A 55,659-nucleotide genomic window follows, 5' to 3' on the forward strand; every position below is an offset into this window, starting at 1 on the left:
ACCGGCTGCCCCACCGCGACCGTCACGGCCACCCCGAGAACGGTCGCGCCCCAGCCTTCCCAGGACCCCGGCTCCCCGGACGGGATCGGGCCGCCGACCGTCCCGGAGACCCCGGACCGGCCCGACGGCGGTGGGCTGATCCCCGGCGGCGCCACCAGCAGCATCTTCGACAGCCCCACGGGCGTCTTCGGCGGCTGACCCGGCGGTCGGTCGTAGGGGTCCGAGAAGTCGAATAATCGGGCAAATCCTGGCAAGGTGGGCCGCATGGTTGATCGGGGAGCGAGCGCCCTGTCACTCCCGGACGACTGGCCCGCCCACCCGGACCCGATCCTGGCGCTCAACCGCATGGGCAGCTTCGACTGGGACCTGGACAACGGCCTGTTCCACATGGACGCCCAGGCCCACGAGGTCTTCGACCTGCGCCCCGACGAATACGACGGACGCCCCGAGTCCCTGGCGATCCGGGTACCGCCGCCGGAGGGGTACCGGCTCGACGGTCTCGTCTCCCAGGCCATGAAGGACGGCAGCGAGAACTACGGCGCCTACTTCCGGATGCGGCTGCGCGACGGCAGCCTGCGCTGGACCCACACCCAGGGCTACATCCGGCGCGACGAGACGGGCCGCCCGCGCCGGATCATCGGCATCGTGCGGGACGCCACCCAGGAACTCGCCGAGAACGCGGCCCGCCGTGAGCAGGCCGCCCTCGACGCGGCCCGGCGCGACCAGACCAACGTCGTCCAGCTCACCACCGCCGCCCTCGCGCACGCCCGTACCGTCCAGGACGTCATCGACGTCCTCATGGACACCCACGGCCTCGTCCACCTCGGCGCGACCAGACTGGTCATGGGGCTGGTGGAGGCCGGCCGGATCCGCCTGGTCGCCGAGGGCAGCGTCGTACCCGGCAAGGAGGTCCTCCGGATCGACGAGCCGTACCCGATGACGGAAGTCGTACGGACGCTCAGCCCGGCGTTCATCGAGTCGCCCGAGGAGTTCGCCGAACGGTACCCGCTGCTGTGGCAGCACATCGCCGAACTGCACATCACCGCAGGCGCCTATCTGCCGCTGATCGCCCAGGCCCGGCCGATCGGCACGATGGGCCTGCTCTACAGCGACCGTCGCGGCTTCTCGGCGGAGGAGCGCAACGTACTGGTCGCGCTGGGCAGCAGCATCGCGCAGAGCCTGCAGCGCGCCATGTTCTACGAGCAGGAGAAGGACCTCGCGCAGGGGCTCCAGCAGGCGATGCTGCCGCGGGCCATCCCCAGCGTGCCGGGCGCCGACGTCGCCGTCCGCTACCGGTCGGCCAAGCTCGGCCGGGACATCGGCGGCGACTGGTACGACCTGATCCCGCTGCCCGGCGGGCGGGTCGGCGCCGTCATCGGCGACGTCCAGGGCCACGACACGCACGCCGCCGCCGTCATGGGCCAGCTGCGGATCGTCCTCAAGGCGTACGCCGCCGAGGGGCACACCCCGGCCACGGTGATGGCCCGTGCCTCCGTCTTCCTGCACGAACTCGACACCGACCGCTTCGCCACCTGCCTCTACGCCGAGGCCGACCTGTCCACCGGAGTGGTCCAGGTGGTCCGGGCCGGTCATATCGACCCGCTGGTGCGGCAGTTGGACCGGACCTGTCGTCGTATGCCTGTCGTGGGCGGGCTGCCGCTCGGCCTGTCCGCCGAGTTCGGGCGGCTCGAATACCCGGTCTCCACCCTCGAACTCGACCCCGGCCAGACCCTGGTGCTGTGCACCGACGGCCTCGTCGAACAGCCCGGCGCGGATCTCGACGACGGACTGCAGACCCTCATCGCCCTCATCGCCTCCGGTCCCGACGACGTACGCGACCTCGCCGACCTGCTCATCGACGTGGCCGAGGAACGCGGCGGCGAGGACGACGTGGCGCTGCTCCTGCTGCGCCGCCGCGGCCTCGACGCCCCGCGCTCGGGCGGCCGGCTCCAGCAGCACGTGGCGCCCGGCGACTCCGAGGCCCTCACCGAGGCCCGGCACATGATCAGGGCCGCCGTCCGGGCCTGGGGCGGGCGGGATCGCGCCGACGAGGTCGAACTCGTCGCCGACGAACTGATCACCAACGCCCTGATGCACACCGAGGGCTCCGCGATCGTCACCCTCAGGGTCCTCACCGGCCCCGACCGTCGACTGCGAGTCGAGGTCGAGGACTCCTCCAGCGCCCTCCCGCGCCGCCGCGAGGCGGGCGAGGACGGCGTCTCCGGGCGCGGGCTGCTCCTCGTCGACCTGCTCACGGACGTGTGGGGCGTGGAGGCGCGGGGCAGCGGCAAGTGCGTGTGGTGCGAGTTCCTGGTCCCGGACCGGAGCTGACCCCACGGCCCTCCGATGGCACCCTGGACGTATGCCGGAACTCCCCGAGGTCGAAGCGCTGAAGGACTTCCTGACCGAACACCTCGTCGGCCACGAGATCGTACGGGTGCTGCCCGTCGCCATCAGCGTCCTGAAGACGTACGACCCTCCGCCCACCGCGCTGGAGGGCCACGAGGTGGTGGCCGTGCACAGGTACGGCAAGTTCCTGGACGTCGAGACGGACGGCGGCCCGCACTTCGTGACCCACCTCGCCCGGGCGGGCTGGCTGCACTGGAAGGACCGCCTCCCGGACGGCCCGCCCCGCCCCGGCAAGGGCCCGCTCGCGCTCCGGGTGGCCCTGGAGACGGGCGAGGGCTTCGACCTCACGGAGGCGGGCACCCAGAAGCGCCTCGCCGTGTACGTCGTGACCGACCCGCAGTCCGTCCCTGGCGTCGCCCGCCTCGGCCCCGACCCCCTGGCCGACGACTTCGACGAGCCGCGCTTCGCCGGACTCCTCAAGGACGAACGCCGCCGGCTCAAGGGCGCCCTGCGCGACCAGACCCTGATCGCCGGAGTGGGCAACGCGTACAGCGACGAGATCCTGCACGCGGCGAAGATGAGCCCCTTCAAACTGGCCGCGTCCCTGACCCCGGCCGAGACCCACACGCTCTACACGGCCCTGCGCACCACACTTCTCGACGCCATCGACCGCTCCCGGGGCGTGGCCGCCGGCCGCCTGAAGGCGGAGAAGAAGAGCGGCCTGCGCGTCCACGGCCGCACCGGTCAGCCCTGCCCGGTCTGCGGCGACACCGTCCGAGAGGTCTCCTTCAGCGACTCCTCCCTCCAGTACTGCCCCACCTGCCAGACGGGCGGCAAGCCACTGGCGGACCGGCGGCTGTCGCGACTGCTCAAGTAGCGGGCCCCTACTGCCAGAGGCCGACTCCGTCGCATCCGCCGGGGTCCGACGTCAACAGGTCCTCGTGCAGCCCGGCGAGCACGTGTCCGGTCGGTGAACCGTCCGCGTCGGTCCCCATGACCACCCAGCCGCCGACCGCGTCCGGATCGTGCACGGGGCCGCCCTCGTCGAGGGTGTCGAGCGTCGCGAACACCGCCTTGTACGCGACGGCCCGGACCAGGCGGATCAGGTCGTCCCGATCCGCCCCGGCGGCGAGCAGCCTTCTGGCGGCCGGGATTTGATCCACCGCGCCGGGAGCGTCCCAGCCGTCGACAGCGTCGCGCCACAGGCCGCGCAGCAGTACGGATCGGGCGTTCTGTGCAGGCTGTGCGTCGTCCACCGCCACAGGACGCCCTGCCGCTCGGCTCACCAGGGCACGGGTGTCCCGTCCCAGGACAGGAACCGGCCCGTGGGCCCGTCGTCCGGCAGCAGCGCCAGGTCGACGGCGCCGCGTGCCGCCTCCGCCGGGTCCCCGTCGCTCGCCGCGGCCCGTTCGTTGAGGTCCGTCGCCCGCAGCCCGGGCGCCAGGGCGTTCACCTTGAAGCCCTCGCCCGCCAAGGACTGCGCGTAGAAGAGGGTGAGGGCGTTGAGGGCCGTCTTCGAGGAGCGGTAGGCCGCGCCCGCCCCGGCGTGGGCGGCGAACTCCCGGTCCGGGTCGGCGCTCCAGGTCAGGGAGCCGGTGCCGCTGGAGACGTTCACGACGCGGGGGCGGGAGGAGCGACGGAGCGCCGGGAGGAATGCGTTGGTGACCGCGAGGACTCCGAAGACGTTCGTCTCGTAGGTGCGGCGGACGTCGTCGAGGTCGGCCTCGGGTGCCGGACTCGCGCCTGCCATGATGCCCGCGTTGTTGACCAGGACGTCCAGGGCGGTGACCTCTCGTGCCGCCGCCGCGATGCTGCCGGCGTCCGTGACGTCCAGGACCAACAGGCGGGCGCCGTCGCCGAGTTCGTCGACCGCCCGCTGTCCACGGCCCGCGTCGCGCGAGCCGACGTACACGGTGAAGCCCTCGGCTACGAGCAGGCGGGCGATCTCCTTGCCGATGCCCTTGTTGGCGCCGGTGACCAGTGCTGTGGAATCGTTCATGGGGACGACGATTCCGCGCCCCGCGCCGTCGAACCAGGGACTACCGATCCCTGGCAGCCGGAGGGAGGCACCGTGACCGACAGACGGGAACTGGCCCGGTTTCTGCGCGGGCGGCGGGAGAAGCTGGTGCCGGCCGATGTGGGGCTGCCGGGGGAGCCGTCCCGCCGGACCTCCGGGCTGCGCCGGGAAGAGGTCGCGGAGCTGGCCCACATGTCCGTCGACTACTACGCCCGCCTCGAACAGGCCCGCGGCCCCCGCCCGTCGCCCCGCGTCCTGGACGCCCTCACCGGAGTGTTCCGGCTCACCCCGGCCGAGCGGAGCCATCTGTTCCGGCTGGCGGGGACACAGGTGACGCCTCTCGCCGCGCCGGTGCGGACCGTCCGCCCGCATGTGGCGGCCCTGCTGGAGCGCATCCCGGACACGGCGGCCATCGTCACCGACGCCACCTATGACGTCATCGCCTGGAACCCGCTCGCGGCTGCCGTACTCGGCGGGGATCTCGGCACGCGGCCGAACCTGGCGCGCCGCCGCTTCCTGGGCCCGCCCCCGGAGAGTTCGAGCGCCGAGGAGTTCGCGCACATCGTGGTCTCCCGGCTGCGCCGCGCCGCCGACCGCTATCCCTACGACCCGGGCCTCGCCCGTCTGCTGGCCGAACTGCGTGCCGGAAGCGAGGAGTTCACGCAGGTCTGGGACACCGACCCGGTGCACGCCCCCGGTCACCGCACCAAGACGCTGACCCATCCGGAGGCGGGCCGACTGCGGGTGAACTGCGATGTGCTCACCGTTCCGCACGACGACCAGCAGGTCGTCTTCCTCACCGCGGACCCGGGCACCCCGTCCGCGCGAGCCCTGCGGAAACTGGCCGCCGCGGGGCGGGACTTCAGTGCGAGGTGAGCCGCACCAGCTGCCGGCCGTCGGCGGTGCGCACGTCGTAGTGGTCGATCTCGTCGGGGTGCATCGCCGCGCCACCCTGCATCGTGATCATCGTCGCGTCCTGCGCGGGTACGTTCCAACTGGTCACGACCTGCTCGGAACCGTCCCGGCCGACGACCACGAGACGACAGGAGCGGGGGCCCGCGCCGTCCTTGATCCTGAGGGACACATCACTGCCGTAGTTCTCGTTCGCGGCCGTGACCTGTGCCCACACGCCCGACTTGGCGTCGGTCGCGGTGAGCTGCACCGGCCCGTCGCCGCCCCCGGCGAGCGTCGCCACCGCGGGGCCGCCCACGGCCAGTACCACCGAGGCGGCCACGGCGTACAGAAAACGCCGCCGTCCGGCCCGTTGACGGGCGGACACCTCGCCGAGCAACCGGTCGAGCAGCCGGGGCCCGGGTTGCGCCATGGGGTGCACGTAGCGCGGCGTCGCACGCCGGTACAGCATCAACTGCCGTGAGGCGGGACCGAATTCGGTCACATGAGCCGCGCAGCTGGTGCACTCCATGAGGTGATCCTCGAAGCGGAAGGCCTCCGCCTCGTCCAGCACGCCGAGCGCGTACGCGCCGACGTCGCGATGCCTTTCCAGGGACCTCATGACGAATCCTCGTGCCGTTAGGTGCGGGTGGGGTTACTCCTTGCTCCCATCGGTACGCACCAGCCCGTCGAATCACTCAAGGCGCACACAGAATCGCCATCACGAATTCGTAGCGGTCGAACCCGTGGATTGGTCCTGTTTCAAAAAAGATGGATGGCGAGATGGCCGAGCGGCAGACCCAGCTGCCAGGCGGGCGTCCAGACCTTCGGCCCGTCGTCCTCACCGGTCACCGGACCGCCTCCCGGCACCGCGTCCAGATCCGGCGCGAGCAGCTCGGTCTCCTCCAGCCAGCGCCAGGCGTTCTCCGCCAGCGCCAGGTCCGGTGCGTCGACGCCGGCCTCGACCGCCTCCGCCGTCAACTTGGACATACGTTCCTCGACCCAGTCCTGCCACGGCTGGTCGTACGCCGTGAGCGAAAGCCAGGTCTCAAGTTGGGTGACCACTCTGATACCGGACAATTCGCCGTCCGTGTCGGAGAGGAAGATGGTCAGCGCCAGCGCGTCCCGTCCCGCACGGAACTCGAAGGACGTCGGGGGCATCAGGTCGCCGGTCCGCAGCAGTTCGTCGGCGATGTACTCGGCGTACAGCCAGGCCATGGGGACGGTGAGTTCACCGCCGCCGGTGCCGTCCGTGCTCTCTTGACCTCTGTGCAGCATCCCTTCCTGCCTTCCTCCGGTGCGTGCGCGTCGCCCGGCCCGAGGCTCCGTCAGGAACCCCGAGCCCCCCAGTCCGGAACACGGATGAGGACAGCCGATTACTCAACCGGGGTCCTGAGCAAGGCGCTTTGCGGAGGTTTGACTAAGGAGTTGGTTTCACCGCAGGTCGGCCGCATAGCCGGGAAGCACCCGGCGCAGGGCGCGGAGCGCGTAATAGGCACGGGACTTCACCGTACCGGGCGGAATCCCGAGGGCCGCCGCGGCCTCCGCCACACTCGCCCCCTGGAAGTACACGAGCACCAGGACTTCACGGTGCTCCGGAGTGAGAGTCTTCACAGCCTCCCGCACATCGAGCGTCGCCGCCGACCGTTCCGCGTGATCGGCACAGACGCGCGCGTTCTCCAGCACCGCGTCCCCGACCTCGGGCGGTCGCGCCTGCCGGGCCCGCCGCGCGTCGATGGCGAGCCGCCGGCCCACCGTCAGCAGCCAGGGCCGTACGGACTCGAAGTCGTCGGCGCGCAGCGCCTCGGGGTGCTGCCAGGCTCGTACCAGGGTCTCCTGGACGAGGTCCTCGGCGCGCTGGCGGTCGCCGTCGCAGAGCCGGAGCAGCAGCGCGAAGAGCGGCCTGCCGTGCTCGCGCTGCAGTGCGGCGAGCTCGTGCTCGGCGGTCGTTCCGTTGGTGAGCGTGGGTCCGGCCGTCATGGCCGTATGGCATCGCAGGGGGCCGTCCGGGGACAGAGGGCGCACGAGGGGCGTGCGGCGGACGGTCGATCGCGTCGGCGAACGGTGCGACGAACGGTCCGCGCCCCCCGGGGATCCCCCACACGCGCACACCGGACGGGTCATCGGGGGCCGGAAGCCGTTTGCGGGGGCGCTGAGGTTCATACCTATCGGTGGGTAAATATGACCACAGTGGGGTGAATTGATGATCGCACGCAGACGACAGGTGGCCGTTGCCCTGGCGGGCATTCTCACCGCGGCCGCCGCCTGCCAGGCCCAGCACCACGACCCGAAGGCCGCCGGCCGCCCGGCGCCCCCCGCCGCCCGCGGCTTCACCCTCGTCGCCGCCGGCGGCATCCTGCCGCACAGCGCCGTCCTCGACCGCGCCCGCTTCGACGCGGGCGGCACCGGCTACGACTTCGGTCCGATGCTCTCCGGCGTCCAACCCCTCGTGTCCCGGGCCGACCTGGCGCTGTGTCACATCGAGACGCCCTATGGCGACCGCACCGGTTCCCCGTTCTTCGATTCCCCGCCCGAGGAGGCCCGGGCCCTTGCCGCGACCGGCTACGACAGCTGCTCCACCGCCTCCGGCCACAGCCTGGACGACGGCCCCTTCGGTATCCAGCACACCCTCGACACCCTCGACAGCGCCGGCGTACGGCACGCCGGAACGGCACGCGGCGATGCCGAGGCACGCACGGTCACGCTGCTGCGCGCCGGTCCGGCGAAGGTCGCCCACCTCGCCTACACCGCCGACACGAACGGCGTCCCGCTCCCGGCCGGCGAGCCCTGGTCCGTCAACCTCCTCGACCCGGCCCGCATCCTCGCCGACGCCCGCGACGCCCGGCGCGCGGGCGCCGACGTGGTCGTCGTCTCGCTGCGCTGGGGCACACCGGGCCAGGGCGGGCCCGACCCGCAGCAGGTGGCGCTGGCCGGGGAACTCACCGCGGCCCGCACCGGCGGCCGCCCCGACGTCGACCTGATCCTCGGCACCCACGCCCGCACCCCGCAGGCGTACGAGAAGGTCAACGGCACCTGGGTGGTCTACGGGCTCGGCGACCAGGTCACCGGCGAGATGTTCGACAACGCGGGCACCCAGGATCCCGGCGGCAACACGAGCACCCTCGCCCGCTTCACCTTCGTGCCGCCCGTCCGCCCCGGCGCGCGATGGGAGGTGGCCAAGGCCGAGTTCGTCCCGCAGTTGTTCGACGTCGACGCGGGCCGGGTGGTCGACGTCAACCGGGCGATCGCCCAGGGCGCCGAACTGACCGCCGACCGCGACCGCATCCGCGAGGTGGTGCTCGGCCGGGGCGCGGCGAAGGACGGGCTGGTGATGGGGAAGTAGCCCGTGACGGGGAAGTGGCGGACGGTCAGTCCACGTCCACGTCGACGTGGTCGAAGGTCCGGAGGATCTCGGTGAGCACCCGCACGCACGCGCTCACCTCGGCGTCGGTCAGGTCGCCGCCGACCTGGCGGTTGAGGTGGTGCTCGCGGCCGAGGACGGACGTGATGACGGCGCGGCCCTCCTGTGTGAGCCGGATCAGGGAGGACCGCTGGTGTGCGGGGTTGGGTGTGACCTCCACCCAGCCGTGGCCCGCCGCCTCGTTGACCATGCGCTGCACGAACTGGCGGCTCAGGGCCAGGGTCCGGCCCATCTGGGGCACCGTCATGGGCCCGTGCTGCCGCAGCAGGTCCAGTACGGCGCGCACGCCGACGGAGACCCCCTCGACCGCTTCGCCCTGTTCGACCTTGCGCAGAGCGCGCCGGTAGAGCGGGCCCACCAGGTCGAACACCTGGGTGAGGCGGTGGCCGAGTTCGTCGGGGGACAGGGGGGCGGAGTCGTTCACGAGCCCATCATGACACCTGGGTTGCCAACCCTCTCCAAAGATGACACCTTGGTTGTCATGACAGCTGCTTCGGAACTTGCTTCGAACCTGAGCTTCTTCGCATCTGCCGACGGGGACCTGGCCTACCTCGACGTGGGCACCGGCGACCCCGTGGTCCTCCTCCACTCCGGCTTCGCCGACCACCGCGTCTTCGACGACCAGATACCGGCCCTCGCCTCCGACTTCCGCGTCATCGCACCGGACATCCGCGGCCACGGCTTCTCCGCCAACGCGAGCAGGCCGTTCCGCTGGGCCGACGACCTCGCGGCACTCCTGCACCACCTCGACCTGGGGCCCGCCGTCCTGGTCGGCCTGTGCATGGGCGCGGCCGTCGCCACCGACACCGCGCTGGAACACCCCGAACTGGTCCGGGCGATCGTCGTCTCCGGCGCCGGCACCAGCGCGTTCGAGTACAAGGACGCACGACTGCTGGAGCGTCAGTCCCGGATCGGACAGCTCCTCGACGCCGGAGACATCCCGGGCTGGCTGGACATGTTCGCCGAGGGAGTGGCGGGCCCGCACCGCACGGTCGACGACGTCGACCCGTCCGTCGTCCAACGCCTGCGCGACCTGACCACCCACACACTCCTCAAGCACACGCCCGGTGAGAAGGACTGGTACGTCCCGCTGGGCGACCCCTGGCCGCGCGTCCCGGAACTCGACGCCCCGGTCCTCGCCATCCACGGCGCCCTCGACTGGCCCGACAGCCTCGCCATGGCGGACCGCTTCGTCCGCACGGTCCCGAACGGCCGGACCGCGACGATCGAGGGCGCCGCCCACTACCCGAACATGGAGAAGCCCGAGGAGTTCAACACGATCCTCGGGCAGTTCCTGCGCTCCCTCTGACGGCTCCTTACGGCACCACCGTCACCGGCCACCGCCCCGCCTTCACCAACCGCACCGCGACCGACCCGACGATGCGGTGGCCGGCCTGCTCGGAGGCGCCGACGATGACCGCGTCGGCCTTCAGCTCGTCGGCGGCCTTCACCAGGCCGCCGTAGGGGTCGCCACGGAACGTGTGGAACTCCCAGCGGATGTCGAATATCCCCTTCACCCGCTCGGTCTCGTGCCGGATCTGGGCGACCAGGTCCTCGGCGATCTCGTCGGTCGTCTCGGCGACCGGTGCGCCCATGGCCGCGCCCGCCGCCAGTACCGGCTGCACGTACACCATGGCCAGCAGCGCGTGCTGCCGCCGGGCCAGGCCCGCGGCATAAGCCGCCGCGCGCAGCGAGGACTCGGAGCCGTCCACCCCCGCCACGATGACCTTCGGCCCGTCCGTGCCCCGCTCGAACTGAGTTGAGTGCTGTTCCGTCACGGCTGTGAGGCTATCGGAACCCGCAGGTCCCGAACTTGACCGGGAGTTCGACGGGCGCGCGGCCCGCCCTGTTCCTACAGTCGGAACCATGACTGCCACCGTGGAGGGCACCAGGGTCAAGGACACCAAGGCTCCGATACGGCCGCCCGGCAACGGCTTCCTCAGCAGGGTGCCCGAGGGCTTCGCGACCTTCTTCGGCGCGCTCGCCCTCCTCTGCGTCCTGCTGGCCTTCATCGCCCCGCTGCGCCGCGTGCTGCGCCCGTGGGTCCGCTTCCTCGACCTCCTCATCGTCCCCGTCAGCGCCAACCTCGCCTACGCGGTCTTCCTGTTCCTGCTGGCCGCCGCGACCGCCGCCCGCAAGAAGATCGCCTGGTGGCTGGTCGTCGTCTATCTGGGCCTGCTGGTCCTGACGGACATCCTCGGTGTGGCCCTCGGCCTGTACGCCGAGTCCCTCCCGTCCCTCGTCGTCTGCGCCCTGCTGCTGGTCCTGCTGATCGTCGCCCGCAGGCAGTTCTACGCCGCCTCCCGCCGCGCGGCCGTCCGACGGGCCCTCGCCGTCCTGTTCGCGGGACTCGCCGTCGCTATCCTGGCCGGCTGGGGGCTGGTCTCCCTGTTCCCCGGCACCCTCCCCGAGAGCCAGCACCTGGGCTGGGCCGCCGACCGGGTCTGCGGCGGACTGGTCTCCGGCCGCTCCTTCGACGGCCGCCCGCCCCGCGCCCTGTTCTTCCTCCTCGGCCTCTTCGGCGCGCTCGCCCTCCTCAACGCGGCCACCGTCCTCTTCCGCTCCCAACGCCTCGAAGCTGCCCTGCACGGCGACGAGGAGGACCGCATCCGCGCCCTCCTGAAGGCCTACGGCGGCCAGGACTCGCTCGGCTACTTCGCCACCCGGCGCGACAAGGCCGTCGTCTTCTCGCCCAGCGGCAAGGCCGCCGTCACCTACCGCGTCGAGGCCGGTGTCTGCCTCGCCAGCGGCGACCCGGTCGGCGACCGCGAGGCCTGGCCGCACGCGATCGCCGCCTGGCTCGACCTGGCCCGCCGCCACGCCTGGGCCCCCGCGGTGATGGGCGCCTCCGAGGACGGCGCCCGGGCCTTCGCCCGCGCCGGGCTCGGCGCCCTCCAACTCGGCGACGAGGCGATCCTGCACGTCGCCGGCTTCGACCTCGCCGGACGCGACATGCGCGTCACCCGCCAGGCCGTGAGCCGGGTCCGGCGCGCCGGTGCCACCTGCCGCATCCGCCGCCACGCCACCCTCACCGACGCCGAGATGGAGGAGATCGTCGACCGCGCCGACGCCTGGCGCGACACCGAGACCGAACGCGGCTTCTCCATGGCCCTGGACCGCCTCGGCGACCCGGCCGACGGCGACTGCCTCCTCGTGGAAGCACTGGGCGAGGAAGGCAAGTTGCTCGCCGTGCTCTCCCTCGTCCCCTGGGGCACCGACGGCGTCTCCCTCGACCTGATGCGCCGCGACCGCACCGCCCCCAACGGCGTCATGGAGTTCATGGTCGCCGAACTCTGCGCCACCGCACCGAAGTTGAGCGTCCACCGGATCTCCCTCAACTTCGCCGTGTTCCGCTCGGCCTTCGAGGAGGGCGCCCGCATCGGAGCCGGCCCGGTGCTCCGTCTTTGGCGCCGGCTCCTGCTGTTCTTCTCCAAGTGGTGGCAACTGGAGGCCCTTTACCGCTCCAACGCCAAGTACCACCCCGAGTGGTACCCCCGCTTCATCTGCTACGGCGAGACCGCCTCCCTGGCCAGGATCAGCCTCGCCTCCGGCATCGCCGAGGGCTTCGTCTCCGTACCGTCGCTGCGCCAACTCTGGGGAAAGGGGCACCCGAGGAGCGGACAGCGGCCCGCGACCACCGCAGGGTTGCCCTCCCTGTCGGCGCTCGGCCTCGACGGAGGGGACGAGGCCGGGACCGACGGCCCGGACAGCGGCCTGCCCGAACAGGTCCGCGTCCGGCACCGCACCCTCGACCGCCTGATCGCCACCGGCACCGACCCCTACCCCGTCGGCGTCCCGCAGCGCACCCACACCCTCGCCGAGATCCGCACGGGGGACCAAGTCACCGTCGCCGGACGGGTGATGAGGGTGCGAGACCTGGGCGGCATCGTCTTCCTCACCCTGCGCGACTGGTCCGGCGACCACCAACTCGCCCTCACCCGCGCCGAGTCGGGCCCCGGCCTCGACCGTTTCGTCACGGACACCGACATCGGCGACCACATCACGGCCACCGGCCGCGCGGGCACCAGCGACAAGGGCGAGCCCACCGTCTTCGTCACCTCCTGGCAGCTCACCGGAAAATGCCTGCGCCCCCTGCCCGACAAACGCCGGGGCCTCACCGACCCCGAGGCCAAGGTCCGCATGCGCTACCTCGACCTGGTCGCCAGCCCCGCCGCCCGCGACGTGGTCCGCGCCCGCTCCACCGCCGTACAGGCCCTGCGCCAGGGCCTGTTGGAGCGCGGCTACCTGGAGGTCGAGACCCCGATGCTCCAGCAGATCCACGGTGGCGCCAACGCCCGCCCCTTCACCACCCACATCAACGCCTACGACCTCGACCTCTATCTGCGCATCGCCCCCGAGCTGTACCTCAAGCGGCTCTGCGTGGGCGGCCTGGAGAAGGTCTTCGAGATGGGCCGCACCTTCCGCAACGAGGGCGTCTCCTACAAGCACAACCCCGAGTTCACCATGCTGGAGGCCTACCAGGCGTACGCCGACTACGACGTGATGCTCGACCTCGCCCGCGAGCTCATCCAGGGCGCGGCGACCGCCGCCTTCGGCTCGCCCGTCGCCCGCAAGGACGGCGAGGAGTACGACATCTCGGGCACCTGGCCGGTCAAGACCGTCCACGGCGCGATCTCCGAGGCGCTCGGCGAGGAGATCGACGCCGGCACCGAACTGGCCCGCCTGCACCTGCTGTGCGACCGCGCGGGAGTGCCGTACGGCGTCGACGACGGCCGCGGTGACGTCGTACTGGAGATGTACGAGCGACTGGTGGAGGAGCCGACCCTGCTGCCCACCTTCTACAAGGACTTCCCGACCGACGTTTCCCCGCTCACCCGCCAGCACCGCACCGACCCCCGGCTCGCCGAACGCTGGGACCTGGTCGCCTTCGGCACCGAACTCGGCACCGCCTACTCCGAGCTGACCGACCCCGTGGAACAGCGCCGCCGCCTCACCGCCCAGTCGCTGCTGGCCGCCGGGGGAGACCCGGAGGCGATGGAGCTCGACGAGGACTTCCTCGACGCCCTCGAATACGCGATGCCACCCACCGGAGGACTCGGCATCGGAGTCGACCGACTGGTCATGTTCCTCACGGGTCTGACGATCCGTGAGACGCTGCCGTTCCCGCTGGTCCGCCGCCGCTGAGCGCGCGAGCGCTGGGCCGGGCGGGTGTTTTCCTGCCGCCGCTCCGGTGTTGCCGTGGGGCGGTGGTGTCCGTCCGGGCGACTGATGAGTCATGAAGAAGGATCAGTCGCTCACGCGCCGACGGGCCCTGCTCGCCGGCGCCGCTGCCGTCGGGGCGGCCGGCACCGCCGGTCTGCTGTACTCCGGACTCTCGGACGACGCCCCCGTCAAGGCGGCCGCCCCCGCCGCCGGACCCCCACCGCGCCTCGCACGCAGGCCCTCCTCCTACCGCCTCCAGCCCGTGGCCGGCTACGGCGCGCCCCACACCACCCTCGCCCACGTCCCGGTACGGCACGAACCCTTCCTGCGCATGTCCGGACGCGGCAACACCATGGTGCTCACCTTCGACGACGGACCCGACCCCCGCTACACCCCGCACATCCTGGACACCCTCGCCGAGTACGACGTCCGCGCCACGTTCTTCGTGTGCGGCGAGATGGCCGACTGGAACCGCGACATCCTGGCCCGGATGTCCGACGAGGGCCACGTCGTCGGCAACCACACCTGGTCGCACCCTCTGCTGACCAAGCTGACCCGCGGTCAGATCCGCTCCGAGATGGAACGCACCAGCGACGTCATCGAGGACGCCTACGGGGAACGGCCCCTGTGGTTCCGCGCGCCCTACGGAGCCTGGAACCGGGCCGCCTTCCAGCTCGGCTCCGAGCTGGGCATGGAACCCCTCGCGTGGACCGTCGACACCCTCGACTGGGACACACCCGGCGTCCGCCACATCGTCAACGCGGTCGAGGACGGCGCCGCCCCCGGCGTCGTGGTGCTCTCGCACGACGCCGGGGGCGACCGTACCCAGAGTGTGAGGGCGCTGCGTGAATATCTGCCGCACCTGCTCGACTCCGGCTATCACATGACGCTGCCGCGCCGCCGGACCACTTGACGGGTCGACGGTTCTTCGCCCGCCCGGCCGGGGAAACGCTCAGCGCACCTCGACCAGGCGGGCGAAGACGACGACGTTCCCGTCGTAGCCGTTCTGCTTGGAGAAACCGCCCCCGCACGTGATGACGCGCAGTTCCGGAGTTCCCTTCGAGGCGTAGACGCGATCGCCGGGGAAGTTGCTCTTCTCGAAGACCTCGATGCCGTAGATCTCGAATACGGCCGTCTTTCCGTCCTTGCGCTCGACCTCGACGCGATTTCCCTTCTTGAGGGCCCCGAGTCCGTAGAACACGGCGGGGCCCATTTTGTTGTCGACATGGCCGACGACGACCGCCGTGCCCTTCTCGCCGGGCGAGACGGCCCCGGTGAACCAGCCCGCCAGGTTCGGGTCCTCCGGCGGCGGCGCGCCGACCCAGCCGTCCGCGTCCAGGCCCACCGGCATGACCGGGGCGTCGACGCGGATCGCGGGAATCCTCACCCGGTCGGCGACGGAGTACGGGAGCGCGGCCGGGGCCTTGCCGAAGGTACCGACGCCGGTACGGCTGTCGGCTGCCGCCGCCGACGCCGGCTGCGGCGGCCCCACATCGAACTCTCCCGAACCATTCCGAATGAGCGCGAGACCGGTCAGCAGAACAAGCGCTATCACTCCCCACGGGGCGCGCTTCCTCTGCCGCTCCTCCTCTTCGGCAAGCTCGGACAGCTCGGACGCAGACATTCGCCATCCCCTCTCGACGCGGCCGTCGCCACGTCAATCGCGCATACGAGAACGCTAAGTCCCGAATACGGAACCGGCGACGGGGCAGGCGCGAACGGGTGGCCCGGTCATCCTTATGTGCGCCATATGAGGAGAGGGCGACAGGAATTTTCTGACGGTCCGTGACCTGCGGCAATATCCGATTGTCCGGTTCTCCCTCGGCGTGTCCCCTCACCAGGACGGACCATTCCCGAAATGCGGGCGCGTGCAAGGCATCTGAGGGTGCGTCTGGGAGGCGTTTTCTCGCCGATCGACCGGGGACGGGTCCCGGGGCGCCTTCCGCGGAGGATGACATGCGTACAACTCGTGCCCTGGCTGCCGCCGGTGCCGCGGTGGCCGTCCTGGGGCTCGCCGCCCCGGCGGCCCTCGCGGACGGCATGGGGGAGAGCCCCAGCAACATCGTCGCCCTGCCCAGCGTGATCGCCCGCGGCGGCCAGCTGACGGTGACGGTCGACGGCTGCTTCACCGGCGCCACCGCCAACTCGCCCGGCTTCGAACGCCCCGCGAACCTGTCCTCGCTCGTCGGCGGGGCCGGCCAGACCGCCAGCGGAACGGCGCGGATCAGCAGAAACGCCGGACCGGGCCCGTACAGCATCACCGTGCGCTGCCGGAACGGTTCCGTGCTGACCCGGGACTCCGCCTACACCGTCATCGGCGGTGTCCGCGGCGGTCTCGGCGGCAGCAGCAGCGCCGGGGCGACCCCGACCGACATGGCGATCGGCGGCGGCCTGGTCGCCGCGGCCGTCGTGGGCGGCGGGGTGTTCTGGATGCGCCGCCGCAGCGAGCGCGCCCTCTGACCTCCTCCCCCTTCGGAGGCCGTGGCGCACGGAACAGGCCTTCGCCCCGGACCCTTTCGGGTTCCGGGGCGAAGGCCTGTGCGGGTGGTGGTGCGGTCAGGCGCCGTCCTCCCCGGTACGGCGACGGGAGAAGTGGTACGCCGCCCCGACCGAGCCCGCGATGAGGGCCGCGCCGATGCCGAGCTCCTTGAGGTCGAAGCCGGCGATGCTGCCGCCCTCACCGGCCCGTACCCCTCGGGGCATCTGCTGCGCCGGCTGGAGCGGCTGGATGTTGTTGTTCGTGCGGCCGGAGGCGATGGTCAGACCCGTGGAGCCGCTCTCGCCGTTGCACGTGAACGTCACCTGGTACACCGCGCCCGGCCTGGCGTCCCAGTCGACCATCGCGGTCGCGGAGGACTGGCCCGGCGAGATCCTGACGGTGTCGAAGACCCCGGAGGAGACCGTGACGGAGCCCCGGCAGCCGCCGCTGTCGCGGTCGACCTGAAGGGTCACCTGACCGCCCGCCGCGATCGTCGAGGGCAGGACGCTGAAGCCGAACGGCGTGATGTTGTGGTTGCCGTCGCCCTTCGCGACGGCGGCCGGTGCCGAGAGGGCGAGGGCGCTGATGCCCAGCAGTGCGGCCGAGGCGACGCGTATCGCGCGCATGGTGGTTCCTCCGGGTCCCCGAGGAGCAGCCGCGGACCTTTTCCGCTGGCGCCGTAAATGCACCTCGATGTCCGAAACGCTAGGAACATGTGTGCGCTCCCGCGATCCCAGTCGCGCGAATGGGGCAACCGTGTGGGCCGCACAGGGGACGCGGTTCCTGCGACCGGGGGACGGCCGCGGCGTGGCGGACGTACCCCGGCGGCTGATCCGTCGGCCGGTCCCGGTGAGGGGCCGTCAGTCCTTGATGTGCGGGAAGAGGTTCAGGAACGGCTGCGCCGAGGCCGTGATGCCACGGCTGTAGGGCGCGTCGAAGTCCCAGATCAGGAACAGCAGGAAGGCGATCAGTGCAGAGAACAGCCCGGCGAGGACCAGCTCCCGTGTCGTACGCCGGATCTGCAGCGCGAAGACCATGCCGATGGTGATCACCGCCCCGGCCAGCAGCCCGAACCACACCACCGCCGGCATCGTCGCCCCGGTGGAGTCCGCGCGGGCGCTGCGGGCCAGGTCGGCCGCGGCGACCTGCTCGACGAGAGGCTGGTAGGCCTGCGCCTCGAAGTCCGTCTTCGGCTGGTAGTCCGTGACATCCGCGCGGATGCGCTCCAGGAGGTCGGTGCCGCGCTGGGTGAGCTTCTGGTGGTCCGCCATCGTCTTCCACTCGGTGTTGACGACCTGTGAGACGTAGGCGTCGACATCCGCCCGGATGCGATCGCGTTCGTCCGGCGGATAGTGACGGACCCGCTCCGAGATCTCGTGCAGCGCCTGCGCCTCCGCCTGCACATGGTCCTGGGCGGCGCTGCGGGCCTCCCAGACACCGGCGATCGCCAGACCCAGGACGATGGCGTACACCACGCCGATCCACATCGTCATGTACTCGATGACGTCCGGGGTCTCGCTGGGGTCCTCGTCCTCGGACGCCGCGCGTTCGCGCAGGAAGGTGACGATGACGACGACGACACAGGCCGCCGCCATCGCGAGGGCGAGAACAAGCCATTCCGACAAGGGGTTCCTCCGGGGATCAGCGCGGACGCAGCGCGGCGATGGCGACCACCGCGGGCAGGGTGATGAGCAGGACGTAGACGACCGGCGGCGTCCGGCCGGTGGAGGGTCGGGGGTGCGGTTGGGCGTGGTACTTCGGATAACTCACCGGAGTCGCCGCGGGATGCGGGGCGGGCCTCGGCTTGGGCGTCGGTTTCGGCGGCGGAGTGGGTGTGGGCGTGGGGGCGGGCCGGGGCAGCGGAGCCGCGGGTGCCGGGCGGGGCGCAGGAGCGGGCGGCGGAGGCGTGGGTTTCGGCGTGGGCCGGGGCTTCGGGGTCGGCGTCGGCCTGGGCGTCGGAGTCGGAGTGGGGGTCGGCTTCGGAGGGGGCGGCGGCGTCGGCTTCGGCGGCGGGGTGGGTGTCGGCGAGGGGCAGGGCGGCGGCGGGGTCGGCTCCGGGCAGGCCGGGGGAGTCGGCCACGAGTCGCCGGCCACCGCCACCGCCTGCGTGCCGTCCGGCCCGGTGGAGGCGTACGCGCACGCGTCGGCCGCCGCCGGGCCCGCCGGTGCGCCCGTCAGCAGCCAGGTGAGCGTCACCAGGGTCAACACCCTTGCGGCGAGGGCGGTTCGGGTCGGTTCGGGTCCATGCACGACGGAGATCATGAGGCCTCGCGGGGCCGCGCACGCGGGAGCGCGAGGGGATTGCCCCGAAGGAGTGGACGGCGCTGTGCGACGGTTTGACGATCCGACTGTCGGAGGTGGCCGGATGCGTACGCACATACGACGCGACTGCCGTGTCACAGGTGTCGGAAAGAAATTTGTGCGGCCGTTGAACACTTCCGTGGTCCCCACCCGTACCTAGGACCGTGCGGCGGCACAGACGGGCGCTGCAACATCCAGGTGATTATGGGGAGTTGACGATGAAGACCTCCTGGCGGAGCGCCTCACTCGCGGCGACGGCCGTGTCCGTCATGGCGTTGACGGCGGCGTGCGGTTCGGAAAATGTGGCCACACCTTCCTCTGCGGCACAGAACGTCGGTGCCACGGCGGCGGCCGGAGGTTATGGCAGCGTGGGGGCCGCCACGTCGAGCCCCAGCACCGGCGCGGGCAACGGCTACGGCGCAGACGGCCAGCAGGCCGCGGCGGCCGAGCCCGCGGGCCAGCTGACCGTTGCCAACAACCCCGACCTCGGCAAGGTGTTGAGCGACGGAGCGGGTCTCACCCTCTACCGCTTCGATGCCGACACGGCCAACCCGCCGAAGTCCAACTGCAACGGCGACTGCGCCACCGCATGGCCGCCGGTGCCCGCCGACGACGCCACCGCCGGTGCCGGTATAGACAAGTCCCTGCTCGGCGAGGTGACCCGCGCCGACGGCACCAAGCAGCTGACCATCGGCGGCTGGCCCGCCTACCGCTACGCCAAGGACGTCAACGCCGGTGACGTGAACGGTCAGGGCGTGGGCGGCAAGTGGTACGCGCTCGCCCCCGACGGCAAGAAGGCGACCCTCGCCTCGCTGCCCGGTCTCTCCGTCCGCAAGGACGCCAAGCTCGGTGACATCGTCGTCGACAAGAACGGCCACACGGTCTACCGCTTCCTCAAGGACAAGGCATGGCCGAAGTCCGTCTCGAACTGCCTCGGCGCCTGCGCGGAGAAGTGGCCGGCGGTCGGCATCGTCTCGGCGAACGACACCAAGGGCGTGCAGAAGAAGGGCCTGATGGGCTTCACCCGGCCCGACGGCGTCAAGCAGATGACCGTCAACTGCTGGCCGATCTACACCTTCTCCGGTGACACGGCCGCCGGACAGACCAACGGCCAGGGCGTGGGCGGCACTTGGTACGCCGTCTCACCCGAAGGAAAGCCGGTCGGCGCGCCCGCGGAGTAGCGAGAACCTCCCCAGGGTTGATCGCCCCCCGCCCACTCGGCAACGGATACGCGGAAGGGAGGGACGCGGGCAAGCGACAAGAGTGCCGAACACAGCAGCGCGTACGACCACAGGTCCGCCCCCTCCGCACCGCACGGAGGGGGCGGGCCGCTTTGGCATTTCCCGTACAGCAATTCCGGCATTCTGCGCGCCTCTCCGCGTGTCCCCGCACGTCAATTCGGCACGTGCCGTGGGCAGTGACCGGGAACGGACGGTCAATTTCCGTTTCCGCTCGCTCCTTTGGCGGGCGATCAGTAGCCTCAGCTCGAACACCGGATCGCCTAAGCCTTGGAGAGATACATGGAGCGTCCCGCCTGGGCACCACGAAGCATCGACATCTCGGTGCCGAGCGTTTCGCGTATCTACGACTACTACCTGGGCGGTTCGCACAACTTCGAGGTCGACCGGGAGGCGGCCCGCAAGGCCATGGAGTTCCTCCCGGGACTTCCCAAGATCATGCAGGCGAACCGGGCGTTCATGCGTCGCGCCGTACGCTTCGCGGCGGTCGAGGGCATCACCCAGTTCCTCGACATCGGCTCCGGAATTCCCACTTTCGGAAACGTCCACGAGGTGGCCCAGCAGGCCAGCCCCGGCGCCCATGTCATGTACGTCGACCACGACCCGGTGGCGGTCGCGCACAGCCAGGCGGTCCTCGCGGGCAACGCGACCGCGGACGTGGTCGCGGCCGACCTCCGCAAGCCCCAGGAGATCCTGGCGAGCGCCGAGGTTCAGCGCCTGATCGACGTGAATCGGCCAGTGGCCCTCCTGCTCGTTGCCATACTGCACTTCGTGGAAGACGCGGACGACCCGTACGGAGCGGTGGCACAGCTGCGTGACGCACTCGCGCCCGGCAGCCTGCTGATCCTCACGCATGCCTCGTACGAGGGAATCCCGTTGCCACCGGAGCGGGCGGAGGGCGCGGTCGACGTGTACAAGGACATTCGCAATCCGCTGATCATGCGCTCGCGCGACGAGATCGCGCGGTTCTTCGAGGGGTACGACATGGTGGAACCCGGACTGGTGCCGATGCCGGACTGGCGGCCCGACACCGCACCGGAGGACGATGATCCGTTTTCCTTCTCCGGTTTCGCCGGCGTAGGACGCACGGCGTGACCGCGGAGCCGGACGGGCCGGAGGACAGACTGCGCAGGTTCGCGACCATCTGGAGCCGGGCGGTGTTCCCGGCGACGTCGACCTCGCTCACCCGGCCGGAGTTCGAGGAGCTGCTCCTGCCGCTGGCACGGCGGTTGAGCGAGGCGCTGCGCGCCAGGACCTTCGAGGCCGAGGAGGGCAAGCAGGTCGGCGCCGCCCTCGTCGCCGCGCACTGCACCGACCCCGACGCCCTCAGCCGCACCCTGGAGTGCGTCGACGCCTATCTGGTGCTCTACTGCGGCGGCGACGGCTCCCAGGAGGACCTGAGGATCCGCTCGGCCCGCCTCCAGCACGCCATGGCCGCCGGCTTCGCCCAGGAGCTGCGCGAGCGCACCCTCGCCGAACAGGAGGCCATCTCGGTGGCCGCCCTCCAGGCCCAGGGCGTCGTCGCGCAGGCCCTGCACGCGACGGAGGCCCGCTTCCGCGCGGTCTTCGAGGGCGCGGCCATAGGGATCGGCATGGCCGACCTCGAAGGAAACATCCTCCAGGTCAACGGCGCGCTGCTGCGCATGTTCGGGATCTCCGACCAGACCATGGGCGGACGCAACGTCCGCGAGTGGACCCACCCCGACGACGCGCCCCAGACCTGGACCCTCTACGACGAACTCGTCCGCGGCGAGCGCGAGCACTACCACGTCGAGAAGGCGTTCTACCGGCCTGACGGAACGGTCCTGTGGACCAACCTCACCGTCTCCCTGCTGCGCGACGCCGACGGCAACCCGCAGTACCAGCTCGCTCTCATGGAGGACACCACCGAGCGCCGGCTGCTGAACCTGCGGCTGCGCTACGAGGCCACCCACGACGCCCTCACCGGCCTCCCCAACCGCACCCTGTTCTTCGAACGCCTGGAGAAGGCGCTCGGCGCGGGCGACAACCAGCGGTTCGGGCTGTGCTACCTCGACCTCGACGGCTTCAAGACCATCAACGACAGCCTCGGCCACGCGGCCGGCGACCGGCTGCTCGTCGAGGTCGCCGACCGGCTCCAGTCCTGCGCGACCGCGCCCGGCGAGATGGTCGCCCGGCTCGGCGGCGACGAGTTCGTGGCGCTGACCACCGGCCCCGACACCGAGCGCGAGGTCGACGAACTCGCCGGCCGCATCATGAACGCGCTCATCACCCCCGTCAGCATCGACGGCCGTGACCTCACCGTGCGCGGCTCCATCGGCATCGTCGAGGGACCGGCCGGCGAGCGCGGCCCGGCGGAGGTGCTGCGCAGCGCCGACATCACGATGTACCGGGCCAAGTCGGCGGGCGGCAACCGCTTCGAACTCGCCGACCCCGAGGCCGACGCCCGCGCCATCACGCGCCACGGTCTGACCACGGCACTCCCGGCCGCCCTGGACCGGGGCGAGTTCTTCATCGAGTACCAGCCGCTCGTCCATCTCGGCGACGGCAGCGTCCGCGGCGCCGAGGCCCTCGTCCGCTGGCTGCACCCGCAGCACGGCGTCCTGGGCCCCGACCGGTTCATCCCCCTCGCCGAACACACCGGCCTGATCGTGCCGTTGGGCCGCTGGGTCCTCGACCAGTCCGTCCGGCAGGCCAAGCAGTGGCAGGAACGACACGGCGGCAACGACGCCACCGGCCCGCTGCGCATCAACGTCAACCTCTCGCCCTGCCAGCTCAGCCACCCCGGCCTGGTGCAGGACACCGTCGACATCCTGGAGCGCGCGGGCGTCAGCCCCGACGCCCTCTGCCTGGAGGTCACCGAGTCCGCGCTCATCGGCGCCGACGACGACCTGCTCAAGCCGCTGAGGCGCCTCGCCGAGATGGGCGTCGACATCGCCCTCGACGACTTCGGCACCGGCTACTCCAACCTCGCCAACCTCCGCCGCCTGCCGGTGAGCATCCTCAAACTGGACCGCTCCTTCACCCAGGGCATGCAGCAGTTCCCGGCCGACCCCGTCGACCTCAAGATCGTCGAGGGCATCGTCTCCCTCGCCCACAGCCTGAACCTCGCGGTGACGGTCGAGGGCGTCGAAACCGGCGCGCAGGCCGAGCAGTTGCGGATACTCGGCTGCGACACGGCCCAGGGCTGGTACTACGCCCGCCCCGGCCCGCCGGAGCGGCTGCACGAACTGGCGCTGGTGGACGCGACGGGCTGAGCGACCGCTGCCTCAGGGCAGCGGGATCGACCGCAGGCCGCGATGGGTGGCCGCCTGCACGACGACATGGTCGGGGTCGCCGGCCGGCACGGTGAGCCTGGGGTATTCCCCGCCCCTCGCCTGTGAGTACCGCGGGGACAGGTGCGGCGCGGCGTCGCCGGTCCCCTTCGGACCGGCGCGCAGGGCGATCGAGATCACCCGGTCCCTGACGGCGGCGTCGTCGCGCGGGGCGAAGGTGACGAACCGGTCACCCGCCAACTCCGCCTCCTCCGTGGTGTTGTCGTAACTCCACAGCCTCTTGGGGTGGACGAGGTCGTACGCGTTCCAGGAGCCCCCGCCCGGGTCCTCCGCGCTGTCCTCGTAGAGCACGAGCACACCGTCGGACGAGATCACCCCGCGCTCGGGCTTGTCTCCCGTGTCCTCGGCCGTCTTCAGCGGCCGGAGCGTGCCGGGGTCCAGGCGCTGGAGTGGCGGAAAGGTGTCCTCGGCGGAGTACGGGCTGCCGGTGCACACGAGGTAGTGGCCGCCGGCGATGAGGTAGTCGCACTCGACGCCCTGGGGACTGGCCGCCACGGTGCCGCCGGTACGCGCGTCGCGCGCGGTGACCTCGGTGCCGTCGCTGGTGTAGACGCGGCCCCCGAAGACGGCCATGTCCCCGTACGGATCCGCCGCGATGCTGCGGTGCCACAGCGGTTTGCCGTCGGAGGCCCGGAAGGCGGCGAGGGTGATGATCTTCGCGCCCTCCGTCGGGGCCTCGAGCACGTAGACGGTCCCGTCCGCCACCCTGATGACCACCGGGAAGGTGGAGCCGTAGGTCAGCTGACGGGTCCAAGCGGCTTTACCCGTACGGAGATTGGCCGCGCTCAGCGTCGCGCCGGAGCTGGTCACGGCCCGCTCGGCGGCCGAGTCGACGACAAGGTCGGCGTCTTTGCCGCCCTCGGCCGGAGGGACGGTCCACTTGACCTTGCCGGTGGCCTGCGACCGCCCGACGAAGCCACCTGAGCCGGTACGGCACACGAGCTGATGACTGGTCGCCTCGCAGCGCCCCTCCTGAGCCGAGTAGGACGCGGTCCACGCCCGCCACCCCGAGTCGGCAGGCGAGCCCGAGCACCCCGTGAGTATCAGCCCGACCAGCGGCACACCGGCCAGCCATGTTCTTCGCATCTCTGGTTCCCCCCTCGTACGCGAAAGTTTCATCGTACGGACGATCAGCGCTCCAGCAGCATCCGCTGCAGTTCTCTGGCGGCCCGCGGCGGAGCCACATCGCTGCGATGCGCGAGCGCGATCGTCCGGTGCAGTCCGGGCCGAGCCAGCGAGGTCACCCGCAGGCCCCGCCCGGACTTCGTCGCGACCATCCGCGGGACTACGGCCACGCCGAGTCCCGCCCGTACGAAGCCGAGCACGGCGTCCATCTCGCCACCCTCCACCGCGAAGTCGGGCTCGAAGCCCTCGGCGCGGCACGCGGCGACGGTCAGTTCGCGCAGGTCGTAGCCGTGCCGGAACATCACCAGACGCTCGCCCTCCAGATCGGAGATCCGCACCGTCCGCCCCCGGCCCGGCACCGGCGCCTCCGGTGACGACACGACCACCAGGTCCTCGCGGAGCAGCTCCACGGTCGTCAGTGCCGGAGACGGAGTGGGCAGCGGCAGCACCACCAGGGCCAAGTCCAGGGCGCCGCGCGCGAGTTCGCGTACGAGATCGTGCGAACCGCCCTCCTCGATCAGCAGCCGGATGCCCGGATACCGGTCGTGGAAGGCGCGCAGCACGTCCGGCAGCAGGCCCGTGCACAGGCTCGGGGTAGCGCCCAGCCGAACCCGGCCGCTGCGCAGCTGCACCAGTTCGAGGACCTCGTGCCGGGCGGTGTCCGCGTCGGCCAGGATCCGCCGGGCCAGCGGCAGCAGCGCCTCGCCCGCGTCGGTGAGCGTGATGTTGCCCCGCGCCCGCAGGAACAGATCGGCCCCCAGCTCCCGCTCCAGCGCCTTGATCTGCTGGGACAGCGAGGGCTGCGCGACATGGACCACATCGGCGGCCCGGGTGAAGTGCCGGGTCTCGGCGACGGCCACGAAGTACTGGAGCTGCTGGAACTGCATGCAGTCATGATAGTCGTAGCCTATGGAATCCAGGTGGATCATGTCTTGGACCGATCGACCTCCCGCCACCTAACGTCCGTAGGCATGGCTCTGGCAACACGGACGGACCGACGGCCGTCGATGGCGCGCACGGTGTGGGACAGCTCCGTCGGCAAGAAGACAGTGATGGCGGTCAGCGGCCTGATCATGCTGCTGTACCTGGTCGTCCACATGATCGGGAACCTGAAGATCTTCTTCGGCGCGGGAGAGTTCAACCACTACGCCCACTGGCTGCGCACCGTCGGCGAACCCTTCATGCACTACGAGTGGACGCTCTGGCTGATCCGGATCGTCCTCGTCGTCGCCGTCATCGCGCACGCCGTCTCCGCGTACCAGCTCAGCCGCCGCGACATCAAGGCGCGCCCCAGCAAGTACGTGCACAAGAAACCCCGCGCGACCTACGCCACCCGCACCATGCGCTGGGGCGGGATCATCCTCGCCCTCTTCATCGTCTGGCACGTCCTCGACCTGACGACCGGCACCGTGCACTCGGGCGGCTTCCAGGAGGGCCACCCGTACCAGAACGTCGTGGACACCTTCTCCACCTGGTACGGCGACACCATCTACATCGTCGCGATGCTCGCCCTCGGCCTGCACGTCCGGCACGGCTTCTGGAGCGCGGCCCAGACCCTCGGCGCGGGCAGCCGCAGCCGCGACCGCGCCCTGAAGACGATCGCCAATGTCCTCGCGCTGCTGCTCACGGCCGGCTTCATCGCGGTGCCCGTGGGCGTCATGACCGGAGTGGTGAGCTGAAATGACCCTTGAATACGCGGACTTCACGACCGGGGAACCCGTCACCGACACCAAGGCACCCAACGGCCCGATCAACGAGCGCTGGGACACCCGCCGTTTCGAGGCCAAACTCGTCAACCCGGCCAACCGGCGCAAACACACGGTGATCGTCGTCGGCACCGGCCTAGCGGGCGGCTCCGCCGGCGCCACGCTCGCCGAACAGGGCTACCACGTCGTCCAGTTCTGCTATCAGGACTCCCCGCGCCGCGCCCACTCCATCGCCGCCCAGGGCGGCATCAACGCGGCGAAGAACTACCGCAACGACGGCGACTCCGTCCACCGCCTCTTCTACGACACCGTCAAGGGCGGCGACTTCAGGGCCCGTGAGTCCAACGTCCACCGCCTGGCGCAGATTTCGGTGGAGATCATCGACCAGTGCGTGGCGCAGGGCGTGCCGTTCGCGCGGGAGTACGGAGGTCTCCTCGACACCCGCTCCTTCGGCGGAGTGCAGGTGTCGAGGACCTTCTACGCGCGCGGCCAGACGGGCCAGCAACTGCTCCTCGGCGCCTACCAGGCGCTGTCCCGGCAGATCGCCGCCGGGAACATCGAGATGCACCCGCGCACCGAGATGCTCGACCTGATCGTCATCGACGGGAAGGCGCGCGGGATCGTGGCGCGCGATCTCATCAGCGGCCGTATCGACACGTACTTCGCGGACGCCGTCGTCCTGGCCAGCGGCGGCTACGGCAACGTCTTCTACCTGTCGACGAACGCCATGAACTCCAACGCCACCGCCGTCTGGCGGGCCCACCGGCGCGGCGCGCTCTTCGCCAACCCGTGCTTCACACAGATCCACCCCACCTGCATCCCGCGCACCGGCGAGCACCAGTCCAAGCTGACCCTGATGAGCGAGTCGCTGCGCAACGACGGCCGGATCTGGGTGCCGAAGGCGAAGGGGGACGGGCGCCCGCCGAACCAGATCCCCGAGGACGAGCGCGACTACTACCTGGAGCGCATCTACCCGTCCTTCGGCAACCTCGTGCCGCGCGACATCGCCTCCCGCGCCGCGAAGAACGTCTGCGACGAGGGGCGGGGGGTCGGCCCCGGCGGCCAGGGCGTCTACCTCGACTTCGCCGACGCCATCGCCCGGATGGGCCGCAAGGCCGTCGAGGAGAAGTACGGCAACCTCTTCGACATGTACGCCCGGATCACCGCCGAGGACCCGTACACGGTCCCGATGCGGATCTACCCCGCCGTGCACTACACGATGGGCGGCCTCTGGGTCGACTACGACCTCCAGACCACGATCCCCGGCCTGTTCGCGATCGGGGAGGCCAACTTCTCCGACCACGGCGCCAACCGCCTGGGCGCCTCCGCACTGATGCAGGGCCTCGCCGACGGCTACTTCGTGCTCCCGGCGACCATCAACGACTACCTCGCCCGGCACCCCGGGCACGAGGAGATCGGCGTCGAACACCCCGCCGTACAGGAGGTGTTGGCCGAGACGGAGGACCGACTCAACCTGCTGCTTGCAGTGGACGGCGACCGCACCCCCGACTCCTTCCACCGCGAGGTCGGCGAACTCATGTGGGAGTTCTGCGGCATGGCCCGCACCGACAGCGGACTGCGCAAGGCGCTGGAGCGCATCCCGCAGATCCGCGAGGAGTTCTGGCGGCGGATCAAGGTCCCGGGCAGCGGCGAGGAGTTCAACCAGTCGCTGGAGAAGGCGAACCGGGTCGTCGACTACCTCGAACTCGCCGAGCTGATGTGCCTCGACGCACTCAACCGCGCCGAGTCCTGCGGCGGCCACTTCCGCGAGGAGTCGCAGACCCCGGACGGCGAAGCGGCGCGCAGGGACGAGGAGTTCAGCTACGCCGCCGCCTGGGAGTTCACCGGCACGGGCTCATCTCCCGTGCTGCACAAGGAAGACCTGGTCTTCGAGTACGTCCACCCCACTCAGCGGAGCTACGCATGAAGCTCACCCTGCGCGTCTGGCGGCAACGCAACGCAGACGCCGAAGGCGCCATGTCCACCTACCAAGTGGACGGAATCTCCAGCGACATGTCGTTCCTGGAGATGCTCGACACCCTCAACGAGGAACTCATCCTCAAGGGCGAGGACCCGGTCGCCTTCGACCACGACTGCCGTGAGGGCATCTGCGGCGCCTGTTCCCTCGTCATCAACGGCGACGCGCACGGCCCCGAGCGCACCACCACCTGCCAACTGCACATGCGGTCCTTCGAGGACGGCGACACGATCGACATCGAACCGTGGCGCGCATCGGCCTTCCCGGTCGTCAAGGACCTCGTCGTGGACCGCTCGGCCTTCGACCGGATCATCCAGGCCGGCGGTTACATCACCGCGCCGACGGGTGCGGCCCCCGAGGCCCACGCCACCCCCGTCCCCAAACCGGACGCCGACTTCGCCTTCGAGCACGCCGAGTGCATCGGCTGCGGGGCGTGCGTGGCCGCGTGTCCCAACGGCGCCGCGATGCTGTTCACTTCGGCCAAGATCAACCACCTCAACGTGCTCCCGCAGGGCGCCCCCGAGCGCGAGACCCGCGTCCTCGACATGGTGGCCCAGATGGACGACGAGGGCTTCGGCGGCTGCACCCTGGCCGGCGAATGCGCCACCGCCTGCCCGAAGGGCATCCCGCTGGTCTCCATCACCGGCATGAACAAGGAGTGGCTGCGGGCGACGCGGAAGGTCTCCAAGCGCTGAACCGCCCTACGAACTCCCTGTACGGGACAAGAACGTTCGCCGACAAGGTGCGGACGGGCGGGACCGGGAGTGGTGCTCAAGCCCGGTCCCGTCAGGCACCGTGGGCGACACGTGCCCGGACAGGCGCCCCCAGCCCAGGATGCGGCCGTGTGCTGGACGCCCCGGGACAGGTGCCGACCGCCGGGGCCTTCAACCTCGCGACCCCTGGCGGCGAGTGGGTGTGGAACGAGGGAACTCCCGCCGACATCCCGGTCGTTGACGGCGTACGGGTGGTGGTCCTCGATCCGCCGCCGTACAAGCGAGGGTGGGTCGCCGTCCGCTTCTTCCCCGGCATGGCCGGTGACCTGGTGCTGGAGCGGGTGCTCGGTGCCGGCGAGGCCCGGGAGTGGCTGGGGCGGTGCGCCCCGCCGAAGTGGGCGGCATACCCTGAGGGCTTGGTGTGGGGCGCCGTTCAACAACCCCACATCCCTGCTCCGGGCACAGGTCACGCGCAGGACGCCCGGCATCGGAAGAACTGTTGCGACCGGACATACGGAACCGGCCAGCCAGTTCCACCGCCGAACCCGGCCCGTGATCAGGGAGAGCCATGACCGGCGTTTCCACCCTCGACCGTCCCGCGCAGCCCGCCGCGCCGACCCGCTACACCGTCACGCTCGCCCGTGACGAGGACGATGTGCGCGCCGTGCAGCGGCTGCGGCACGACGTCTTCGCCGGGGAGATGGGCGCCCGCCTGTCCAGCCCGCAGCCCGGCCTGGACGTGGACGCCTTCGACGCCTACTGCGACCACCTCCTCGTCCGCGACACGGTCACCGGCCAGGTGGTCGGCACCTACCGCCTGCTGCCGCCGGAGCGCGCCGCGGTCGCCGGACGGCTCTACTCGGAGAGCGAGTTCGACCTCGCCCCCCTCGACCCGATCCGCCCGGGCCTCGTCGAGGTCGGCCGTTCCTGCGTCCACCCCGACCACCGCGACGGCACGGTCATCGGCCTCATCTGGGCCGGCATAGCCCGCTACATGGTCGACCGCGGCCACGAATGGCTGGCCGGCTGCTGCTCCGTCCCGCTCGCCGACGGCGGCGCCCTCGCCGCCGGCACCTGGGACCGGGTCGCCGCAAAGCACCTCGCCCCCGAGGAGTTCCGGGTACGGCCGCTGGTGCCCTGGAGCCCGGACGGCGTCACCCGCCCCACCGACCGCGTCGAATTCCCGCCGCTGCTGCGCGGCTACGTCCGCCTCGGCGCCTGGGTCTGCGGCGAGCCCGCCCACGACCCGGACTTCGGGGTCGCCGACCTGTACGTGCTGCTGTCGATGCGCCGGGTCAACCCGCGCTATCTGCGGCACTTCCTCTCGCTCGTCCCGGCCTGATGAGCGTCTGGCTGCCCAGCGCGCCCTGCACCCCCAGGACGTGCATCGGGTCGACGGGGTCCGTCACGGCCGTACCGCGCGCCGTGCTGAGATTCGTGGCCGTACTGGTCGTGGTGGCCGCGGGCGCCGCCCTCACCCCCATCGGCGCGCGCATCCCGGCCCGCGTGGTGCGCTGGTGGTGCCGGACGATCGTCCGGGCCGCCGGCATCCGGCTCCGGATCACCGGCAGCACCACGCCCACCGGCGGACTGCTGCTGGTCGCCAACCACATCTCGTGGCTGGACATCCCGCTGATGGCCGCCGTACGCCCTGCCCGCATGCTGGCCAAGGCCGAGATCCGGCACTGGCCCGTGGCCGGCACGCTCACCGCCGGCAGCGGCGCCCTCTTCATCGACCGCGACCGACTGCGCGCCCTCCCCGAGACGGTCGCGGCCGTCTCGGGCGCCCTGCGCGCCGGCGGAGCGGTCGCCGTCTTCCCCGAGGGCAGCACCTGGTGCGGCCTGGCCCAGGGGCACTTCCGGCGGGCCGTCTTCCAGGCCGCGCTGGACGCCGGGGTACCCGTCCAGCCGGTCGGCCTGCACTACGTCACCGACGGCGGCACGGCCAGCACCGCGCCCGCCTTCGTCGGCAGTGACTCGCTGCTCACCTCGGTGTGGCGGGTGGTGTCGGCGCGCGGACTGGTCGCCGAGGTCGAGGTGGGGGAGACCATCGCGCCCGGCAGTCACCCCGACCGCCGCTCGCTCGCCCACGCCGCGCAGACCGGGGTCTCGGGCCGGGCCCACCACCCGGACCACTGCACCTCGGTGGCGCGGACCCCGGTGAAAATTCGCAGGACGACGCGGAGGCGTCCTGCTAGCGTGGCGGCCATGAGGATCATCAGGCACACCGACACTGCGACCGCGCGAGCGACCAGCTCGCCGGCCGCCGACGCCTGACCTCACCCACCTCTCCCGGCGGCCGGAAACGGACCGCCGGGACGTGTCGTTTCCAGCCTCCTCACAGGCCTCCCCGCGGTTCCTTTCCGGTCCCCACCCGACCCGAAGGACCCATCGCCGTGAACACCGACGACACCGTCCGCACGTTCCTCGACTTCTACCGTGAACGCGGGCACGAGCCGATCACCGGCAGCACCCTCCTGCCACCGCCCTCCGACCCGGTCCTGTTCACCACCTCCGGCATGCACCCGCTCACGCCGTACCTCCAGGGCCGCCCCCATCCACAGGGCCGACGCCTGGTCAACGTCCAGCGCTGTCTGCGCACCACCGACCTCGACGAGGTCGGCGACCCCACCCACCTGACCGTGTTCGAGATGCTCGGCTCCTGGTCGCTGGGCGACTACGACCATCCGCAGAGCCTGCGCTGGGGCTACGAACTCCTCCGCGACGGCTTCGGCATCGCGCCGGAGAAGCTGTACGTCACGGTCTTCGGCGGCGACGAACAGCTCGGCCCCGACCTCGAATCCCTGCACACCTGGCGGGAGTTGGGCCTGCCCGTGGAACCGACCCGGGACGAGAACTGGTGGTCCAACGGACCGACCGGCCCCTGCGGCCCCGACTCCGAGATCTTCTTCTGGACCGGCGACGGCCCGCCGGAGGGGAGCCCGACCACCGACTCGCGCTGGGTGGAGATCTGGAACCACGTGCACATGCGCTACGAACGCGGCGAGGACGGCGAGCTCGTGCCGCTGCGGCAGGTCAACGTCGACACGGGGATGGGGTTGGAGCGGTTCGTCTCCGTCCTCCAAGGATGCCGCTCGGTCTATGAGACGGATCTGTTCGAGCCGTGGATGCGGCTGGTTCCGCCGCTGTGGCATCTGGACGAGGAGTCCGTGCGGGTGGTCTGCGACCATCTGCGGTCGAGCGTCGTGGTCCTTGGAGACGGGGTACGGCCCTCCAACACGGGGCGAGGGTATGTCCTACGGCGGCTGGTGCGGCGGTTGCTCACGGTGCTGCGGCGCGATGATCCTTCGCGCACGCTGGGTGATCTGCCGGTGGAGCTTGTCGAGCACACGCTTGACCATTTCCGGCAGTCGTTCGGGGGCGATGTCGTGCGGGACGTGTTGATGGACGAGGAGCGGCGGTTCGGTCTGCTGCTGGAGCGGGGGCGGCGGGTGTTGTCGCGGCCGGAGTTTCGGGGGCCGCTGAGTGAGGACGACTTTCGATATCTGCACGACACTCATGGGTTGCCGCGTGATTTGGCGGCCGGTTTGCTGGGCTAGGACCTCGGCTGCGGGTGCGTGGGGGCTGGTCGCGCAGTTCCCCGCGCCCCTGACGACAAGGGGTGACTATGCGAGGGCGTTTGCCAGATAGGGAGCCGTAGCGCTCCCCGGCGCCCCTGCCACATCCCTCGGCGGGCCCGTTGCCACAATCCCGCCGCCCTCGTCCCCGCCGCCCGGGCCCATGTCGATCACCCAGTCCGCGCCCGCCACCACCGCCATGTCGTGCTCGACCACCACCACGGTGTGGCCCGCGTCGACCAGTCCGTGGAGTTGCCGTAGCAGGACCTCGACGTCGGCCGGGTGGAGGCCGGTGGTCGGTTCGTCGAGCAGGTAAAAGGTGTGGCCGCGTCGGGTGCGCTGCAACTCGCCGGCCAGCTTGATGCGTTGGGCCTCGCCGCCGGAGAGCTCGGTGGCGGGCTGGCCCAGCCGGAGGTAACCGAGGCCGACGTCCAGGAGTGTGGTGAGACTGCGGGCCACGGCCGGGCTGTCCGTGTCCGCGAAGAAGCCCGCCGCGGCCTCCACCGTCAGGTCGAGCACCTGCGCGATGTTCCGTCCCCGGTACGTCACTTGGAGGGTCTCGGGGTTGTAGCGGGCGCCGTCGCAGTCCGGGCAGGGCGCGTAGGTGCTCGGGAGGAAGAGCAGCTCGACGCTGACGAATCCCTCGCCCTGGCAGGTCTCGCAGCGCCCGCCCGGCACGTTGAAGGAGAACCGCCCTACGCCGTAACCCCGTTGCCGTGCCTCGTCCGTGGCCGCGAACACCTTGCGGACGACGTCGAAGAGACCGGTGTAGGTGGCGAGGTTCGAGCGCGGGGTGCGGCCGATCGGTTTCTGATCGACCGACACCAGGCGTCCCACGCCCGGCAGTTCCTCCGTGATCTCGCCGATCAGTGTGGACTTCCCGGAGCCGGACACGCCGGTGACGGCGGTGAACACGCCCAACGGGAACTCCGCGGTCACGTCCCGCAGGTTGTGCCGGGTGATCGGGCCGACCTTCAACGCGCCTCGTGGCGAACGGACTTCACGGGCGGCTACGGGGGAGCGGTCGAAGAGGAAGCGGGCCGTCGCCGACTCCTTCACCTTCGCCAGGTCGGCCACCGGGCCGCTGTGCAGCACCCGCCCACCGTGCTCGCCGGCCAGCGGACCCACGTCCACCAGCCAGTCGGCGGCGCGCATCACGTCGAGGTGGTGCTCCACGACGAACACCGAGTTGCCCGCGGCCCTCAGTCGGTCCAGCACCGTGAGCAGGGCCTCGGTGTCGGCGGGGTGCAGTCCGGCGGACGGCTCGTCGAGGACGTAGACGACACCGAAGAGTCCGGAGCGCAACTGCGTTGCCAGGCGCAGGCGTTGGAGCTCGCCGGCCGAGAGGGTGGGGGTCGCGCGGTCCAGACTGAGATAGCCGAGGCCGAGTTCGAGGACGGGGGCGATGCGGGATGTGAGGTCCTCGGTGAGGACGCGTGCCGCCTCCGAGGTGCCGCCCAGCGTGCCCGCCAACTCCGCCAGCGGCAGCGCGGCCAGGTCGGCGATCGTGCGGCCCGCCACGGTCACGGCCAGGGATTCGGCGCGCAGTCTCCTGCCTCCACAGACCGGGCAGGGGGCGCTGGTCAGGAAGCGCTCCGCCTTGGCACGGAGCGTGGGGCTCTTCGTGTCCGAGAAGGTCTTCATGACGTAGCGGCGGGCGCTCATGTACGTGCCCTGGTACGGGCGTTGGATGCGGTCGGCGTCCCGGACCGGATGGACCGTGACCACCGGCTGCTCGTCCGTGAACAGGATCCACTCCCGCTCCTCGGCGGGGAGTTCCCGCCACGGCACGTCCACGTCGTGGCCGAGGGTGTCGAGGATGTCGCGCAGGTTCTTGCCCTGCCAGGCGCCCGGCCAGGCGGCGATCGCGCCCTCGCGGATCGAGAGGGAGGGGTCGGGGACCAGGGACTCCTCGGTCGTGCGGTGCACCCGGCCGAGGCCGTGGCACTCGGGGCACGCGCCCGCCGCCGTATTGGGCGAGAAGGCGTCCGAGTCGAGGCGTTCGGCGCCGGGCGGATAGTCGCCCGCGCGGGAGAACAGCATGCGGAGAGAGTTGGAGAGGCTGGTGACCGTACCCACCGAGGAGCGGGAGGTGGGGGTCGAGCGGCGCTGCTGGAGCGAGACGGCGGGCGGGAGGCCGGTGATCTCGCGGACCTTCGGGGCGCCGATCTGGTGGATCAGCCTGCGGGCGTACGGCGCGACCGACTCGAAGTAGCGGCGCTGGGCCTCGGCGTAGATCGTGCCGAAGGCGAGGGAGGACTTCCCGGAGCCGGAGACGCCCGTGAACACGGCCAGCACGTCCCGTGGGATGTCGACGTCGACGCCCTGGAGGTTGTGCTCGCGGGCGCCGCGGACGCGGACGTAGGGGTCGTGGGGTCTGCGCATGACCCGGCGAGTCTATGCGACCCCGCCGGGTGACGCCCGCTGACCTGCGGGGGTGCGGTGGTGTCCGTGCTGTGCCACGTTGGAAGACACGGAAAGCGGTCGCCGCACAGTCGCCTGCGCCCCGAACACGGCCGGCGCCCGGCCCGGCCGTGTTCGCATCCATCCGGGAGACAGGTATGAGCAGCTATCGGGTCGCGCAAGTCGCCGTCGCCGGCGGCGGGTTCGAGGTCGTCGGGCGTGAGATGCAGCAACCGGGGCCGGGCCATGTGCGGATCGCCGTGGAGGCCTGCGGGATCTGCCACAGCGACACCTTCTTCGTCGACGCCGGGGTGCCCGGCGTGAGCTTCCCGCTCGTCACCGGGCACGAGATCGCCGGACGGATCGACGCGCTCGGCGAGGGCACCTCGGACCGGGGCTGGCGGGTCGGCGACCGGGTGGCGGTCGGCTGGTTCGGCGGCAGCTGCGGCTACTGCACCCCCTGCCGGCAGGGCGACTTCATCGTCTGCGAGAACCTGAAGGTGCCCGGCTGGGCGTACGACGGCGGCTTCGCCGAGATGACGGTCGCGCCGGTCGACGCGCTCGCCAGGATCCCCGAGGGTCTGTCGGCGACCGCCGCCGCACCCATGGGCTGCGCGGGCGTGACCACCTTCAACGGGCTGCGGCGCAGCGCGGCGGGGCCGGGCGACCTGGTGGCCGTACTCGGACTCGGCGGTCTCGGTCACCTCGGTGTGCAGTACGCGGTCGCGATGGGGTTCGAGACCGTGGCGATCGCGCGCGGCGCCGAAAAGGCGGACTTCGCCAAGCAGTTGGGCGCGCACCACTACATCGACAGCACGGCGGACACCGAAGTCGCCCAGGCGCTGCGGGCGTTGGGCGGCGCGAAGGTGGTCCTGGCCACGGCGGGCAACGCCGACGCCGCCGCGGCGACCGTGGAGGGGCTGAGGCACCGCGGTGAGCTGGTGGTCATCGGGGCGGACAACGCGCCGCTGGGGATCAGCCCGCTCCAACTGATCATGCCCGGCAAGGTGGTTCGGGGCCATCCGTCCGGCACCGCGCAGGACGTGCAGGACACGCTGGCCTTCAGCGTTCTGCACGGCATCCGCCCGATGGTGGAGACCGTACCCCTGGACCGGGTCGGGGAGGCCTATGAGCGGATGCTGTCCGGGGCCGCGCGTTTCCGGATGGTGCTCACCCCGTGAGCCCTGTGAGCGAGGCGACGCGGGCGAGCCGCCGGTAGGAGTCCAGCAGCGCTTCGCGGTCGTAGGTGCTGGTGGTGACGAGGACCTCGTCCGCGCCGGTCTCCTTCAGCACCGTCTCCAGCTCGTGGGCCACCTGCTCCTCGGTGCCCGCGAGCTGTCCGGTGAGCCCGGCCTCGTAGAAGCCGGACTCCTTGTCGGACATGGCCAGTTGCTCCACCCGCTCGGCGGGCGGCAGCGGCGGGAACGTGCCGTGGGTGCGCGAGTACGCCATCGACCAGGCCTCCGGCACGAGGAGCTGGCGGGCCGCCTCGGGGGTGGCGGCCACGGCGATCGTGCCCGAGATGACGACATACGGCTCGGCGGCCCAGAGGGAGGGGCGGAACCGGGCGCGGTAGTGGTCGATGCCGCGGCGCATCTTCTCCCGGTTGCGCAGGTCGCCGATCACCATCGGCAGACCGGCCCGGGCCGCGATGTCGGCGCCCTCGCCCATCGCGAGCACGAACGGTGGGACGGCGAGGCCCTCCGAGGGTCGTGCGTGGGCGCCCGTGGGGGAGGTGCCCCGGAACCAGCCGAGGAGTTCGTCGAGTTGCCCGGCGAAGTCGTCGGCGTCGTCCTTGTCGCGGCCCAATGCCTTGCGCACACCGTCGGTGAAGCCGACCGAGCGGCCCAGGCCCATGTCGATCCGGCCCGGGAACAGCGACTCCAGCACCCCGAACTGCTCGGCCACGAGCAGGGGTTGGTGGTTGGGCAGCATCACCCCGCCCGTCCCGACGCGGATGGACCGGGTGGCCGAGGCGACGGCGGCGGCCAGCACGGTCGGCGCGGAACCGGCGACCCCTGGCACACCGTGGTGCTCCGACACCCAGAACCGGTGATATCCCAGCCCCTCGATCTCCCGCGCCAACTCCACCGTGTCACGCAGCGCCTCGGCGGGCGGGTGCCCCTCTCGGGTGCGGGAGCGGTCGAGTACGGAGAAAGGAGTCGAGGCGATCAAGGAGCTCACATCAGGTTCAACGCCCGCGAGGCCCCGGCATTCCCCGAGCCGCCCGGAGCGCTCACCGCCGCGACCGCACGCGCGCGTCCCGTGGCGGGTCGATGAACTGCAGCTCCAGCGTCACGGGCGGCTCCGCGAGCCCCGGCCCGCCCGCCGCCGCCCACTCCAGCACCTCTTCCGTGCAGTCGTCGTCCATCGCGAACCCGACCCAGGTCGGCCGCCCGCCGGCCCGCCGCCCCGCGGCCGACGGCTGGACGACGATCACGTTGGCCTGGTCGCACGGGCCGAGGCAGTCCGTCGTACGCACCGCGAAACCGTGCTCGGCGGCCCCGGCCCGCAGCCGTTCCAACTGCCAGGCGTGGTCCGTGCCCGGGTGTTTGCGCGGGTCGCCGCAGCAGCAGCCCCGGCAGACGACCAGGGTGCAGGGCCGGTCTCGCGCGGCACCTATGAGAAACGTACGGGGAACGGGAGTCGGGGCAGACATACGAGAAGCATGAGGCCAGGGCCTCGGGCGGTCGCCGCCGGGGTGCGGGGGCTGTCTAAGGTGGCCCGGTGACAGCTGACAGCAGGCGGCCCCTCGCCGTGTTCGACCTCGACAACACTCTCGCCGACACGGCCCACCGGCAGCGGTTCCTGGAGAACAGGCCGCGCGACTGGGACGGGTTCTTCGGCGCCGCGCCCGAGGACCCGCCGTTGGCGGAGGGCGTCGCGCTCGCGCTGGAGTGTGCCGAGGAGTGCGAGGTCGTCTATCTGACCGGGCGGCCCGAGCGCTGCCGGCGCGACACTCTCGACTGGCTCGCCGCACAGGGGCTGCCCGAGGGACGGGTCTTCATGCGCCGCAACGACGACCGCAGGCCCGCCCGGCGCACCAAGCTGGAGATCCTCAAGCGGCTCGCCCGGGACCGGGACATCCGGGTGCTCGTGGACGACGACGAGTTGGTGTGCGACGACGCCGAGAGCGCCGGGTTCAGGGTCGTCCGGGCCCGCTGGACCGCCCCCTCCGCCGCGCTGGAGTCGGCGCAGGAGGGGGAGGGCCGGACCTGAGAGGGCCGTACCCGCGCCGTCCCGCAGGACGCGCCCGGGTCCCGCCCGGCTTGACGCATTCCCATATCGGCATACGATGGTTGTCATGGCACGAGCAGCGACGACGTCGGACGTCTTCAACGCGATCGCCGAGCCGCAGCGCCGGGAGATCCTGGCGCTGCTGCGGGCGGGCGAGCGGCCGGTGACCGAGCTGGCGCACGAGCTGGGGATGAGCCAGCCTGGGGCGTCCAAGCATCTGCGGGTGCTCCGGGAGGTAGGCCTGGTGCGGGTCCGCGAGGCGGGCAAGCAGCGGCTGTACGGCCTGGACGCCCGCGGGCTGCGGCCCGTCCACGAGTGGGCCGGCGGATTCGAGCGGTACTGGAACGAGAGCTTCGACCGGCTGGACACCTATGTGCAGGACCTCAAGCAGGCACGGCAGGAGGACTGACCGATGGCAGGGACAAGGCAGGAAACCGGGGCGGGGGCGGAGTCGGCCACGGCCGACCGGGAGATCGTGGTCTCCCGGGTCGTCGACGCCCCGCAGGAGCTGGTGTTCGAGGCGTTCACCGAGGTCCGGCATCTGTCACGGTGGTGGGGGCCCGACGGGTTCACCACCACCACGCGGTCCTTCGAGTTCCGCGAGGGCGGCGAGTGGACCTTCGTGCTGCACGGACCGGACGGGACCGACTACTCCGAGTGGATCCGCTGGACGCGGATCGTCCCGCCGGAGCGGATCGAGCTGCTGCACGGCGAGACCCGCGACGACCCGAACGCCTTCGAGTCGGTCCTGACCCTCGCGGCGGACGGCACGGCGACCAGGATCGTCATGCGCACGGTGTTCCCCACCAGGGAACTGCGCGACGAGGCGGCCGAGAAGTACCACGCGGTCGAGGGCGGCGAGCAGACTCTGGGCAGCCTCGCGGCCTACGTCACCGACCTCGCGCGGAAGGAGGCGGAGGGCTGATGGCCGGGAAGGTGTTCTTCAGCGTGTCGATGTCCCTGGACGGCTTCGTGGCACCCGAGCCGGTGCCCGACCAGGACACGCTCTTCGCGCCCGGGAGACGGGACGACCCGGATGTGCGCCGGTGGATGGGGCAGTGGACGGAGCTGCAGCAGTGGGTGTTCCCGCTGCGGTTCTTCCGGGAGAACCTGGGGCTGGGCGAGGGCGGCGAGGAGGGCCTCGACAACGACATCGCGCGGGAGACGTTCGAGCGGACCGGCGCGAGCGTCATGGGCCGGCGCATGTTCGACCTCGGCGAGCGGTCCTGGCCGGAGGAGGCGCCCTTCCACACCCCGGTCTTCGTGGTGACGCACACCAAGCGCGACCCGTGGGAGCGGCCCGGCGGCACCACCTTCCACTTCGTCGACGACGGCATCGAGCACGCCCTCGACCAGGCCCGCGCCGCCGCCGGCGACCGCGACGTGCGCATCGCGGGCGGCGGCGCGACCATCCTGGAGTACCTGAACGCGGGCCTGGTCGACGAGTTCTCGATCACGCTGTCACCGGTGCTCTTCGGCACCGGCACCCGGCTGTTCGACGGCGTGGACGCGTCCAGGATCGCGCTGGAACCGGTCCGTCCGCAGCCGTCGTCGCGGGTGACACACCTGACCTACGCGGTGCGCCCGCGGTAGCTCAGGCGGTCAGTCCTCGTCCTCGATGCGGAAGCCGACCTTCAGGCCGACCTGGAAGTGCTCGATCTGCCCGTTCTCGATCTGGCCCCTGACCTGTGTCACCTCGAACCAGTCGAGGCTGCGCAGGGTCTGCGCGGCGCGGGCGACGCCGTTGCGGATGGCCTGGTCGATGCCCTCGTGAGAGGTGCCGACGATCTCGGTGACCCGGTACGTGTGGTTGGACATGCGGGTACTCCTCTCGGCCGTGACGGGCGCGTCACGCGTCACTCCACCGTGCCCCAAGGCGCGGCGGTACGCGAGACGGCCCGTCACCCGATGTCAGCGCACCACGCTCAATGACAGCGCGAAGCGGCCCTCTTGGTCGGTCCACCAGTGGGCCAACTCCAGCCCGGCCGCCGCCAGTTCGCTGCGCACGCCCTCCTTGCGGAACTTCGCCGAGATCTCGGTGCGCAGCTCCTCGCCGGCCGCGAAGTCGACGGCGAGATCGAGCGCCGGGATCTTCACGGTCTGGTCCGTGCGGGACCGCAGCCGCATCTCGATCCACTCGTTGTCGGCGTCCCAGAGGGCCACGTGGTCGAAGGCGGTGGCGTCGAAGTCGGCGCCCAGCTCGCGGTCCACCACGGTCAGGACGTTCTTGTTGAACGCGGCCGTCACCCCGGCCGCGTCGTCGTACGCCCTGACCAGGACCTGTTCGTCCTTGACCAGGTCCGTGCCGAGCAGCAGCGCGTCGCCGGGTGAGAGCAGCGCGCGGAGACCGGCGAAGAACGTGGCGCGTTCGGCCGGCAGCAGGTTGCCGATCGTGCCGCCCAGGAATGCCAGCAGGCGCGGTCCCGGTGTCTCCGGGAGCGTCAGCGCGCCGGTGAAGTCCGCGATCAGGGCGTGTACGTCGAGCCCCGGCCGCTCCACGACGATGGCGTGCCCGGCCTGGGTGAGCGCGCTCTCGCTGACGTCGACGGGGACGTACAGCGCCAGGTCGGTGAACGCGTCGAGCAGATGGCGTGTCTTGTCCGAGGAGCCGGAGCCCAGCTCGACGAGCGTCCGGGCGCCGGTCGCGGCGGCGATCTCGCCGGCCCGGTCGATGAGGATCTCCCGTTCCGCGCGGGTCGGGTAGTACTCGGGCAACTCGGTGATCTGCTCGAAGAGTTCGCTGCCGTGGGCGTCGTAGAACCACTTCGGCGGGAGGGTCTTCGGGGTGCGGGTGAGGCCGTGCAGGACGTCGGCGCGCAGGGCCGCGTCGGTGGCGTCCTCGGGCAGGGTGCGGGTGAGAAGGAACGGACTCACGTGCGGGGCTCCTTCGGTGGTGCGAGGTCTTTCAGGGGGGTGAGGAGGACCTCGGCGCGGTTCGCGGTGAGCAGAGTGCGGTCGGGGACCTCCTGCCAGTGCGGGTCGTCGTCGTAGGGCTCGGAGGCCACGACCGTGCGGCGGCCGGGCTCCGAGAGGTACCAGAGGGTGTCGCCCCAGGCCGTCGCGGCGATCGACTCGCCGTTGGTGAGAAGGAGGTTGAGGCGGGAGCCGGGGGCGGCATGGGCCACCTCCAGCACCGTGTCGGCCAGTGCCTGGCCCTCCTCGTCGCCCGCCCGCAGCCGGCCGAGGACCAGCGCCCAGACGAATGCCGAGTCGCAGCGGGCATCGAGGGACAACAGGTCGACCGGGGGCAGGCGTTGGGCGAGTGCCGCGAGCGTCTGCGGCCAGCCGGTGACGGCGCCGTTGTGGCTGAACAGCCAGGGGCCCGTGGCGAACGGGGCCGCCGCGGCCTCCCCGTCCGCGCCCGCGAACGTCGCGTCCCGTACGGCGGCCAGCAGCGCCCCCGAGCGGACCACACGGGCCAGGTCGGCGAAGGACTGGTCGCCCCAGATGGGCACGGCCCGCCGGTAGCGGCCCGGCACCGGGTCGCCCTCGGCGTACCAACCCACCCCGAAACCATCGGCGTTGACGGTACCGTGCCGCTGCCGCCGGGGTTCCCACGACTGCCGGTACAGGCTGTGCTCCGGGTCCACGAGGAGCCGGCCGAGCGGCTCCTCGGTTCCCAGGTATGCCAGGTGACGGCACATCAGACGGCCCCCGAGCGGGCGGTGCGGAACCCGGAGAAGATCTGTCGCCGGATCGGATAGTCCCAGTTGCGGAACGTGCCCCTGCAGGCCACCTCGTCCACCGCGAACGAACCGCCCCGCAGCACCTTGTACTCGGGGCCGAAGAACACCTCCGAGTACTCCTTGTACGGGAAGGCCCTGAACCCCGGGTAGGGCAGGAAGTCGCTCGACGTCCACTCCCACACGTCACCGATCAACTGGCGTACGCCCAGCGGTGATTCGCCGTCCGGATAGCTGCCTGCGGGGGCCGGGCGAAGGTGCCGTTGGCCGAGGTTGGCGTGCTCCGGGGCCGGGTCGGCGTCGCCCCACGGATAGCGCATCGAGCGGTCGGTCACCGGGTCGTGGCGGGCCGCCTTCTCCCACTCCACCTCGGTGGGGAGCCGGCGTCCGGCCCAGCGGGCGTAGGCGTCGGCCTCGTACCAGCACACGTGCAGGACGGGCTCGTCGGGCGGTACGGCCTCCGTCGCGCCGAAGTGGCGCCGCAGCCACTGCTTGCCGTCCTTGCGCCAGAACAGCGGTGCGACGACGGAGTTGCGGCGGATGTGCGCCCAGCCTTCCTTGGTCCACCAGCGCGGGTCGTCGTAGCCGCCGTCCTCGATGAACGCGAGATACGCGCCGTTGGTCACCGGGGTCCTGTCGATGTAGAAGGGGGCCACTTCACGCCGGTGCGCGGGCTTCTCGTTGTCCAGGGCCCAGGGCTCGGTCGAGGTGCCCATGGTGAACGGGCCGCCGGGGACGAGGACTTCGGCCGGGCCGGTGAACAGCGGTACCGGGTCGGGGTCGGGGGCCGTCAACGCCTGTGGGCCCGTGCGGAGTTGATGGGTGATCAGCATCGTTTCGTCGTGCTGCTGTTCGTGCTGGGCGACCATCCCGAAGGCGAAGCCCGCCTCCGTCAGCCGCGTCCCGCGGAACGTCGAGTCGGCCAGTACGTCCGTCACCCGGCCGCGCACCTCGGCCGCGTACTGCCGTGCTTCGGCGGGCGGCAGCAGCGGCAGCGAGGGGCGTTCGGAGCGCGGGTGCTCGAACGCGTCGTAGAGGCCGTCGATCTCGGGCCGCATCGCGTCCCGGCCGCCGACGGCACGCAGCAGCCACAGCTCCTCCTGGTTGCCGATGTGCGCGAGGTCCCAGACCAGCGGGGACATCAGCGGCGAGTGCTGGGCGGTGAGTTCGGGCTCGTCCACGCAGCTCGTCAGGAGCGTGGTGCGGTCCCGGGCCGTGGTGAGGGTGGTCAGCGCCCGTTCCCTGAGCGCCTCGATATCGATGTCATCAACGCTGGTGTCGGCGTCGGTCATGTGCGGATGTCCTTCCCGTGCGGGCGGCTGTCCGTGCCACGCACGCGGTCGAGCAGATCGTCGGCGGGGCAGCGGCCCCGGATGACATAGCGGTCGAAGTACGCGCGGACGGCGTCCACGACCCCGGCGCTCGCGCCCAGCCGGGGCAACGCCTCCAGGGCCGCCGCGAAGCAGACGAGCGCCACCTCGTGCAGCTCCGGGTCGGACAGTCCGTAGCGGGCCGCGTCGATCCACAGCGGATTGTGCGGCGCGGGCAGCCCCAGGGACCGCTCGGCCAGCGGCTTCACGGCCCGGTACGCGGTCTCGGCGGCCTCCGGGTCGTCGAACAGCGCCGTCGTCACCGCGAGCGGCACGACCCAGCCGTCGTCCCCGGGCTGCGCGTCGATCATGCGCAGTTCGAGATGGCCGCGCGGTCTGACCGGCGGGAACAGGGTCGTGAGGTGGTAGTCGAGGTCGTCACGGGTCGGGGGAGTGGACGAACGGGTCCACTCCCGGAAGGTCAGCCCCTCGGGTACGTCCCACGGGCCGTCCTCGCGCCGGACGCACATCACCGGCGAGTCGAGGACGTGCTCGGCCCAGGCGCCGCGCGGCTCCGCGTCCAGCGGGGGCGCGCCGGCCCGCCCGGGGCCGATCTCCATCCAGATCAGCTGCCGGGAGGAACGCCAGCCCGTGGGGCTGCGGCCGACCAGCGGGGAGTTGGCGAACGCGGCCACCAGCACCGCGCCCAGCTGGTGCGCCAGCCACCAGCGCCGCCCGTGGCCGAGCGGCCCCGGCTCCTCGTAGCCCGCGTCCAGGCACACCTGCACGGACGCCGAGGTGCACATCATGCGGCGGCCCGCGGGGCCGGTGCGGTCGAGGCAGCGCTCCATGGCGTCGTAGCGCGGCTCGTGCAGGAACCGGCGCGGCGGGTGCCAGGGATCGTGGCCGACGCCGACCAGCCCCAGGTTGTCGCGGGCCAGCACCGCGCGGACGGTGTCGAGGTCTTCGGAGACGGAACCGATGCACTCCATCAGGGAGGCGGCGGGCGACGAGCTCAGTTCCAGCTGGCCGCCGGGCTCGACGGTGAGCGCCGACCTCAGGTGCACGGTCTTCAACGCGGCGTAGGCCGCTTCGAGTCGTTCGGGTGTCACGGGGAGCTGCGGCAGCCGCAGCTCGTGGACGAGCCATTCCACTTCGACCCCGAGGGTTCGGGGCGGACCGGTCTTGAAGCAGATGCCCCTGACCAGGGCCTCCACCTCGGGTTCGGTGACCGCGGTACGGGGCTCCGTACAGTCGCTGCAGTCACTTGCCGTATCGGACATGTCGGGATCCTCCTGAGATTCCACCATGCCACCGGCCCGGTTTCTGTTTGGCCCGGGTCGGCACACCCGTCCCACCCAAGACCCTCGCGGCTGGTCGCACAAGGGTGCGTATTGCCACGTTCGGGATCGGTAATCTCCGGTTCGCCGGCCGTTCGCGGGGCCCGAAACTCCGTTGCACCGCACGACCAGCATGGCTCACGATGCAGGTATGAGCACGACGGGGGAGAACACGGGGGAGATCGCGGGGCGCGCTCTCATGGCGTACACGGGGGTTATGCCATGAGCGCGCGCCTGCGCGGCATCGCGCAGCAGACCGAGCAGATCGTCGCGGCCGGTGGTTATCGCACGGCGGACGGGCGCGAGGTGTCCGTCGCGGACGGGATCGAGGCGGCCCGCGCCGGCACCCGCCTGTACGGACCGGAGCCGGTGCGCATACCGGAGTTCTCACCGGTGGACACGTTCATCGAGGTCACGGGCGAGAGCAGCCTGGAGGCCGCCCGCCGGCTCACCGGCCCGGTCGCGGTACTCAACTTCGCCTCGGCCCGCAATCCGGGCGGCGGTTTCCTCAACGGCGCCCAGGCCCAGGAAGAGGCCCTGTGCCGCGCCTCCGCGCTGTACACCTGCCTCCTTGAGGCCCGCGGTTTCTACGATCGTCACCGCGCCCACCGCGACTCGTTCTACACGGACCGGGTCATCCACTCACCGGCCGTCCCCGTCTTCCGCGACGACAAGGGCCGCCTCCTGGACGAGCCGTACACCGCCGGCTTTCTGACCGCCGCCGCGCCGAACGCGGGGGTCGTCCTGCGCACGGCACCGGAGCGCGCCACCGAGCTGCCGGGCGCCGTCGCCGTACGGGCGGAGCGGGTGCTGGAGACGGCGCTCGCGCACGGCTACCGGCGGCTGGTCCTTGGGGCCTGGGGCTGCGGGGTGTTCCGGAACGACCCGGCGCAGGTCGCGGGCGCCTTCCACGCGCTGCTCGGGCCGGGCGGACGGTTCGCCGCGGCCTTCGAGCACGTGGTGTTCGGCGTCCTGGACCGCACACCGGGTGCCACGGTCCGGGAAGCCTTCGTACGGGCCTTTCCGGAGCGTCAGCTCCAGAAGTAGCCGCTCAGGTCCAGCCGTAGCGCTCGTGCAGCCGGTGGCGGACGAGGTTGAAGCGCATCTGGTCGATCGCGCACGCCTCCCGGCGCATGCCGTCCTCGTGCAGGCGCAGGACGCGGTCCACGTCGACCCACGAGTCGCGGCCGGACTTGTCCCACGGGCCGCTGCCGATCGCCACCCACTCGCGGTCGCCGTCGTGGCGCTTGCTGGAGAGCTGGACGGCGAGCAGGGTCCCGCCGGGCTCACGGGCCACGACGAGGACCGGGCGGTCCTTGCCCCGGCCGTCGTTCTCCTCGAACGGCACCCAGGTCCAGACGATCTCACCGGGGTCCGGGTCGCCGTCGTGCGCGGGGGAGTACTCGGTACGCACCCTGCCGACCTCGCGCGGGTCGGCCTCGGTGGTGGCGGAGGGGCCGAAGCGGCCCGGGACGTTCTCATCGGTAAACGCGGTCACGGGGGGCACCTTAGAGGGTGTCCCCCGTGACCCGTACGTCAGCCTCCCGTCGACGTCACTTCTCGTCCTTCTCCACCGGCACCTTCTGCGACGGCGGTGCCACGCTCCCGTTGAGGGCCGAAGTCCCGTTCGGGGTCTGCCCGTTCTGGTTCATCGTGGCCAGCAGCTGGCGGGCCAGACCGAGACCCGTGCCGCCCATGGTGAGCGCCTTGGCGAGCATCTCGGCCATGCCGTCGGCCCCGTTGAGGACCACCATGTTGTCGACGCTGCCGAACGCGGACGCGCCGGCCCGTACGATCTCCGGCCAGTTCTCGGCGAGTTGCTGCGCGACCACCGCTTCCTGGTTCTCGGCGAGGGCCGCGGCCCGCGCCTTGATGGCCTCCGCCTCGGCGAGACCCTGGGCCCGGGTCGCCTCGGCTGCGGCCAGACCCTTCGCCTGGGCGGCTGCGGCCTCGGCCTCACCGGTGGCCCTGGTCGCCGTCGCGGCCGCGGCACCTCGCGCCTGGGTCGCCTCGGCCTCGGCGTTCGCGGCCGTCTTGATCCGGCTCGCCTCGGCCATGGCCGCCAACTCGGTCTCCTTCGCCTTGGCCTGCGCGGCGGAGATCCGCGCGTCACGCTCGGCCTCGGCCCGGGCCCGGGTCTCGTACGCCTGGGCGTCCGCGGGCTTGCGGACGTCCGCCTGGAGCTGCTGTTCCCGGCGCAGGGCGTCGAGTTCGGCGATCCGGGTCTCCTGGACGACGACGTCCTGCCGGGCGGCGGCGTCCGCGAGCGGTCCGGCCTGGCGGGCCTTCGCCGCCGCCTTGTCGCGCTCGGCCTGGTAGCCGGCCTGGAGGATCTCGCTGTCCCGGGTGGCCTCCGACATCCGCGCCGCGGCCTTCTGCTCGGCCTCGGTGGCAAGGCGGTTGGCCTCGGCCTGTGCGATGCGCGCGTCCCGCTGCACGGCGGCGGCGTGCGGCATCGCGAGGTTCTTGATGTACCCGGTCGGGTCCTCGATCTCGTGGATCTGCAGCGAGTCCACGATCAGACCCAGCTTCTCCATCTCCGTACCGCACGCGGCACGGGTCTGGCCGGTCAGCTTCTCCCGGTCGCGGATCATGTCCTCGACCGTCAACCCGCCCACGATGGACCGGAGATGACCGGCGAAGACGTTGTGCACCCGCTCCGACATCATCTTCTGCTGGTCGAGGAAACGACGGCCCGCGTTGGCGATCGACACGAAGTCGTCGCCCACCTTGAAGATGACCACGCCCCGCACCTTGAGCGGAATGCCCTGGGTGGTCACGCAATCCACGTGCAGTTCGGTCTCGTTGAGGTCCAGCGAGATCTTCCGCACCGCCTGCACACCCGGCAGCACCAGCGTGCCGCGCCCCGTGACGATGCGGAACCCCATGCCCTCTTCGAGGCCTTCGGTACGGTGTTTCGAGCCGGAGATGATGAGTGCCTCGTTGGGCTCGGCGACCCGCCACATCGACTTGAACAGACCGATCAGTACGAGGACGGCGACAACCGCCACCCCCGCTACGACGCCGATGACCATCGGCATACGCCCCCTTTTGATGGTGCCCTTTCGGCACCGAACGAAGGGAGTGTGCGCCTGTGCGACACCGGGGTACAGACGCTGACGGATCCTTGTTGCAATCTTGACGCGAACGCCCTTGAAACTGCTCTCACCTGCGGGGGAGCACGCTCAACTGTCGTACGCCGCCGTTACGTAGACGGTACGTGGCGGCAGGTATTCCACGACCATCACCACCGTGCCCCGCTCGATCCGGTCAGTGCCGGTGGCGGCGTACGCGAGGAAGTGCTCCGCGCCGCCGCGCACCCGGACGATCACCTCACCGACGAGACCGGGTCCGACCGCCCCGGTGACCCGCCCCATCAGCCCGACCATCGACGCGTCTTCCATGGTCACAGGGTACGGGCCCAAACCGCCTATGCCGCCGGGGAATCCGCGGTGACCTGCTTCGGCCACCGCTCGTGCCAGCGCAGGTCCGCCTCCAGCTGCGCGGCCAGCGACAGCAGGAGGGGCTCGCTGTTCGCCGGCCCCAACAGCTGGGCGCCGACCGGGAGTCCGCCTGCGACGAAGCCGGCGGGGACGTTGACGCCGGGCCAGCCGAGGACGTTCCACGGCCACGCGTAGGGACACGTGGCGACCATCGCGCGGTCGGTGGCCAGGCCGTTCAAGGAGAGCATCGCGCCAACAGCAGGCGGGGGAGCGGCTGTTGTCGGCGCGAGGACCAGGTCGTATCTGCCGAAGAACGCGCCGAACCGGTCGTGCAGGGTCGCTTCCGCGCGCCGGGCCGCCCGCAGCGGTGCCCCGCCGAGCAGCCGGCCGAGGCGGGCGGCGTCCAGGGTGCGGCGGTCGAGGAGTTCGGGGTGCGGTGCCTCGCGGACCCGCTCGGCGATACCTGCGGTGGCGCGCGGGATCAGGGTCAGCCCGATCTGGCCGTACGGCGGATCATCCGCTACGACCGTGTGGCCCAACTGGGCCAGTCTCTCGGCGAGTTCCAGCACCCGAGCCCGTACGTCCGGGAGCAGCCGGGCGGGCAGCGCGGTGAACGGCGGCTTCAGGGAGAGCGCGATGCGCAGTCGGCCCGGGTCACGGCCCACCGCCTCCGTCATGCCGACCGCGGGCGGGCGGTACGGGTCCCGAGCGTGGTTGCCGCTCGCCGCGTCCAGGAGCAGGGCCGCGTCCGCGACCGTACGGGCGAGGACGCCGTTGACGGTGATGCCGTGGAAGGACTCGCCGCGCGGCCAGGTCGAGATGCGTCCGCGCTGCGGTTTGACGCCGATGAGATGGGTCCAGGCGGCGGGGATGCGCACCGAACCGGCGCCGTCCGAGCCGAGCGCGGCCGGGACCAGTCCCGCCGCGACGGCCGCCGCCGATCCGCCGGACGAACCCCCGGGCGTATGGCGGGAGTTCCACGGATTGCGGGTCGCGCCGAACGCCGGCCCCTCGGTGAACGGCCACTGCCCAAACTCGCAGGTGTTGGTCTTCCCGACGACGACGGCCCCGGCCGCTCGCAGCCGCCGTACCGCCTCGCCGTCCTCCGCCACCGGCGGGAACTCGCCGCGGCAGCCGAACGCGGTCGGCTCGCCCGCCACGTCCATGTCGTCCTTGACGGCGACCGGCACCCCGAGGAGCAACGTGCGTACTCCGGCGGCCAGTTCGCGGTCCGCCGCGTCGGCCTCGGCGAGCGCGGCCTCCCGCCGTACGATCCGAAAGGCGTTGAGGGAGGCCTGAGTTGCCTCGATCCGGGCCAGCGCCCGCTCGGTCAGGGTGCGTGCCGTCACCTCGCCGGCGGCCAGCGCGCGGGCGGACTCGGCCAGGCCTGGGGAACGGTCGGGCGTCATGACGGTACCTCCGGGGCGCGGGGTCTACCGAACGGTAACGGCCGGGAGCCCGGTGCGGTGCGGATGCGGCAACTTCCCGCGTGGCGTCTATGGTTGACGGCTCGCCACAGGCTTCCCACAGAGATCTTCCAGCACTGCGCAAACCATTGACGTGTTCCTGACCCACCCCTACCTTCTGATCGAATTCACGAACCGCGTTCGACATGGCGAACGTCCGAGTCTCCGGGAGAGCCGCCCGTGACCACACGTCCCTCCACACCGTCCCGCCGTGCCCTGCTGCGCGCGCTGGCCGCCCTGCCCGTCTCGGCACTCGCCGTGGCCGAGGCCCCCGGACTGCTCGGCACGGCCCTGGCCGCCGCCCCGGCCGCCGGCTACGCCACCCGCTACACGATCGTCCCGTTCCTCAACAGCGACGACGGCACGGTCAACGTCTACCAGTCCGACGACGCCACCGACTTCCGCCTCGTCCAGGCCTCGGCCTACACCCCGCCCAGCAACCGCATCCGCGACGCCAGCGTGTTCAAGCACACCGACGGCTACTACTACCTGACGTACACCACCCACACCTGGGAGGACGTCAGTACCACCATCGGCTTCGCCCGCAGCGCCGACCGCGTCGACTGGACCTTCCTCTACGACTACACGGTCCCGATCACCAATCTGTCCCGAGCCTGGGCCCCCGAGTGGTTCGTCGACAGCGACGGCAGTGTCAACGTCATCGTGTCCTGCTCGACCACCGACGACGAGTGGATCTTCACCCCGTACCGGCTGAAGGCCACCAACTCCGCACTGGTGGACTGGAGTTCGCCGGTCGCCCTGTCCGGCATCGGCTCCAACCACATCGACACCTACATCGTGCGCATCGGCTCGACCTACCACGCCTTCACCAAGAACGAGACGGCCAAGTACATCGAGTACGCCACCGCCACCAGCCTCACCGGCCCCTACACGATCTCGAAGACCGGCGACTGGGCCGGCTGGGGCAGCTACCGCGAGGGCCCCTCGGTCGTCCAGCTCGACAACGGCGGCTGGCGGATCTTCTTCGACGGCTACGGCGACGGCAACTACTACTACAGCGACAGTTACGACACCTTCGCCACCTGGTCCGCGCCGACCGCGCTCACCACGCTCTCCGGCACGGCGCGCCACTTCACCGTCATCAAGGAGACCGTGTCCGGCGGCCCGAGCCTCGCGACCGGCGTCACCCGCTCCTTCCGGTCCGCCAACTACACGACCCGCTACTGGCAGGAACAGTCCGCCCTGCTCAACCTGCCGGTGGTGACCAGCGCCAGCACCACCGCGCTGAAGCAGGCGTCCACGTTCACGGTCGTCGCGGGCCTCGCCGACGCCACCGGCTTCTCCTTCCGTGACAGCGCGGGCAACTACCTGCGCCACTACGACTTCCGGGGCCGTTTCGACGCCAACGACGGCACGACGACGTTCGCGAAGGACGCCACGTTCTACGCCCGGACCGGCACCACGACCGGCGCGCTCCGCTTCGAGTCGTACAACTACCCCGGCTACTACCTGCGCCACTACAACTACCAACTCCGGGTGGACCCGACCGACGGCACGGACCTCTTCCGCACGGACAGCTCGTTCGTGCCGGTGACGGCCTGGGCCTGAGCGCGGGCGGTGCTCAGGCGGTGGGGCCGAGTGCCCCCACCGCCTTGAGGGGCGGATCCGCCATGGCGGGGGGCACCACGAGAGTGTCGTGCGGGTGCCCATGTCACTCACTTCCAGGGTGCTGAATCCGATACTGGAGATTTCGTGCTCTTCCTCTTCGAAATCCCTGTGCAATTCACCTACCGACATAGAGAAGTGGCCGGCGATCGGGCCAGTGCGGCGATTGTCCGCGGGCGCGTTGCCGGGTCTCCCTGAGGTGACAGTCGAAGGGCCGGGCGTTGCCGTCGTCGCCGGGACGGACGAAGGGATGGAAGAAGCACACGTCGAGACAGACGAAGGCGGCACCGTGCGCCGCGCAGGGACCACCGGCTCGTCCTCCCACACCGTGGCCGGCGTGCACCACGAGCCGGCCCCGCGGATGGTCGGGCGAGGAGCCCGGGAGCGGGCTGCCCCACGACGTCCTCGGGCCGTCGCAGGGAGGGACTCCGCAATCCGTTCCGCCATGTCGTTCAGCAGCACCGGGTCGGGTCCGGGGCCCGGTCGTGCAGGTCGGGATCGTCGTAGGAGAGGTTCGGGTGGACCGGTATCCGGCGGCCCGGTCCGGGGAAGCGGACCACTCGCGCCACGGCCCGCTGTCGAAAGGGTGGCGGGCCGGGTTCTCCTCGTCCTGGCTCAGGGGTCTCGGGTTCGGGCCGGTCGGCGCCGTGCGAGCCTGCGCAGCCGCCCGGCGCGTGGTCAACCGAACTACCGCCGGGCGCGGGCCGTCAACGCGGCGTCGCCGACGGCTCGTTGGGGAGGGCGGACCTGGGTGGTCGGTCGGCGGTCGCGCGCAGTGTGGGCTCGTTGCGCAGGCGTACGAAGGTGATGGCCAGGGCGACCGCCTGGACGGCGGCGCAGCACAGGACGGCCGTGCCGAGGTGGGCCGGCGGGGTGAGGGCGACGAGGATGCCGGCCACCGGGAACGGCAGCAGCAGGAGCAGCATGGTCAGGGAGAGCGTGGTGCCGAAGGCCGTGGCCGGGATGACCAGGGAACGCAGGGTGCGCAGTACGACGGTGAGGCCGCCGTCGCCCGCCATGAACAGCGCGACGAGGACCGTGTACGCGGCGTAGGACGGGGCCTGCGGGAGAGCCAGGCAGGCCGCCGACGCGAAGGTCGCGCACACCACCCCCACACCCCACAGGTCGAGTCGGCTCAGCGCGAGCCGGCAGCAGGTGACCGCCAGTAGGGTCGCGGCCGCGGCGGCGGACCACAGCGTGCCGACGTCGGCGGAGGAGCGGCCGAAGTTCTCCACCACGATCACGGGGCTGGCCGACTGGAGCAGCCCGAGCGCGAGATTGGAGCAGGCCAGACCCGCCACCAGCCAGCGCAGCGCGGGCAGTCTGCGCAGCATGCGCAGCCCGGTCCGCAGCCCGCCGGGTGTCCGTTCGCCGTCGGGACGCGCGGAGCGCAGCGGGGTGGGCGGGGTCTGCAGGCCGAGCACGGCGGCCAGCAGGGACAGCGCGGTCAGACACCCGAGCATCCATCCTGGTCCCACCAGCAGCAGGAAGCCCGCGAGCAGGGGACCGACCAGCATCGCGGTCTGGTCGATACCGATGAGGACCGACTGCACTCCGTGCGGCCGGTGTTGGGCCCGCCGGGTCACGATCGCGCCCACCGCCTCGTTGGCGACGAAGCTGAACTGGGTGAGCGTGCCGGTCACCGCGGCCAGTACCAGCACGGTCACCGTCTCCGCGGTGCCGCGCGGCAGTACGGCCAGCGTGACCGCCGCCCCGGCCAGCACCAGGGCCCGCAGCAGCGAGGCCAGGAAGCACACGATGGCCGCGCCGCGCCGGTCCACCACGTTGCCGGCCAGCACGAACGCGGCGATCCGGGGCGTCCACTCCAGCGCGAACGCCAGGCCCGTGAGCGACGGGGACCGGGTGATCGTCAGGACGAGGAGCGGCATGGCGTACGTCGACATGGAGAACGCCAGGGCGTCACTGGTGCGGGGTGCGTAGATCCGTCGGAAAAGACTGCCGGACGGAACGGCTGCATGGCGACCGGCGGGCGGCCGGTCCTCGTGCAGGGTCATGGCCACGGAGCGGAGGGCTTTCGGTGAGGCGTATCACGGAGGGGAAACGGGCGGCCCCCGTCCACGGCGAAAGGAATTCGCGAAGGGCGGGGGTCAGGGTAAAACGCCTACGAGCAACGTCAGTTGAGGCGTGAAATATATCGCAGCTCAGGGGTTCGGCATATCCCGAGCGCACATCTCCGCACGTTCCGTGCAAGGGATTCGCTGTTCCCGATGCCGATATCGGAAGTGTCCGCAGATTCGTGGCCCAGAGACCGAAAGGGAAGCCGTCAAGGCGCTGCGCGGAGTCCTCGGCCCCGAAGCGCTGGCCGGGAACCTGCTCGCCGCGTCCTGGCCGATCGGCTTCGGCTCCCTGTTCCTGATCATCACCGCGCTGAGCGCGGCCCTCGACGAGCAGAAGGTGCACACCCTGATGTGGCCCACCGCGTCCGGGCTCGTCGTGGGACTCCTCTACCTCGCCGGGGGTTCCGTGTACCGCGACCGCCTCCAGTACATGCTCGGCACCTGGCTCGCCCTCACCTCCTCCGCCGCGCTCGTCCTCCACGGCGCGCCCCTGTACTGGGTGCTGGCCCTCGCGGGCGGCGGCAGCTACCTCGTGGCGGCGGCCCTGGAACCCCGCCGCCACACCAAGGCCCTGCTCGCCAGGGCGAGTTGAGACGCCACTCGTGGACCGCGGCCACCGGCATCGCGCCGGTGGCCGCCGCTCCATGTCCTGCTAGTAGCTGTGCCCGGCCTTCTTGACCCTGCGGGAGACCGTGAACCGGTCGACCTCCGCGCCGGTCGCGGCCAGTGCCCGGACCGTGAGGGTCGTCGTACGGCCCGGTGCGGCGGGGGCGACGTCGACGCGGATGAACGAGTAGCCGGTATAGCGCACCCGGGACCAGTCGACGTTCTCGGTGACCTTGCCGTCCTTGCCGGTCCAGTAAGTCGGCACCGAGTCGATCGCGTCCTCGTGCCCCTCGTAGCTGTCGGCCACCGGGAAGCTGTACACGCTCTCGCCGCCCGCGCCCGCCGTCACGTACACCACACCGCCCTTGGCCGGCTCGTGGGTGCCGCCGATCGGCAGGGTTCGTACGGCCTTGTCCTGGACGACCGGGTCGGTGCGCTCGTAGACGTGGTTGTGGCCGTTGACCACCAGGTCCACATGGTGCTTCTCGTACAGCGGCACCCACTGCTCGCGCACCCCGCCCTCGGAGGCGTGCGAGCTGGTGGTGGAGAAGGCGCAGTGGTGGTGGAAGACGACGACGAAGTCGACGTCCGTACGGGCCCGCAGTTCACCGAGCCGCTTGTCGAGCCAGGCGGTCTGCTTGCCGCCGGTGTAGCCGATGTTGGCGGGGATCTCGTACGACACATCGTTCGCGTCGACCGAGACCACGCCCACGTTGCCGTGGACGAAGGAGTAGACGCCGGGAGCCGACGACGCGTCAAAGCCGTTGCCGGGCAGGGTGAAACGGGCCTCGTTGCCGCCGTACCCGTTGGGGGAGTACCAGGACTCCATGTCGTGGTTGCCGAACGCCACCATCCACGGCACCCGGCTGGAGAGCGGCTCGATCTGCGCCAGGAACGAATCCCACTGGCGGGCGTCGTAGTTGCCCGCGTCCCCGGGCAGCCCGTGGCCGGTCTCCTCGGCGTAGCAGATGTCACCCGCGTGCAGGTGGAAGGCCGGACTCTGCGCCTGCACAAGGGAGTTGAGGCCGATCGAGGTGTAACTCGGGTTCTGGTCACCGAATGCGGTGAACGTGAACGGCCGCGTGCTGTGCCTGCGGGGCGCGGTGGTGAAGGAGTAGACGGTGTGCGCGGCGCCCGGGTCGGCGGGGTCGAAGCCGTCGTGGCCGACGCCGTAGTAGTACGTCGTGTCCGGGCTGAGGTTGTCCAGGGCCGCGTGCACGTAGTACTGGTCGATGTCGGCGCTCTTGCCGATCCCGGCCGGTGTGAACAGGTCGCGCACCTCCGCCGGTATGCGGTGGCTCAGGTCGAGGGGGCTTCTGCCGATCCGCAGGAACGGCTTGCTCACCGGCAGGGGGACCTGCCACGAGACGCGCATCTGGGTCCGGGGATCGGCGCCGTAGGCCAGGTGCCGGCCGAACGGCGCCACCAGCGAACCGTGCACGGCGGACGTCGTGGACGCCGGCACCAGCGTGGGCGTCGCCGCGGCCGCGACACCCCCGCCGCCCGTGAGGGCGACACCGGTGGCGGCGACCGCGCCGCCGCGCAGCAGACCGCGACGGGAGAAGGCACGGCGGAGGTACTCGTGTTGCTCGGGCATGCTCAGGGTGTCGGCGAGCCGGTCGGGAAGGCCCATGCGAGGAGTGTTCATGGGCGCGACGCTGGCAGCGCCGGTTGAACGACCGATTGCCGCCTACCCATGGACTGGCCATATCCCGCCCATCGCCTGGCTTGTTTGCTACGCCTCGGATGTCCCGAGCGGCCGGGTGAAGTGCCGGGCGTCGGCCAGGACGAGCAGCGCCGAGGGGGCTGATGCGGCGTACGCGAGCCAGGACTGGCCATGCCCCGCCCATCGCCTGGCTTGTCTGCTACGCCTCGGATGTCCCCGGCGGCCGGGTGAAGTGCCGGGCCCCGGCCAGGACGAGCAGCGCCAGGGCGGCCGGTGCCGCGTACGCGAGTCGGAACTCGCCGGTGGAACCGAGAAGTCCACTCACCGCGCCGCCGGTGAGGACACCCGCGTAGTTGAAGAGGTTCAGCCGGGCCAGGACCGATTCCGAGGCGGCCGGGCGCAGCCGTGCGGCGGAGGCCAGACACAGCGGGGCCAGCACCGACGCCCCCAGGCCCACCACCCCGGCCGCGAGCACGGCGAACGGCCAGCTCGGAGCCATGGCCATGCCCGCCAGCGCACCCGCCACCA

Annotated in this window: 55 protein-coding genes (2 of these 55 only partly in view); 27 read left to right on the forward strand and 28 right to left on the reverse strand. The window is 71.3% G+C overall.

All coding sequences use genetic code 11. From position 1 onward, the window contains the following. The 3 genes from ACWDEW_RS31895 to ACWDEW_RS31905 form a co-directional block, all read left to right on the forward strand. On the forward strand, positions 1-198 hold the end of the coding sequence (locus ACWDEW_RS31895; RefSeq protein ID WP_450517334.1) for a DUF6777 domain-containing protein. It extends 1,164 nt beyond the left edge of the window; the window shows 198 of its 1,362 coding nt (coding positions 1,165-1,362); its start codon lies off the left edge, out of view; its stop codon occupies positions 196-198. A gap of 66 nt (positions 199-264) precedes the next feature. Further along, positions 265-2,331: a SpoIIE family protein phosphatase gene (locus ACWDEW_RS31900; protein WP_450517336.1), complete on the forward strand. Its 2,067-nt coding sequence runs from the start codon at positions 265-267 to the stop codon at positions 2,329-2,331. Between the two features lie 31 nt (positions 2,332-2,362). Next, positions 2,363-3,226, forward strand: coding sequence for an Fpg/Nei family DNA glycosylase (locus ACWDEW_RS31905; protein ID WP_450517338.1), 864 nt, complete (start codon positions 2,363-2,365; stop codon positions 3,224-3,226). A gap of 7 nt (positions 3,227-3,233) precedes the next feature. Here the strand turns inward: ACWDEW_RS31905 and ACWDEW_RS31910 are convergent, their stop codons facing one another. Then, complete coding sequence (locus ACWDEW_RS31910; RefSeq protein ID WP_450517340.1) at positions 3,234-3,605, reverse strand: hypothetical protein; 372 nt, start codon at positions 3,603-3,605, stop codon at positions 3,234-3,236. 26 nt (positions 3,606-3,631) lie between these two features. Then, positions 3,632-4,348, reverse strand: coding sequence for an SDR family oxidoreductase (locus ACWDEW_RS31915; protein ID WP_450517341.1), 717 nt, complete (start codon positions 4,346-4,348; stop codon positions 3,632-3,634). A 72-nt stretch (positions 4,349-4,420) separates the two neighbouring features. Between ACWDEW_RS31915 and ACWDEW_RS31920 the strand changes: the two genes are divergently transcribed. Further along, the gene (locus tag ACWDEW_RS31920) at positions 4,421-5,242 is read left to right on the forward strand and encodes a helix-turn-helix transcriptional regulator (protein ID WP_450517343.1); all 822 of its coding nucleotides are present in this window, start codon (positions 4,421-4,423) and stop codon (positions 5,240-5,242) included. On the opposite strand, the gene ACWDEW_RS31925 is transcribed toward ACWDEW_RS31920, so the two are convergent. The 3 genes from ACWDEW_RS31925 to ACWDEW_RS31935 form a co-directional block, all read right to left on the reverse strand. Next, positions 5,229-5,879: a zf-HC2 domain-containing protein gene (locus tag ACWDEW_RS31925; RefSeq protein WP_450517345.1), complete on the reverse strand. Its 651-nt coding sequence runs from the start codon at positions 5,877-5,879 to the stop codon at positions 5,229-5,231. The genes ACWDEW_RS31920 and ACWDEW_RS31925 overlap by 14 nt on opposite strands. Before the next feature lie 140 nt (positions 5,880-6,019). After that, entirely contained in the window at positions 6,020-6,535 is a 516-nt protein-coding gene (locus ACWDEW_RS31930) for a hypothetical protein (RefSeq protein WP_450517346.1), read from the reverse strand. Between the two features lie 156 nt (positions 6,536-6,691). Then, on the reverse strand, positions 6,692-7,237 hold the full coding sequence (locus ACWDEW_RS31935; RefSeq protein WP_043670802.1) for a sigma-70 family RNA polymerase sigma factor: 546 nt from the start codon (positions 7,235-7,237) through the stop codon (positions 6,692-6,694). 223 nt (positions 7,238-7,460) lie between these two features. Here ACWDEW_RS31935 and ACWDEW_RS31940 point away from each other — a divergent pair, with 223 nt between their 5' ends. Next, positions 7,461-8,600 carry a CapA family protein gene (locus tag ACWDEW_RS31940; protein WP_450517348.1) on the forward strand — a complete coding sequence of 380 codons (1,140 nt, stop codon included), beginning with the start codon at positions 7,461-7,463 and terminating at the stop codon, positions 8,598-8,600. Positions 8,601-8,625: 25 nt separating this feature from the next. Here ACWDEW_RS31940 and ACWDEW_RS31945 read toward each other — a convergent pair whose 3' ends face one another. Then, complete coding sequence (locus ACWDEW_RS31945; RefSeq protein WP_450517350.1) at positions 8,626-9,102, reverse strand: MarR family winged helix-turn-helix transcriptional regulator; 477 nt, start codon at positions 9,100-9,102, stop codon at positions 8,626-8,628. Positions 9,103-9,159: 57 nt separating this feature from the next. On the opposite strand from ACWDEW_RS31945, the gene ACWDEW_RS31950 reads away from it, so the two are divergent. Next, complete coding sequence (locus ACWDEW_RS31950) at positions 9,160-9,987, forward strand: alpha/beta fold hydrolase (RefSeq protein ID WP_450517352.1); 828 nt, start codon at positions 9,160-9,162, stop codon at positions 9,985-9,987. Between the two features lie 7 nt (positions 9,988-9,994). On the opposite strand, the gene ACWDEW_RS31955 is transcribed toward ACWDEW_RS31950, so the two are convergent. Beyond that, positions 9,995-10,456: a universal stress protein gene (locus ACWDEW_RS31955; protein WP_362977598.1), complete on the reverse strand. Its 462-nt coding sequence runs from the start codon at positions 10,454-10,456 to the stop codon at positions 9,995-9,997. Positions 10,457-10,544: 88 nt separating this feature from the next. Here ACWDEW_RS31955 and lysX point away from each other — a divergent pair, with 88 nt between their 5' ends. Both lysX and ACWDEW_RS31965 read left to right on the forward strand, forming a co-directional pair. After that, on the forward strand, positions 10,545-13,823 hold the full coding sequence (gene lysX / locus ACWDEW_RS31960) for a bifunctional lysylphosphatidylglycerol synthetase/lysine--tRNA ligase LysX (protein ID WP_450517354.1): 3,279 nt from the start codon (positions 10,545-10,547) through the stop codon (positions 13,821-13,823). 91 nt (positions 13,824-13,914) lie between these two features. After that, complete coding sequence (locus tag ACWDEW_RS31965; protein ID WP_450517356.1) at positions 13,915-14,754, forward strand: polysaccharide deacetylase family protein; 840 nt, start codon at positions 13,915-13,917, stop codon at positions 14,752-14,754. A 39-nt stretch (positions 14,755-14,793) separates the two neighbouring features. Here ACWDEW_RS31965 and ACWDEW_RS31970 read toward each other — a convergent pair whose 3' ends face one another. Further along, positions 14,794-15,465 carry a class F sortase gene (locus tag ACWDEW_RS31970; protein ID WP_450517359.1) on the reverse strand — a complete coding sequence of 224 codons (672 nt, stop codon included), beginning with the start codon at positions 15,463-15,465 and terminating at the stop codon, positions 14,794-14,796. A gap of 332 nt (positions 15,466-15,797) precedes the next feature. Here ACWDEW_RS31970 and ACWDEW_RS31975 point away from each other — a divergent pair, with 332 nt between their 5' ends. After that, entirely contained in the window at positions 15,798-16,301 is a 504-nt protein-coding gene (locus ACWDEW_RS31975; protein ID WP_450517361.1) for a hypothetical protein, read from the forward strand. 96 nt (positions 16,302-16,397) lie between these two features. Here ACWDEW_RS31975 and ACWDEW_RS31980 read toward each other — a convergent pair whose 3' ends face one another. The 3 genes from ACWDEW_RS31980 to ACWDEW_RS31990 all read right to left on the reverse strand — a co-directional run bounded on the left by ACWDEW_RS31980 (position 16,398) and on the right by ACWDEW_RS31990 (position 18,570). Next, a complete protein-coding gene (locus tag ACWDEW_RS31980) occupies positions 16,398-16,946 on the reverse strand; it encodes a hypothetical protein (RefSeq protein WP_450517362.1) in 549 nt (182 codons plus the stop codon). 234 nt (positions 16,947-17,180) lie between these two features. Then, entirely contained in the window at positions 17,181-17,945 is a 765-nt protein-coding gene (locus ACWDEW_RS31985) for a bestrophin-like domain (protein WP_450517364.1), read from the reverse strand. 16 nt (positions 17,946-17,961) lie between these two features. Beyond that, on the reverse strand, positions 17,962-18,570 hold the full coding sequence (locus ACWDEW_RS31990) for a hypothetical protein (RefSeq protein WP_450517366.1): 609 nt from the start codon (positions 18,568-18,570) through the stop codon (positions 17,962-17,964). Between the two features lie 320 nt (positions 18,571-18,890). Between ACWDEW_RS31990 and ACWDEW_RS31995 the strand changes: the two genes are divergently transcribed. From ACWDEW_RS31995 to ACWDEW_RS32005, 3 genes are all read left to right on the forward strand, one after another. Beyond that, a complete protein-coding gene (locus ACWDEW_RS31995) occupies positions 18,891-19,802 on the forward strand; it encodes an SCO0930 family lipoprotein (protein WP_450517434.1) in 912 nt (303 codons plus the stop codon). 339 nt (positions 19,803-20,141) lie between these two features. Then, positions 20,142-20,954, forward strand: a complete 813-nt coding sequence (locus ACWDEW_RS32000; protein ID WP_450517367.1) for an SAM-dependent methyltransferase — start codon at positions 20,142-20,144, stop codon at positions 20,952-20,954. Beyond that, a complete protein-coding gene (locus ACWDEW_RS32005; RefSeq protein WP_450517368.1) occupies positions 20,951-23,095 on the forward strand; it encodes a putative bifunctional diguanylate cyclase/phosphodiesterase in 2,145 nt (714 codons plus the stop codon). The genes ACWDEW_RS32000 and ACWDEW_RS32005 overlap by 4 nt, the downstream gene beginning before the upstream one ends. A gap of 12 nt (positions 23,096-23,107) precedes the next feature. On the opposite strand, the gene ACWDEW_RS32010 is transcribed toward ACWDEW_RS32005, so the two are convergent. Together ACWDEW_RS32010 and ACWDEW_RS32015 are read right to left on the reverse strand one after the other, a co-directional pair. After that, positions 23,108-24,259, reverse strand: a complete 1,152-nt coding sequence (locus ACWDEW_RS32010) for an outer membrane protein assembly factor BamB family protein (RefSeq protein WP_450517370.1) — start codon at positions 24,257-24,259, stop codon at positions 23,108-23,110. A gap of 44 nt (positions 24,260-24,303) precedes the next feature. Next, positions 24,304-25,185, reverse strand: coding sequence for a LysR family transcriptional regulator (locus tag ACWDEW_RS32015; protein ID WP_450517372.1), 882 nt, complete (start codon positions 25,183-25,185; stop codon positions 24,304-24,306). 120 nt (positions 25,186-25,305) lie between these two features. Here ACWDEW_RS32015 and ACWDEW_RS32020 point away from each other — a divergent pair, with 120 nt between their 5' ends. From ACWDEW_RS32020 to ACWDEW_RS32050, 7 genes are all read left to right on the forward strand, one after another. Continuing rightward, the gene (locus ACWDEW_RS32020) at positions 25,306-25,977 is read left to right on the forward strand and encodes a succinate dehydrogenase (RefSeq protein ID WP_450517435.1); all 672 of its coding nucleotides are present in this window, start codon (positions 25,306-25,308) and stop codon (positions 25,975-25,977) included. 1 nt (position 25,978) lies between these two features. Further along, on the forward strand, positions 25,979-27,931 hold the full coding sequence (locus ACWDEW_RS32025; protein ID WP_450517374.1) for a fumarate reductase/succinate dehydrogenase flavoprotein subunit: 1,953 nt from the start codon (positions 25,979-25,981) through the stop codon (positions 27,929-27,931). Next, the gene (locus tag ACWDEW_RS32030) at positions 27,928-28,677 is read left to right on the forward strand and encodes a succinate dehydrogenase/fumarate reductase iron-sulfur subunit (RefSeq protein ID WP_450517375.1); all 750 of its coding nucleotides are present in this window, start codon (positions 27,928-27,930) and stop codon (positions 28,675-28,677) included. Before ACWDEW_RS32025 ends, ACWDEW_RS32030 begins: the two co-directional genes overlap by 4 nt. 149 nt (positions 28,678-28,826) lie before the next feature. Beyond that, positions 28,827-29,267 (forward strand): hypothetical protein, encoded by a 441-nt coding sequence (locus tag ACWDEW_RS32035; protein WP_450517376.1) that lies wholly within the window; start codon positions 28,827-28,829, stop codon positions 29,265-29,267. Continuing rightward, positions 29,264-30,037 (forward strand): GNAT family N-acetyltransferase, encoded by a 774-nt coding sequence (locus tag ACWDEW_RS32040; RefSeq protein ID WP_450517378.1) that lies wholly within the window; start codon positions 29,264-29,266, stop codon positions 30,035-30,037. The genes ACWDEW_RS32035 and ACWDEW_RS32040 overlap by 4 nt, the downstream gene beginning before the upstream one ends. Next, entirely contained in the window at positions 30,037-30,972 is a 936-nt protein-coding gene (locus ACWDEW_RS32045; protein ID WP_450517380.1) for a lysophospholipid acyltransferase family protein, read from the forward strand. Before ACWDEW_RS32040 ends, ACWDEW_RS32045 begins: the two co-directional genes overlap by 1 nt. Positions 30,973-31,091: 119 nt before the next feature. Continuing rightward, a complete protein-coding gene (locus ACWDEW_RS32050; protein ID WP_450517381.1) occupies positions 31,092-32,255 on the forward strand; it encodes an alanine--tRNA ligase-related protein in 1,164 nt (387 codons plus the stop codon). A gap of 66 nt (positions 32,256-32,321) precedes the next feature. Here the strand turns inward: ACWDEW_RS32050 and ACWDEW_RS32055 are convergent, their stop codons facing one another. Further along, positions 32,322-34,658, reverse strand: coding sequence for an ATP-binding cassette domain-containing protein (locus tag ACWDEW_RS32055; protein WP_450517383.1), 2,337 nt, complete (start codon positions 34,656-34,658; stop codon positions 32,322-32,324). A 176-nt stretch (positions 34,659-34,834) separates the two neighbouring features. On the opposite strand from ACWDEW_RS32055, the gene ACWDEW_RS32060 reads away from it, so the two are divergent. Beyond that, entirely contained in the window at positions 34,835-35,857 is a 1,023-nt protein-coding gene (locus ACWDEW_RS32060; protein WP_450517385.1) for an alcohol dehydrogenase catalytic domain-containing protein, read from the forward strand. Here ACWDEW_RS32060 and ACWDEW_RS32065 read toward each other — a convergent pair. Next, a complete protein-coding gene (locus ACWDEW_RS32065) occupies positions 35,847-36,860 on the reverse strand; it encodes an LLM class flavin-dependent oxidoreductase (RefSeq protein WP_450517387.1) in 1,014 nt (337 codons plus the stop codon). The genes ACWDEW_RS32060 and ACWDEW_RS32065 overlap by 11 nt on opposite strands. Positions 36,861-36,912: 52 nt before the next feature. Next, positions 36,913-37,335, reverse strand: a complete 423-nt coding sequence (locus ACWDEW_RS32070; protein ID WP_450517389.1) for a (2Fe-2S) ferredoxin domain-containing protein — start codon at positions 37,333-37,335, stop codon at positions 36,913-36,915. A 68-nt stretch (positions 37,336-37,403) separates the two neighbouring features. Between ACWDEW_RS32070 and ACWDEW_RS32075 the strand changes: the two genes are divergently transcribed. From ACWDEW_RS32075 to ACWDEW_RS32090, 4 genes are all read left to right on the forward strand, one after another. Beyond that, positions 37,404-37,895: a phosphatase domain-containing protein gene (locus tag ACWDEW_RS32075; protein WP_450517391.1), complete on the forward strand. Its 492-nt coding sequence runs from the start codon at positions 37,404-37,406 to the stop codon at positions 37,893-37,895. An 85-nt stretch (positions 37,896-37,980) separates the two neighbouring features. After that, the gene (locus tag ACWDEW_RS32080) at positions 37,981-38,322 is read left to right on the forward strand and encodes an ArsR/SmtB family transcription factor (RefSeq protein ID WP_450517393.1); all 342 of its coding nucleotides are present in this window, start codon (positions 37,981-37,983) and stop codon (positions 38,320-38,322) included. Between the two features lie 3 nt (positions 38,323-38,325). Next, positions 38,326-38,838: an SRPBCC family protein gene (locus tag ACWDEW_RS32085; protein ID WP_450517395.1), complete on the forward strand. Its 513-nt coding sequence runs from the start codon at positions 38,326-38,328 to the stop codon at positions 38,836-38,838. After that, on the forward strand, positions 38,838-39,506 hold the full coding sequence (locus tag ACWDEW_RS32090; protein WP_450517397.1) for a dihydrofolate reductase family protein: 669 nt from the start codon (positions 38,838-38,840) through the stop codon (positions 39,504-39,506). Before ACWDEW_RS32085 ends, ACWDEW_RS32090 begins: the two co-directional genes overlap by 1 nt. A gap of 9 nt (positions 39,507-39,515) precedes the next feature. Here the strand turns inward: ACWDEW_RS32090 and ACWDEW_RS32095 are convergent, their stop codons facing one another. The 5 genes from ACWDEW_RS32095 to egtA form a co-directional block, all read right to left on the reverse strand. Beyond that, on the reverse strand, positions 39,516-39,731 hold the full coding sequence (locus tag ACWDEW_RS32095) for a dodecin (protein WP_033279016.1): 216 nt from the start codon (positions 39,729-39,731) through the stop codon (positions 39,516-39,518). A gap of 93 nt (positions 39,732-39,824) precedes the next feature. After that, positions 39,825-40,787 (reverse strand): L-histidine N(alpha)-methyltransferase, encoded by a 963-nt coding sequence (egtD, locus tag ACWDEW_RS32100; RefSeq protein WP_450517398.1) that lies wholly within the window; start codon positions 40,785-40,787, stop codon positions 39,825-39,827. Continuing rightward, positions 40,784-41,557 carry an ergothioneine biosynthesis protein EgtC gene (gene egtC, locus ACWDEW_RS32105; protein ID WP_450517400.1) on the reverse strand — a complete coding sequence of 258 codons (774 nt, stop codon included), beginning with the start codon at positions 41,555-41,557 and terminating at the stop codon, positions 40,784-40,786. The genes egtD and egtC overlap by 4 nt, the downstream gene beginning before the upstream one ends. Then, entirely contained in the window at positions 41,557-42,888 is a 1,332-nt protein-coding gene (egtB, locus tag ACWDEW_RS32110) for an ergothioneine biosynthesis protein EgtB (RefSeq protein ID WP_450517402.1), read from the reverse strand. The genes egtC and egtB overlap by 1 nt, the downstream gene beginning before the upstream one ends. Next, on the reverse strand, positions 42,885-44,189 hold the full coding sequence (gene egtA / locus ACWDEW_RS32115) for an ergothioneine biosynthesis glutamate--cysteine ligase EgtA (RefSeq protein ID WP_450517404.1): 1,305 nt from the start codon (positions 44,187-44,189) through the stop codon (positions 42,885-42,887). Before egtA ends, egtB begins: the two co-directional genes overlap by 4 nt. A gap of 279 nt (positions 44,190-44,468) precedes the next feature. Between egtA and ACWDEW_RS32120 the strand changes: the two genes are divergently transcribed. After that, a complete protein-coding gene (locus tag ACWDEW_RS32120; RefSeq protein ID WP_450517406.1) occupies positions 44,469-45,293 on the forward strand; it encodes a TIGR02452 family protein in 825 nt (274 codons plus the stop codon). Positions 45,294-45,297: 4 nt separating this feature from the next. Here ACWDEW_RS32120 and ACWDEW_RS32125 read toward each other — a convergent pair whose 3' ends face one another. The 4 genes from ACWDEW_RS32125 to ACWDEW_RS32140 form a co-directional block, all read right to left on the reverse strand. Beyond that, positions 45,298-45,744, reverse strand: coding sequence for a type II toxin-antitoxin system PemK/MazF family toxin (locus tag ACWDEW_RS32125; RefSeq protein WP_362977667.1), 447 nt, complete (start codon positions 45,742-45,744; stop codon positions 45,298-45,300). Positions 45,745-45,799: 55 nt separating this feature from the next. Beyond that, on the reverse strand, positions 45,800-47,287 hold the full coding sequence (locus ACWDEW_RS32130) for a flotillin family protein (RefSeq protein ID WP_450517408.1): 1,488 nt from the start codon (positions 47,285-47,287) through the stop codon (positions 45,800-45,802). 144 nt (positions 47,288-47,431) lie between these two features. Beyond that, positions 47,432-47,650, reverse strand: coding sequence for a hypothetical protein (locus tag ACWDEW_RS32135; protein WP_234467570.1), 219 nt, complete (start codon positions 47,648-47,650; stop codon positions 47,432-47,434). Positions 47,651-47,676: 26 nt separating this feature from the next. Continuing rightward, positions 47,677-49,098, reverse strand: a complete 1,422-nt coding sequence (locus ACWDEW_RS32140) for an amidase (protein ID WP_450517411.1) — start codon at positions 49,096-49,098, stop codon at positions 47,677-47,679. Positions 49,099-49,335: 237 nt separating this feature from the next. Between ACWDEW_RS32140 and ACWDEW_RS32145 the strand changes: the two genes are divergently transcribed. Next, entirely contained in the window at positions 49,336-50,724 is a 1,389-nt protein-coding gene (locus ACWDEW_RS32145) for a glycoside hydrolase family 43 protein (protein WP_450517413.1), read from the forward strand. A 764-nt stretch (positions 50,725-51,488) separates the two neighbouring features. Here the strand turns inward: ACWDEW_RS32145 and ACWDEW_RS32150 are convergent. Next, positions 51,489-52,796, reverse strand: a complete 1,308-nt coding sequence (locus ACWDEW_RS32150) for an MFS transporter (RefSeq protein ID WP_450517415.1) — start codon at positions 52,794-52,796, stop codon at positions 51,489-51,491. A 190-nt stretch (positions 52,797-52,986) separates the two neighbouring features. Here ACWDEW_RS32150 and ACWDEW_RS32155 point away from each other — a divergent pair, with 190 nt between their 5' ends. Continuing rightward, the gene (locus ACWDEW_RS32155) at positions 52,987-53,451 is read left to right on the forward strand and encodes a hypothetical protein (protein WP_450517417.1); all 465 of its coding nucleotides are present in this window, start codon (positions 52,987-52,989) and stop codon (positions 53,449-53,451) included. A gap of 60 nt (positions 53,452-53,511) precedes the next feature. Here ACWDEW_RS32155 and ACWDEW_RS32160 read toward each other — a convergent pair whose 3' ends face one another. Beyond that, the gene (locus tag ACWDEW_RS32160) at positions 53,512-55,113 is read right to left on the reverse strand and encodes a purple acid phosphatase family protein (RefSeq protein WP_450517418.1); all 1,602 of its coding nucleotides are present in this window, start codon (positions 55,111-55,113) and stop codon (positions 53,512-53,514) included. Positions 55,114-55,330: 217 nt separating this feature from the next. Further along, positions 55,331-55,659, reverse strand: partial view of an MFS transporter gene (locus ACWDEW_RS32165; RefSeq protein ID WP_450517420.1) — the 3' end only. The gene runs 802 nt beyond the window's last position; only the last 329 of its 1,131 coding nucleotides appear in the window; its start codon lies beyond the right edge, outside the window; the stop codon is at positions 55,331-55,333.

It is taken from the genome of Streptomyces sp. NPDC001100 (assembly GCF_053598575.1).

Bases quoted from the DNA above. Each gene is read 5' to 3' on its own strand.
- ACWDEW_RS32045 (WP_450517380.1), top strand. From the start codon at position 30,037: ATGAGCGTCTGGCTGCCCAGCGCGCCCTGCACCCCCAGGACGTGCATC.
- ACWDEW_RS32085 (WP_450517395.1), top strand. From the start codon at position 38,326: ATGGCAGGGACAAGGCAGGAAACCGGGGCGGGGGCGGAGTCGGCCACG.
- egtB (WP_450517402.1), bottom strand. From the start codon at position 42,888: ATGACCGACGCCGACACCAGCGTTGATGACATCGATATCGAGGCGCTC.
- ACWDEW_RS32130 (WP_450517408.1), bottom strand. From the start codon at position 47,287: ATGCCGATGGTCATCGGCGTCGTAGCGGGGGTGGCGGTTGTCGCCGTC.
- egtC (WP_450517400.1), bottom strand. From the start codon at position 41,557: ATGTGCCGTCACCTGGCATACCTGGGAACCGAGGAGCCGCTCGGCCGG.
- ACWDEW_RS32135 (WP_234467570.1), bottom strand. From the start codon at position 47,650: ATGGAAGACGCGTCGATGGTCGGGCTGATGGGGCGGGTCACCGGGGCG.
- ACWDEW_RS32060 (WP_450517385.1), top strand. From the start codon at position 34,835: ATGAGCAGCTATCGGGTCGCGCAAGTCGCCGTCGCCGGCGGCGGGTTC.
- ACWDEW_RS32015 (WP_450517372.1), bottom strand. From the start codon at position 25,185: ATGCAGTTCCAGCAGCTCCAGTACTTCGTGGCCGTCGCCGAGACCCGG.
- ACWDEW_RS32020 (WP_450517435.1), top strand. From the start codon at position 25,306: ATGGCGCGCACGGTGTGGGACAGCTCCGTCGGCAAGAAGACAGTGATG.
- ACWDEW_RS31970 (WP_450517359.1), bottom strand. From the start codon at position 15,465: ATGTCTGCGTCCGAGCTGTCCGAGCTTGCCGAAGAGGAGGAGCGGCAG.
- ACWDEW_RS32055 (WP_450517383.1), bottom strand. From the start codon at position 34,658: ATGCGCAGACCCCACGACCCCTACGTCCGCGTCCGCGGCGCCCGCGAG.
- ACWDEW_RS32080 (WP_450517393.1), top strand. From the start codon at position 37,981: ATGGCACGAGCAGCGACGACGTCGGACGTCTTCAACGCGATCGCCGAG.
- ACWDEW_RS31980 (WP_450517362.1), bottom strand. From the start codon at position 16,946: ATGCGCGCGATACGCGTCGCCTCGGCCGCACTGCTGGGCATCAGCGCC.
- ACWDEW_RS32090 (WP_450517397.1), top strand. From the start codon at position 38,838: ATGGCCGGGAAGGTGTTCTTCAGCGTGTCGATGTCCCTGGACGGCTTC.
- ACWDEW_RS31915 (WP_450517341.1), bottom strand. From the start codon at position 4,348: ATGAACGATTCCACAGCACTGGTCACCGGCGCCAACAAGGGCATCGGC.
- ACWDEW_RS32025 (WP_450517374.1), top strand. From the start codon at position 25,979: ATGACCCTTGAATACGCGGACTTCACGACCGGGGAACCCGTCACCGAC.
- ACWDEW_RS32160 (WP_450517418.1), bottom strand. From the start codon at position 55,113: ATGAACACTCCTCGCATGGGCCTTCCCGACCGGCTCGCCGACACCCTG.
- ACWDEW_RS32040 (WP_450517378.1), top strand. From the start codon at position 29,264: ATGACCGGCGTTTCCACCCTCGACCGTCCCGCGCAGCCCGCCGCGCCG.
- ACWDEW_RS32000 (WP_450517367.1), top strand. From the start codon at position 20,142: ATGGAGCGTCCCGCCTGGGCACCACGAAGCATCGACATCTCGGTGCCG.
- lysX (WP_450517354.1), top strand. From the start codon at position 10,545: ATGACTGCCACCGTGGAGGGCACCAGGGTCAAGGACACCAAGGCTCCG.
- ACWDEW_RS32120 (WP_450517406.1), top strand. From the start codon at position 44,469: ATGAGCGCGCGCCTGCGCGGCATCGCGCAGCAGACCGAGCAGATCGTC.
- ACWDEW_RS31930 (WP_450517346.1), bottom strand. From the start codon at position 6,535: ATGCTGCACAGAGGTCAAGAGAGCACGGACGGCACCGGCGGCGGTGAA.
- ACWDEW_RS32140 (WP_450517411.1), bottom strand. From the start codon at position 49,098: ATGACGCCCGACCGTTCCCCAGGCCTGGCCGAGTCCGCCCGCGCGCTG.
- ACWDEW_RS32150 (WP_450517415.1), bottom strand. From the start codon at position 52,796: ATGACCCTGCACGAGGACCGGCCGCCCGCCGGTCGCCATGCAGCCGTT.
- ACWDEW_RS31900 (WP_450517336.1), top strand. From the start codon at position 265: ATGGTTGATCGGGGAGCGAGCGCCCTGTCACTCCCGGACGACTGGCCC.
- ACWDEW_RS32095 (WP_033279016.1), bottom strand. From the start codon at position 39,731: ATGTCCAACCACACGTACCGGGTCACCGAGATCGTCGGCACCTCTCAC.
- ACWDEW_RS31905 (WP_450517338.1), top strand. From the start codon at position 2,363: ATGCCGGAACTCCCCGAGGTCGAAGCGCTGAAGGACTTCCTGACCGAA.
- ACWDEW_RS31965 (WP_450517356.1), top strand. From the start codon at position 13,915: ATGAAGAAGGATCAGTCGCTCACGCGCCGACGGGCCCTGCTCGCCGGC.
- ACWDEW_RS31935 (WP_043670802.1), bottom strand. From the start codon at position 7,237: ATGACGGCCGGACCCACGCTCACCAACGGAACGACCGCCGAGCACGAG.
- ACWDEW_RS31995 (WP_450517434.1), top strand. From the start codon at position 18,891: ATGGCGTTGACGGCGGCGTGCGGTTCGGAAAATGTGGCCACACCTTCC.
- ACWDEW_RS32010 (WP_450517370.1), bottom strand. From the start codon at position 24,259: ATGCGAAGAACATGGCTGGCCGGTGTGCCGCTGGTCGGGCTGATACTC.
- egtA (WP_450517404.1), bottom strand. From the start codon at position 44,189: ATGTCCGATACGGCAAGTGACTGCAGCGACTGTACGGAGCCCCGTACC.
- ACWDEW_RS32030 (WP_450517375.1), top strand. From the start codon at position 27,928: ATGAAGCTCACCCTGCGCGTCTGGCGGCAACGCAACGCAGACGCCGAA.
- ACWDEW_RS31925 (WP_450517345.1), bottom strand. From the start codon at position 5,879: ATGAGGTCCCTGGAAAGGCATCGCGACGTCGGCGCGTACGCGCTCGGC.
- ACWDEW_RS31940 (WP_450517348.1), top strand. From the start codon at position 7,461: ATGATCGCACGCAGACGACAGGTGGCCGTTGCCCTGGCGGGCATTCTC.
- ACWDEW_RS31975 (WP_450517361.1), top strand. From the start codon at position 15,798: ATGCGTACAACTCGTGCCCTGGCTGCCGCCGGTGCCGCGGTGGCCGTC.
- ACWDEW_RS32070 (WP_450517389.1), bottom strand. From the start codon at position 37,335: ATGTCTGCCCCGACTCCCGTTCCCCGTACGTTTCTCATAGGTGCCGCG.
- ACWDEW_RS31950 (WP_450517352.1), top strand. From the start codon at position 9,160: ATGACAGCTGCTTCGGAACTTGCTTCGAACCTGAGCTTCTTCGCATCT.